The sequence below is a fragment of the Pseudooceanicola lipolyticus genome (genome assembly GCF_002786325.1).
Classification (GTDB): domain Bacteria; phylum Pseudomonadota; class Alphaproteobacteria; order Rhodobacterales; family Rhodobacteraceae; genus Pseudooceanicola_C; species Pseudooceanicola_C lipolyticus.
On sequence record NZ_PGTB01000017.1, the window covers coordinates 1 to 53255 of the forward strand.

At 64.7% G+C, this 53255-nt stretch carries 49 protein-coding genes and 2 pseudogenes; 19 read left to right on the forward strand and 32 right to left on the reverse strand.

Annotation, left to right across the window (positions count from 1 at the left end; genetic code table 11):
* The coding region (locus CVM52_RS26850; protein ID WP_172720947.1) for a polysaccharide biosynthesis protein at nucleotides 1–1328 on the forward strand (1328 nt) is incomplete at its 5' end.
* The gene (locus CVM52_RS27660; protein ID WP_240620892.1) at nucleotides 1325–2293 is read left to right on the forward strand and encodes a sulfotransferase family protein; all 969 of its coding nucleotides are present in this window, start codon (nucleotides 1325–1327) and stop codon (nucleotides 2291–2293) included. The genes CVM52_RS26850 and CVM52_RS27660, both read left to right, overlap by 4 nt.
* 52 nt (nucleotides 2294–2345) lie before the next feature.
* On the opposite strand, the pseudogene CVM52_RS07450 reads toward CVM52_RS27660, so the two are convergent.
* The 7 genes and pseudogenes from CVM52_RS07450 to CVM52_RS07480 all read right to left on the reverse strand — a co-directional run.
* Nucleotides 2346–3461: pseudogene (locus CVM52_RS07450) on the reverse strand (glycosyltransferase); the annotation flags it as partial.
* Nucleotides 3361–4680, reverse strand: coding sequence for an O-antigen ligase family protein (locus CVM52_RS07455; protein WP_100161883.1), 1320 nt, complete (start codon nucleotides 4678–4680; stop codon nucleotides 3361–3363). The gene CVM52_RS07455 and the pseudogene CVM52_RS07450, both read right to left, overlap by 101 nt.
* Nucleotides 4681–4689: 9 nt before the next feature.
* Nucleotides 4690–5448 (reverse strand): glycosyltransferase family 2 protein, encoded by a 759-nt coding sequence (locus CVM52_RS07460; RefSeq protein WP_172720948.1) that lies wholly within the window; start codon nucleotides 5446–5448, stop codon nucleotides 4690–4692.
* 78 nt (nucleotides 5449–5526) lie between these two features.
* Nucleotides 5527–6936, reverse strand: a complete 1410-nt coding sequence (locus CVM52_RS07465; protein WP_100161885.1) for a hypothetical protein — start codon at nucleotides 6934–6936, stop codon at nucleotides 5527–5529.
* 4 nt (nucleotides 6937–6940) lie between these two features.
* Nucleotides 6941–7696 carry a class I SAM-dependent methyltransferase gene (locus CVM52_RS07470; protein WP_100161886.1) on the reverse strand — a complete coding sequence of 252 codons (756 nt, stop codon included), beginning with the start codon at nucleotides 7694–7696 and terminating at the stop codon, nucleotides 6941–6943.
* Complete coding sequence (locus CVM52_RS07475; RefSeq protein WP_100161887.1) at nucleotides 7693–8097, reverse strand: GtrA family protein; 405 nt, start codon at nucleotides 8095–8097, stop codon at nucleotides 7693–7695. The genes CVM52_RS07470 and CVM52_RS07475 overlap by 4 nt, the downstream gene beginning before the upstream one ends.
* Nucleotides 8094–9068 (reverse strand): glycosyltransferase family 2 protein, encoded by a 975-nt coding sequence (locus CVM52_RS07480; protein WP_100161888.1) that lies wholly within the window; start codon nucleotides 9066–9068, stop codon nucleotides 8094–8096. Before CVM52_RS07480 ends, CVM52_RS07475 begins: the two co-directional genes overlap by 4 nt.
* 242 nt (nucleotides 9069–9310) lie before the next feature.
* Between CVM52_RS07480 and CVM52_RS07485 the strand changes: the two genes are divergently transcribed.
* Nucleotides 9311–10171 carry a flagellar motor protein MotB gene (locus CVM52_RS07485; protein WP_100161889.1) on the forward strand — a complete coding sequence of 287 codons (861 nt, stop codon included), beginning with the start codon at nucleotides 9311–9313 and terminating at the stop codon, nucleotides 10169–10171.
* An 86-nt stretch (nucleotides 10172–10257) separates the two neighbouring features.
* Nucleotides 10258–11523 (forward strand): annotated as a pseudogene (locus CVM52_RS07490) (flagellar hook protein FlgE); the annotation flags it as partial.
* On the opposite strand, the gene CVM52_RS28090 reads toward CVM52_RS07490, so the two are convergent.
* From CVM52_RS28090 to CVM52_RS07500, 3 genes are all read right to left on the reverse strand, one after another.
* Nucleotides 11487–11651, reverse strand: a complete 165-nt coding sequence (locus CVM52_RS28090) for a flagellin N-terminal helical domain-containing protein (RefSeq protein ID WP_370304232.1) — start codon at nucleotides 11649–11651, stop codon at nucleotides 11487–11489. The pseudogene CVM52_RS07490 and the gene CVM52_RS28090 overlap by 37 nt on opposite strands.
* A 202-nt stretch (nucleotides 11652–11853) precedes the next feature.
* Nucleotides 11854–12213, reverse strand: a complete 360-nt coding sequence (locus tag CVM52_RS07495; protein ID WP_133119807.1) for a flagellar biosynthesis protein FlgN — start codon at nucleotides 12211–12213, stop codon at nucleotides 11854–11856.
* Entirely contained in the window at nucleotides 12203–12475 is a 273-nt protein-coding gene (locus CVM52_RS07500; protein ID WP_100161892.1) for a rod-binding protein, read from the reverse strand. The genes CVM52_RS07495 and CVM52_RS07500 overlap by 11 nt, the downstream gene beginning before the upstream one ends.
* Nucleotides 12476–12583: 108 nt before the next feature.
* On the opposite strand from CVM52_RS07500, the gene CVM52_RS07505 reads away from it, so the two are divergent.
* Both CVM52_RS07505 and CVM52_RS07510 read left to right on the forward strand, forming a co-directional pair.
* Nucleotides 12584–14488 (forward strand): flagellar hook-length control protein FliK, encoded by a 1905-nt coding sequence (locus tag CVM52_RS07505; RefSeq protein ID WP_100161893.1) that lies wholly within the window; start codon nucleotides 12584–12586, stop codon nucleotides 14486–14488.
* A 3-nt stretch (nucleotides 14489–14491) separates the two neighbouring features.
* Nucleotides 14492–15160, forward strand: a complete 669-nt coding sequence (locus CVM52_RS07510) for a flagellar hook capping FlgD N-terminal domain-containing protein (protein WP_100161926.1) — start codon at nucleotides 14492–14494, stop codon at nucleotides 15158–15160.
* 42 nt (nucleotides 15161–15202) lie between these two features.
* Here CVM52_RS07510 and CVM52_RS07515 read toward each other — a convergent pair whose 3' ends face one another.
* From CVM52_RS07515 to CVM52_RS07540, 6 genes are all read right to left on the reverse strand, one after another.
* Nucleotides 15203–16570 (reverse strand): UDP-glucose dehydrogenase family protein, encoded by a 1368-nt coding sequence (locus CVM52_RS07515; protein WP_100161894.1) that lies wholly within the window; start codon nucleotides 16568–16570, stop codon nucleotides 15203–15205.
* A gap of 72 nt (nucleotides 16571–16642) precedes the next feature.
* Nucleotides 16643–17953: an NAD(P)/FAD-dependent oxidoreductase gene (locus tag CVM52_RS07520; protein WP_100161895.1), complete on the reverse strand. Its 1311-nt coding sequence runs from the start codon at nucleotides 17951–17953 to the stop codon at nucleotides 16643–16645.
* Entirely contained in the window at nucleotides 17950–18768 is an 819-nt protein-coding gene (locus tag CVM52_RS07525) for an ABC transporter permease (protein ID WP_100161896.1), read from the reverse strand. Before CVM52_RS07525 ends, CVM52_RS07520 begins: the two co-directional genes overlap by 4 nt.
* On the reverse strand, nucleotides 18765–19646 hold the full coding sequence (locus tag CVM52_RS07530; protein ID WP_100161897.1) for an ABC transporter permease subunit: 882 nt from the start codon (nucleotides 19644–19646) through the stop codon (nucleotides 18765–18767). Before CVM52_RS07530 ends, CVM52_RS07525 begins: the two co-directional genes overlap by 4 nt.
* A 72-nt stretch (nucleotides 19647–19718) precedes the next feature.
* On the reverse strand, nucleotides 19719–20846 hold the full coding sequence (locus CVM52_RS07535; protein WP_100161898.1) for an ABC transporter ATP-binding protein: 1128 nt from the start codon (nucleotides 20844–20846) through the stop codon (nucleotides 19719–19721).
* A 64-nt stretch (nucleotides 20847–20910) separates the two neighbouring features.
* On the reverse strand, nucleotides 20911–21996 hold the full coding sequence (locus CVM52_RS07540; RefSeq protein WP_100161899.1) for a polyamine ABC transporter substrate-binding protein: 1086 nt from the start codon (nucleotides 21994–21996) through the stop codon (nucleotides 20911–20913).
* A gap of 144 nt (nucleotides 21997–22140) precedes the next feature.
* On the opposite strand from CVM52_RS07540, the gene CVM52_RS07545 reads away from it, so the two are divergent.
* The 3 genes from CVM52_RS07545 to CVM52_RS07555 all read left to right on the forward strand — a co-directional run bounded on the left by CVM52_RS07545 (nucleotide 22141) and on the right by CVM52_RS07555 (nucleotide 25514).
* Complete coding sequence (locus CVM52_RS07545) at nucleotides 22141–22821, forward strand: GntR family transcriptional regulator (protein ID WP_370741412.1); 681 nt, start codon at nucleotides 22141–22143, stop codon at nucleotides 22819–22821.
* Nucleotides 22822–22883: 62 nt separating this feature from the next.
* The gene (locus tag CVM52_RS07550) at nucleotides 22884–24281 is read left to right on the forward strand and encodes an aspartate aminotransferase family protein (protein ID WP_100161901.1); all 1398 of its coding nucleotides are present in this window, start codon (nucleotides 22884–22886) and stop codon (nucleotides 24279–24281) included.
* A 48-nt stretch (nucleotides 24282–24329) separates the two neighbouring features.
* Nucleotides 24330–25514, forward strand: coding sequence for an adenylate/guanylate cyclase domain-containing protein (locus tag CVM52_RS07555; protein ID WP_100161902.1), 1185 nt, complete (start codon nucleotides 24330–24332; stop codon nucleotides 25512–25514).
* A 9-nt stretch (nucleotides 25515–25523) separates the two neighbouring features.
* Here CVM52_RS07555 and dnaJ read toward each other — a convergent pair whose 3' ends face one another.
* Both dnaJ and dnaK read right to left on the reverse strand, forming a co-directional pair.
* Nucleotides 25524–26681 carry a molecular chaperone DnaJ gene (dnaJ, locus tag CVM52_RS07560; RefSeq protein WP_100161903.1) on the reverse strand — a complete coding sequence of 386 codons (1158 nt, stop codon included), beginning with the start codon at nucleotides 26679–26681 and terminating at the stop codon, nucleotides 25524–25526.
* Nucleotides 26682–26759: 78 nt separating this feature from the next.
* Nucleotides 26760–28670: a molecular chaperone DnaK gene (dnaK, locus tag CVM52_RS07565; protein WP_100161904.1), complete on the reverse strand. Its 1911-nt coding sequence runs from the start codon at nucleotides 28668–28670 to the stop codon at nucleotides 26760–26762.
* 230 nt (nucleotides 28671–28900) lie between these two features.
* On the opposite strand from dnaK, the gene CVM52_RS07570 reads away from it, so the two are divergent.
* The gene (locus CVM52_RS07570; RefSeq protein ID WP_100161905.1) at nucleotides 28901–29503 is read left to right on the forward strand and encodes an alpha-ketoglutarate-dependent dioxygenase AlkB family protein; all 603 of its coding nucleotides are present in this window, start codon (nucleotides 28901–28903) and stop codon (nucleotides 29501–29503) included.
* Nucleotides 29504–29554: 51 nt separating this feature from the next.
* On the opposite strand, the gene CVM52_RS07575 is transcribed toward CVM52_RS07570, so the two are convergent.
* Nucleotides 29555–32068 carry a VWA domain-containing protein gene (locus CVM52_RS07575; RefSeq protein WP_100161906.1) on the reverse strand — a complete coding sequence of 838 codons (2514 nt, stop codon included), beginning with the start codon at nucleotides 32066–32068 and terminating at the stop codon, nucleotides 29555–29557.
* A 236-nt stretch (nucleotides 32069–32304) separates the two neighbouring features.
* Nucleotides 32305–33126: an ABC transporter permease gene (locus CVM52_RS07580; protein WP_100161907.1), complete on the reverse strand. Its 822-nt coding sequence runs from the start codon at nucleotides 33124–33126 to the stop codon at nucleotides 32305–32307.
* Nucleotides 33127–33237: 111 nt separating this feature from the next.
* On the opposite strand from CVM52_RS07580, the gene cysQ reads away from it, so the two are divergent.
* The 8 genes from cysQ (at nucleotide 33238) to CVM52_RS07620 (ending at nucleotide 42305) form a co-directional block, all read left to right on the forward strand.
* Nucleotides 33238–34035, forward strand: coding sequence for a 3'(2'),5'-bisphosphate nucleotidase CysQ (cysQ, locus tag CVM52_RS07585; RefSeq protein WP_100161908.1), 798 nt, complete (start codon nucleotides 33238–33240; stop codon nucleotides 34033–34035).
* Nucleotides 34035–34835 (forward strand): 3-deoxy-manno-octulosonate cytidylyltransferase, encoded by an 801-nt coding sequence (locus CVM52_RS07590; RefSeq protein ID WP_100161909.1) that lies wholly within the window; start codon nucleotides 34035–34037, stop codon nucleotides 34833–34835. The genes cysQ and CVM52_RS07590 overlap by 1 nt, the downstream gene beginning before the upstream one ends.
* A gap of 214 nt (nucleotides 34836–35049) precedes the next feature.
* On the forward strand, nucleotides 35050–35943 hold the full coding sequence (galU, locus tag CVM52_RS07595; RefSeq protein ID WP_100161910.1) for a UTP--glucose-1-phosphate uridylyltransferase GalU: 894 nt from the start codon (nucleotides 35050–35052) through the stop codon (nucleotides 35941–35943).
* Between the two features lie 22 nt (nucleotides 35944–35965).
* A complete protein-coding gene (galE, locus tag CVM52_RS07600) occupies nucleotides 35966–36949 on the forward strand; it encodes a UDP-glucose 4-epimerase GalE (protein ID WP_100161911.1) in 984 nt (327 codons plus the stop codon).
* The gene (locus tag CVM52_RS07605; RefSeq protein WP_100161912.1) at nucleotides 36939–37970 is read left to right on the forward strand and encodes a glycosyltransferase family 2 protein; all 1032 of its coding nucleotides are present in this window, start codon (nucleotides 36939–36941) and stop codon (nucleotides 37968–37970) included. The genes galE and CVM52_RS07605 overlap by 11 nt, the downstream gene beginning before the upstream one ends.
* A gap of 193 nt (nucleotides 37971–38163) precedes the next feature.
* Complete coding sequence (locus CVM52_RS07610; protein WP_100161913.1) at nucleotides 38164–39150, forward strand: glycosyltransferase family 2 protein; 987 nt, start codon at nucleotides 38164–38166, stop codon at nucleotides 39148–39150.
* The gene (locus tag CVM52_RS07615) at nucleotides 39147–40844 is read left to right on the forward strand and encodes a DUF5927 domain-containing protein (RefSeq protein WP_100161914.1); all 1698 of its coding nucleotides are present in this window, start codon (nucleotides 39147–39149) and stop codon (nucleotides 40842–40844) included. The genes CVM52_RS07610 and CVM52_RS07615 overlap by 4 nt, the downstream gene beginning before the upstream one ends.
* Before the next feature lie 6 nt (nucleotides 40845–40850).
* Nucleotides 40851–42305, forward strand: a complete 1455-nt coding sequence (locus tag CVM52_RS07620) for a sulfotransferase family 2 domain-containing protein (protein ID WP_100161915.1) — start codon at nucleotides 40851–40853, stop codon at nucleotides 42303–42305.
* 17 nt (nucleotides 42306–42322) lie between these two features.
* Here the strand turns inward: CVM52_RS07620 and CVM52_RS07625 are convergent, their stop codons facing one another.
* From CVM52_RS07625 to paaI, 12 genes are all read right to left on the reverse strand, one after another.
* On the reverse strand, nucleotides 42323–42787 hold the full coding sequence (locus CVM52_RS07625; RefSeq protein ID WP_100161916.1) for a PTS sugar transporter subunit IIA: 465 nt from the start codon (nucleotides 42785–42787) through the stop codon (nucleotides 42323–42325).
* Nucleotides 42788–42832: 45 nt separating this feature from the next.
* Nucleotides 42833–43408 (reverse strand): ribosome hibernation-promoting factor, HPF/YfiA family, encoded by a 576-nt coding sequence (gene hpf / locus CVM52_RS07630; protein ID WP_100161917.1) that lies wholly within the window; start codon nucleotides 43406–43408, stop codon nucleotides 42833–42835.
* 252 nt (nucleotides 43409–43660) lie between these two features.
* The gene (gene lptB / locus CVM52_RS07635) at nucleotides 43661–44419 is read right to left on the reverse strand and encodes an LPS export ABC transporter ATP-binding protein (RefSeq protein WP_100161918.1); all 759 of its coding nucleotides are present in this window, start codon (nucleotides 44417–44419) and stop codon (nucleotides 43661–43663) included.
* Nucleotides 44419–44913 carry a lipopolysaccharide transport periplasmic protein LptA gene (gene lptA, locus CVM52_RS07640; protein WP_100161919.1) on the reverse strand — a complete coding sequence of 165 codons (495 nt, stop codon included), beginning with the start codon at nucleotides 44911–44913 and terminating at the stop codon, nucleotides 44419–44421. The genes lptB and lptA overlap by 1 nt, the downstream gene beginning before the upstream one ends.
* 5 nt (nucleotides 44914–44918) lie before the next feature.
* Nucleotides 44919–45518, reverse strand: coding sequence for a hypothetical protein (locus CVM52_RS07645; protein WP_100161927.1), 600 nt, complete (start codon nucleotides 45516–45518; stop codon nucleotides 44919–44921).
* A gap of 17 nt (nucleotides 45519–45535) precedes the next feature.
* Nucleotides 45536–46492, reverse strand: coding sequence for a KpsF/GutQ family sugar-phosphate isomerase (locus CVM52_RS07650; protein ID WP_100161920.1), 957 nt, complete (start codon nucleotides 46490–46492; stop codon nucleotides 45536–45538).
* On the reverse strand, nucleotides 46489–47103 hold the full coding sequence (locus CVM52_RS07655) for a ribonuclease D (RefSeq protein ID WP_100161928.1): 615 nt from the start codon (nucleotides 47101–47103) through the stop codon (nucleotides 46489–46491). The genes CVM52_RS07650 and CVM52_RS07655 overlap by 4 nt, the downstream gene beginning before the upstream one ends.
* 105 nt (nucleotides 47104–47208) lie before the next feature.
* Nucleotides 47209–47487 carry a YrhK family protein gene (locus CVM52_RS07660; protein WP_100161921.1) on the reverse strand — a complete coding sequence of 93 codons (279 nt, stop codon included), beginning with the start codon at nucleotides 47485–47487 and terminating at the stop codon, nucleotides 47209–47211.
* An 81-nt stretch (nucleotides 47488–47568) separates the two neighbouring features.
* Nucleotides 47569–48642: a phenylalanine--tRNA ligase subunit alpha gene (gene pheS / locus CVM52_RS07665; RefSeq protein WP_100161922.1), complete on the reverse strand. Its 1074-nt coding sequence runs from the start codon at nucleotides 48640–48642 to the stop codon at nucleotides 47569–47571.
* A gap of 77 nt (nucleotides 48643–48719) precedes the next feature.
* On the reverse strand, nucleotides 48720–49295 hold the full coding sequence (locus tag CVM52_RS07670; protein ID WP_100161923.1) for a TetR/AcrR family transcriptional regulator: 576 nt from the start codon (nucleotides 49293–49295) through the stop codon (nucleotides 48720–48722).
* On the reverse strand, nucleotides 49295–50605 hold the full coding sequence (paaK, locus tag CVM52_RS07675) for a phenylacetate--CoA ligase PaaK (protein ID WP_100161924.1): 1311 nt from the start codon (nucleotides 50603–50605) through the stop codon (nucleotides 49295–49297). Before paaK ends, CVM52_RS07670 begins: the two co-directional genes overlap by 1 nt.
* A complete protein-coding gene (gene paaI, locus CVM52_RS07680) occupies nucleotides 50602–51036 on the reverse strand; it encodes a hydroxyphenylacetyl-CoA thioesterase PaaI (RefSeq protein WP_100161929.1) in 435 nt (144 codons plus the stop codon). Before paaI ends, paaK begins: the two co-directional genes overlap by 4 nt.
* Nucleotides 51037–51151: 115 nt before the next feature.
* Here paaI and paaZ point away from each other — a divergent pair, with 115 nt between their 5' ends.
* Nucleotides 51152–53170 carry a phenylacetic acid degradation bifunctional protein PaaZ gene (gene paaZ, locus CVM52_RS07685; RefSeq protein ID WP_100161925.1) on the forward strand — a complete coding sequence of 673 codons (2019 nt, stop codon included), beginning with the start codon at nucleotides 51152–51154 and terminating at the stop codon, nucleotides 53168–53170.
* Nucleotides 53171–53255: the final 85 nt, after the last annotated feature.

Consider the following 53255-nt stretch of genomic DNA (forward strand, 5'->3'; position numbering starts at 1 on the left):
TGCGGCGCCGGTTGACGGGGGGCGTGCTGGCCAAGGCGGCGAGCCAGGGCAGCCAGGTCTTCGCCCGGCTGGCCGAGGTGCCGCTGTTCCTGGCGGCCTGGGGCAGCGGGCTGTTCGGTGAATGGCTGCTGGTCACCGCGATTCCGGCCTGCCTGAGCTTGAGCGATCTGGGCTTTGCCGGTGCGGCCAACCGGGAGATGGCGATGCGGCGGGCGCGGGGCGATCGCGACGGCGCGCTGGCGGTGTTCCGGGGGGCATCGGTTCTGATCCTGGCGCTGTCTATGGGCCTGGCCGGGCTGTTCCTGGGCGGCGTCGCGGCGCTGGATCTGTCGGCGCTGTTGGGATTGCAGCGGATCGGGCCGCAGATGTTGGCACTGGTAATGCTGTGCCTGGCGTTGAAACTGGTGATCGAAAGCCAGACACGGCTGCTGTTCGGCGGGTTCTATTGCGTACAACAATATGCGCGCGGCTTTCTGGTGCTGGCGGCGATCCGGCTGGGCCAGCTGGGCGCCAGCACCCTGGCGCTGATCTGCGGCGGTGGGCCGGTGGCGGTGGCGCTGGCCATGGTGCTGGCGGAGCTGGCAGGCGGTGTCGGAATGCGCCTGGCGCTGCGGCGTAGGGTGCCCTGGCTGCGCTATGGGCTGCACGGGGTGCGGCGCGCCGACATCGCGGCGTTGCTGCGTCCGGCGCTTGCCGGCATGGCGATCCCGCTGGGTCTGGCGGTGAGCCATCAGGGCGTGCGGCTGGTGATCGGTGTGATGCTGGGACCGGCGGCGGTGGTGGTGTTCACCACCCATCGGCAACTGACCCGCATGGTCAGCGTCGTGGTCAGCCTCGCGCATCCGGTCCAGGCCGAGTTGAGCGCGCTCTATGACCGCTCGGATCCCGCACCGTTTCGCGCCCTGTCGCGCGCGGCGGCCCGCCTGCTGGTCCGGGCGGTGCTGGCGGTTGCGCTGGGCGTGGCGTTGATCGGCGGGATGGTGTTTGTGACCTGGACCGGCGGCGCAGTCGGGTTCGACACCGTGCTGTTCGGGCTGCTGCTGGCGGCGGCAGTGGCAGAGAGCCTGTGGTTGGCGGTGTTCCCGCCGGTGATCGCGATCAACCGTCACATCGGGGTGGCGCGGATTTACCTGGTGCTGAGCGCTGTCCTGCTGCCCTGTGTCTGGGCCGCTGCGGCGGGTGGTCTGCTGGCCATTGCCGCGGTTCTGGTTGTCCTGGAACTGGTGTTCTTCGCCACGGTGCTGCGCACGGCCTGGCAGGTGACCGGGGACAGCGGGGCCGCATGGCTGCGGGCGGTGCTGGGCCCGGGCGGCGGGGGGGGGCGATGAGCGAACCACTGTTCCTGTTCAGCCTGCCGCGCGCCGGTTCGACCTTGACCCAGCGGTTGTTGGCGGCGCATCCGGCGATCTGTTCGACGGCAGAGCCCTGGATTCTGCTGTCGTTGTTCCATGCGCTGGATAAGGCCAGCTTTGCCGAGTACAACGCCACCGCCGCGCGGCGCGCGGTGTCGGAGTTTTGCGCTGAATTGCCCGGCGGGGCCGCGCAATACCGGGCCGAGGCCGCGCGGATGGCGGCAAGGCTTTATAACGCGGCCGCGGAGGATGGTGCGCGCTATTTCCTGGACAAGACGCCGCGCTATGCCCTGATTGCAGAAGAGATCCTGGCCGCCTTTCCCGAGGCGCGGATATTGCTGTTGTGGCGCAATCCGCTGGCGGTGGCCGCCTCGATGATCCGCAGTTTCTCGGCCGGGTGCTGGAACCTGCATCACTTTCACGTCGACCTGTTCGAAGGGCTGGACAGCCTGTGCAGGGTCTATTCCCGCCATCCCGAACGCTTTCACGTCCTGCGCTATGAAGATCTGGTGCGCAACTGTGCCGCCACGCTGCGCCCGGTGTTTGCCTATCTGGACCTGCCCGATGATCCCGGCGTGGCCGACCGTTTTGGCGCGGTGCGGTTTGCCGGGTCGATGGGCGACAAGACCGGGACGCGCGCCTATGCCGATGTGACCTGCGCCAGGCGGGAAACCTGGCCCGAGGTCTTCGCCACCCCGCTGCGGCGGCGCTGGGCGCGGCGCTATCTGAACTGGCTGGGAGAGGAGCGGTTGGCGCTTATGGGCTATTCCCAATCGGCGCTGCGGGCGGCGCTGGAGGCCGAGCCGATGAGGCTGCGCCATATTGCGCCGGATGTGGCGCGGATGGCTTATGGCGCGTTGGACCGGCGCCTGAACCTGACTGTGCTGCGCGCAAGGCGGGCGGAACGGGCAGGGGGCGCGCCGCTTTTCCCGCTGTCCTAGCGCCAGATCGGATCGCAGCGGTGAGAACCTCGTCCAGATCGGCGGCGGCGGCCTGGGGGGTGAACCGTTCCTGGAACAGGCGGCGGGCGCTGCGGGCCATTGCCGCCCGCTGCCCGGCCGGCAGTGCCGACCAGCGGGTCAGCAGCTGCACCACGCCATCGGGCGTATCCGGGGCAACCAGCCCGGCGCCGGCCTGCGCGATCTCGGAGCAGATATTGACCTGGTCGGAGATCAGCACTGGGCAACCATGCGACAGCGCCTCGACCACGGCGATCCCGAAATTTTCCTGATGCGAGGGCAGCACAAAGGCCTCGGCGCCGCCAAAGGCGGCGGTCTTGACCGCGCCGCGGATCATGCCGGGCCAGTGCAGGCGATGCGCGATGCCAAGCGCGCGCGCCTGCTGGCGCAGGCGCTGCCCGAACCCGTCCGGTTCCGGCCCGGCGATGACCAGGTCCAGCGCGGGGTCGGATGCGGCCAGCCGCGCGAAGGCGTCGAGCAGCAGGTCGGCGCCTTTCTTTTCATGGATCCGGCCGAGATAGAGCAGGTATCGCCGCCCGCGAAGCCGTGGCAGCGCCGCCACAAGCGCGCCGGTCTCCTCTGAGGCAACCGTCGCGGCCTTGGCGCCATAGGCGATCACCCGGGCGTGGTAGCGGGGCCGGGGAAAGGTGCGGGTGGCCAGCCGCTGTTCCTGCTGCGAGGTAAACAGCACCCGCTGCGCATGGTGCAGCACCGCGCCCTGGGTCAGCGTCCAGGCCAGCCGCTTGGCGCGGAATTTCCACGGAGCGATGCGGGCGAAATAGGGATCCATCATGCCATGGGCATAGACCACATAAGGCAGGCCCGCCGCCTTCAGGCCGTGGCCGCCGCCGATCACCGCATAATTCCACAACCCGTGCAGCACCGCGATGTCAAAGCCCGCCGCCTGCGCCGCCAGCCATTGGCGCAACCTGCCGGTATAGCGGCAGCGGAACCGCCCGGGCCCCAATGGCACGATGCGGGCGCCGATGCCGCGGGACTGCCCGGCCAGGAAGGCGGCGTCGGGGGCGTCGAGGCTGGCAATCGTGGTGCTATGTCCCCGTGCGGCCAGGCAGGGGGTAATGGCGGAAATCCCGGCGATCGGGCCGCCATAGGCCGGATCCACCGTCAGAATCAGACGCAATATCCGCATGTTTCCCCCTGCCGTTTTCTGGTGCCGAAACGTTATGCACAAGCTTAGGCAGAGGTCGGCTAACAAAGCGTTGTGCCTTGTTAGAGCCTGATATCTGACCCAGCGCCATGCGGTGCAGGATCACCGACACCGCCAGCAGGCTGACCTTGTCGAAGGACCAGAACGCGCCGTTTTGCATCAGCAGCACAAACAGGATCGCCCAGGGGATGCCGCCGCGTGCCGACAGGAACAGCACCGCCAGCATCGCCATTCCGATCACGCCGTAATTGATCAGCGTGTTGAAGATGGCGTTATGGGAAAAGGACTCGTTGGCCAGGTCCATGCCCGGCAGGTAGCCCATATCGAGGAAGACCCGGATCGGGATGCCGAACGGTGCCTCGCCCAGAACCCGGGGCAGCGCCAGCAGCGGCGTGGCGATGCGGCTGGCAAAAGAAAAATCCTCGCCCCTCAGGATGGCCCCGATACGCTCCGAGATCTCGCCGCCTGCCAGGGCCGCCCCGGCGGCGCCGGCGGCCAGCACCGTGACAAACAACAGCCCCTGACGTCGGTCGCCATGGCGCAGCAAGATCAGCGCCAGCGCCGCCGACATCGAGACCAGGCCCAGCATCGACAATGACAGGAAGGTGGCCAGCGCCAGAACCAGGATGATGCCCCGCGCCAGGGCCGAGACCGGCCAGAGCGGTGACAGCGCCAGCACCAGCACGGTTGCGACCGCGGCAAGATAGGACGGTTCGCCGAACGGCCCCGACGGGCGCACCCGTGAATGGCGCAGGTCCAGATCGGTGGGCAGGGTGTTGGTGTTGATGACGTAGAGGTCATGCGGCAGGCTGACAAACACGCCACGTTGCAGGCCGATGGTCTGGGCAATCACCAGCAGGGCCAGGCCCAGCGCGACCAGGCCGAGACAGCGCAGCGCCAGCCTTGCCTGGTTTGGGTTCAACACGATCTTCCGCCGCAGCAACGCGATGATCATCAGGAAACACAGGGCCTCGCGGCCGGCGCGCAGGAGGTCGTGGCTGTCGGCCAGCGGGTGCAGCGCCGCCGTGGCCAGCATCGCCCAGACCACGAACAGGCAGGCAAAGATGCGCAGGGTGAGGAAGCCGCGCAGCCCGGTGGCGGCGGCAAGGCACAACGCCGCGGCAAGGGTGCTGACCGAGGCGTAAAAGCTGAGCCCGAGCTGCAGGAACGGCAGCAGCAGAACCGCCAGCGGCACCGCCATCCGGACGGCCTAGCCCGGCGCCAGGCGCCGGGCCCGCACCGCGTTCAGCGCCGGTTTGAACGGGCGCAACGCCAGCCGCTTGGCCTGGTAGGACAGCAGCACTGCCAGTGACAGCGGCGCCATGCCGAAATGCTGCACCCGCGCGTGGTGATAGGCGGTGAGGGTTTTGCCGGCATTGGCGATGCTGGTGCCCCCCGGTTCCATGATCGTCAACAACTCGTTCACGAAGACGATCTGCCGCCACACCGGGCAAAGCCGCAGCGACCATTCGTAATCCATCCCGAAGTGGCGGGTGCGGTCATAGGTGCCGAAGGTCGCGAACAGGTCTCGACGGATCAGCATGGCCTGATGTGGCAGCTGGTTGTGCAGGTATTGCCGCCAGAACGGCGCCGAACGGCCATGCCGGCGCCCGGCCAGTTCGATGCGACCCACAATCACCGGCGCGCCACGATGGGTGTCGAGCAGGCGGGCCAGGGAAAAGGCCGCCCCCGGCGCAAGGCAGTCGCCGGCATTCAGGAACAGGACATAATCGCCGCTGGCCCGTGCGACGCCCTTGTTGAAGGCATCGGCGATGCCGCGGTCCGGCTCGCTCACATGCGTGGCGATGCGCGGGGCAACCGCGGCAATTGCGGCGCCGGTGCCATCGGTCGAGGCGCCGTCGATCACCACCCATTCGGCGTTGTCCGGCGCATGGTCCAGGACGCTGCGGGCGGTGCGCCGGAACCCGGCGGCATGATTGCGAACGATGGTGATCAGCGACAGCGTCATAAGCCCCTCCATGCGGGGCGGCTGCCCCAAAGGTGCAAAACGCTAGTCAGCGCAGACTTAAGAAACCGTAAATCGTGCTCAGCCGCCGTTCTGCGCCACCCGCACCGGCAGGGCCAGCACGGTGCCGTCGCCGGTGTGCTGCACCAGCTGCGTTTGGCCCGCGCCGGTTTGTGGCAGGTGCTGGCAGGCCTCGGGGTGGTCCTGGCAAATGATCACCTCGCGCCCGGTCAGATAGACCAGCCGCAGGCGCAAGCCGCGGGATTTCTGGATCGCGGCGCCCTTGGCCGAGGGCAGCTGTTCATAATCGCCGGTCACGTAGATCGGCCCGGTGCCCGGCCCGGCGGCCCGGGCAAAGGCGCGGGTATCGGCCTGCCAGGCGCGCGGCAGGGAATAGTTGACCGCGATCAGCACCGCGTGCAGCGCAATGGCGACGAACATGGCGTTCTGCGCCCGGCGGGCAGTGACGAGGCCCTGGTCGATGCCATTGGCCATCGCCATGCTGAGGATCATCGCGCAGCCGACCGAGACGAAGATCGCCGCGCGCGGGTCGACATCGACACCGGTTTTCAGCACGTGCAGCGACAACAGGCCCAGCCCGGCGGCACAGCCCGCCGCCACATAAAGGCCAAAACGAGGCGCGCTGCGCCAGACGATCACCACCGCGCAGCTCAGCAGCGACGCCATGATGATCAGCAGCGGGATATGTTTGAAGGACAGCACGTTGGCCAGCCGGCCGAACATGGTCAGCACCATGCCGAGATTGTGCCACAGCCCGGCCAGATCCTCGATCGGCCTGGGGTTGCGCCATTGCGCCATCGGAACGCCGAAGACGCCGTGATAGACATAGTTCAGCCCATAGATCAGCAACATTCCTGCGGCAAAGCTGGCGATGAAAATGCCCAGTGTCACCGCAAGGTCTTTCAGCGAGCGGTCGCGGTTGCGTGCGCCCAGCACCACCATCAACAGCAGCACCGGATAGGTGGTGTAGCACAGCAGCGTCACCGGTACGAAAACCGGCAACAGCCAGCGCATGACATGTGGTGGATAACGCGTGGCCAGATAGGCGAACAGCGCCACGATGCCCAGGCCCGGGATCAGCGTGTTGTACCACAGCGAGATCACAAACGCGGTGGGGGCCAGCACGATCAGCAGGGCCAGCGCCAGCACCCGCCCGACGGGGGCGTCGCGGCCGAAGACGGCAATCGCGGTGCAGGCGGCGAACACGGCCCAGAACAGCTGATAGACCAGGAAATTCAGCCAGGACGGCGTCACGACGCCGCGCAGGTGCCAGAGGTAATTGATCCAGCGGCCTTCCAGCAGGGTTTTTTCGTAATACAGCGTCTCGTCGCCCAGCAGCGCCGGAAAATCGTCATGCCGGATCATCGGGTCGATCAAGTTGGGCCCGGAACAGATCAGCAGCGCGACATAGGTCGCGGCAATCGCCGTGGGGACGGGCGCCCGTTCCCAGAGTCGCGTCAGGGGGAGCACGTTCTCAGGCCTCTTGCCGCCTGGCCTGCCGGGCGATGGCCGCCGCGCGCACCTGGGCAATCCGCGTCACCGCCGGGCGCGGCAGGAAGGACACCACGCTGCGGCGCATCCGCCAACCCAGGCTGCCGGCGTTTTCCAGCGCCGTGCCGGCCGGGATCTCGCGCTCCAGCACCTGTTGCGGCAGGCCGGCGCGGCCGGCGGCGTTGACATACAGCACGGTGTTATAGCGATACCAGGGTTCGACATCGCCGGCATGGCGCAGGTTGGGGCGGATGCAGTCGAAGGCGGTATAGCCCTGCGCGGCAAACAGGTCCTGCCAGAAGGACAGCGGCTGTTCGTTGACGTGGAACTCGCCGCCCTGGCCATTGACCGCGGCCGAGAACAGCACCCGGTCGCTGGCGCGCGTCAGGCTGTCGACCAATGTGGCCGAGGCGGTTTCGGGCAGGTGTTCGCCCACCTCCAGGCTTTGCGCCAGGTCAAAGCGTCGCCCGGTTTCGACCGGGCGGGTCAGGTCGGCGGCCAGAAAGGCATGGCCCGGCACCAGCAGCGCGGTGCGGTCGACATAGGCGCCATCGACGCCGGTCACGTCGGTGACCCCCGCTTTGATCCATTCGGCCAGCCAGGCGCCCCGCCCACAGCCGAGGTCCAGCACGCTCTGCATTCCCAGCCAGGGCCGGATCAGCCCGATCATCCGCCGCGCCGAGGCGCGCGCGCCGCCGTCGATATAGTCGAAGAACTGGTTGTTGTAGATATGTGTCATAGCCCCTCCGGACAGGCGGTTTTGCCTGAATAGACCCATAATTTCAGGATGAGATAATTCTGCACCGGCAGGATGAGCGTCACCGCCAGGGCCGAGAGCCAACCCGCCCAGCCCAGGGCCGGGCCGATCCAGGCGGTGATGCCCGCCGAGACCAGCAGGCCCAGGCCGATCATCGCGGCAAACCGGGCGATCTGGTCGGGCACCGCCAGCTTGCGGCGAAAGGTGAACACGGTCTGGCCCAGGTATTGCAGCGCCACGGCGGCCAGAAACGCCGCCGCATTGGCGGTGATCCGGTGCAGCCCGGCAGCCTCCAGCGCCAGAAAGCACAGGATGTAGAACCCCGCGACACCGGCACCGACCGCGGCAAATCGGAGGAGGCGAAGATCCAGTCGCCGGATCATCCCCGTGCCTCGATCCGCAACGGTTCGATCTGGCTGTGGCCATGTGCCTCTTCGGAAATGAAGTAAAGCGGGCGCTTTTTCGCTTCCATGTAGATGCGGCCGATATATTCGCCCATGATCCCCAGCGTCAGCAGCTGGATGCCCGAGAAAAAGCTCATCGCCAGCAGCATCGAGGCCCAGCCCGGTGCAGTGCTGAACCAGATGAAGGAGAAGATCACGTAAAGCCCGGTCAGGAACGACACCAGCAGGCTGAAAAAGGCCAGCCGGATGGCAAAGCGCAGCGGCCGCGCCGAAAACCCGGTCAGCGCGTCGGTGGCAAAGCGCAGCATCGCCCTGAGCGGGTATTTGGTTTCGCCGGCGCGGCGCGGTTCGCGCACATATTCCAGCCCGATCTGCCGATAGCCGGCCCAGGCGAACATGCCGCGCACGAACCGGGCGCGCTCTGGCATCGCCAGCACCGCGTCCAGCGCGCGGCGCGACACGATGCGGAAATCGCCGGTATCCTTCGGGATCGGCACGTCGGACAACGCGTTCAGCACCCGGTAGAACAGGTAGGCCGAGGCCTTTTTGAACAGGCCCTCGCCCTTGCGCTGGGCGCGGCGGCCAAACACCACGTCATAGCCCTGATCCATCAGCGCCATCATCTCGCGCAGCAGTTCCGGCGGGTCCTGCAGGTCGGCATCCAGCATGAAGATGCGCTGGCCCTTGGCGGCCTCCAGCCCGGCGGTCAGCGCCACCTGGTGGCCGCGATTGGCCGACAGGCGCAGCCCGGCGATCTGCGGGAACTCGCGCCCGGCGGCGGCAATCGCGGCCCAGGTGCCATCGGTCGAACCGTCATCGACCAGCAGGATCTCGGCCCGGTCGGCCCAGGGCGCAATGGCGGCGGACAGGCGGCGGGCCAGTTCCGGGATCGTTTCCTCTTCGTTCATGCAAGGCACGACAACCGAAAGATAAGGTGCGATCTGTCTCATGGCTTGGGCCCCTGGCTGTGCACGGTTCCGCGTTTCTTGGATCGGGCGGCAATTCCGGTCTTGTTTCGCTGAAAACTAGCCGGGGAACGTGGCCCGGTTGGGACTGATTTGTGGAATTGGTTGGGCAGGGCCGGTGCCCTTCCAACCGGTCCGAGGCGACCTGAGAACAATGCAATTTGTTAACCCGGCGCTAATCCCGCTGCGCCTATTCCTGGGACCGGACGAGTGGAAAGGTGGTGAAGATGGCTGCGCCGACAAACGCCGCGCCGGTCATCATCAAGCGGAAAAAGGTCACCGGTGGCGCTGGCCACCATGGCGGCGCATGGAAGGTGGCCTATGCCGATTTCGTGACCGCGATGATGGCCTTTTTCATGCTGATGTGGCTGTTGAACGCGACGACCGAGAAACAGCGCAAGGGGCTGGCGGATTACTTTTCGCCCTCAGTTCCGCTGCATCGTGTTTCGGGGGGCAGCGATGATCCCTTCGGGGGCGAAAGCGTGTTTGCCGACGACACTTTGTTGAAAGACGGCATCGGCAGCACCGAGGAACACGCAACCGAGAGCCGGGTTGCCGAGGGGCGCACCGGAGTTGACCCCGACGACGAGGATGCGGCAGCAGAGGCGGCGTTCAGCGCGCTGGAGGAGGTGCTGAAAGGGCGCGGCGGCGAAAGCCTGGTCAGCGACAAGATCCTCCAGCATATCGTCACGCGGGTCACCGACGAGGGGCTGGTGATCGAACTGTTCGCGCTGCCCGGCGCGCCGCTCTTCGCCGCCGGGGGCGACCACCCCACCGACTTGCTGCTTGATCTGACCGCGATGATCGCGCGCGTCACCGGCAGGGTCGACAATGACATCGCCATCGGCGGCCATGTGCGCGCCAATCCGGTGGTGCAAATCGCCAACCCGGTCTGGGATCTGTCCACGGCCCGCGCCGCGCGTGTTCGGCGCCTGCTGGAGTCGGCCGGCACCCGGCCAAATCGGCTGAGGCGGGTCACCGGCCATGCCGACCGCAGCCCGGCGCTGCGCGACCCGATGGCGGTGCGGAATGACCGCGTCGAGATCACGCTGCTGCGCCGCGGGGCCGGCGGCGGCCTTCGGAAGTGAGCGGTATTTTACCTGTTAGCCCGGCGTTAAGCGCCGGCGGCCTAAGCTTGGGCCCGACCTGAACCGACGCAGCAGAAAGGCGCCGCATGACCATCTCTTCCTCGCTGAATGCCGGGGTCGCCGGGCTGACATCGAATGCCAGCCGGCTGGCCTCGATCTCGGACAATATCGCGAATTCCTCGACTCACGGGTACAAGCGCGTGCGCACCGATTTTCAGTCCATTGTCATTTCCGAAACCGGCGGCAAATATTCCGCGGGGGGCGTGCGTGCCACCTCGCAGCGGCTGATCGACGAACGCGGCCCGCTGGTGTCGACCTCGAACGCCACCGACCTGGCGGTGCGCGGCCGCGGCATGCTGCCGGTGGCTTCGGCGGCCGAGGTGGCTGCCGGCAACGGCAATATCCAGATGCTGCTGGCCACCACCGGATCCTTCCGCACCGAGTCCGACGGCTACCTGACCACCGAATCCGGGCTGGTGCTGCTGGGCTGGCCCGCGCTGGCCGACGGCACCATCCCGAATTATCCCAGCGACACGGCCGATGCGCTGGACCCGGTGCGGATCAACGTCAACGAATTCACCGGCGAACCGACCACCTCGATGCGCCTGGGCGTCAATCTGCCGGCCACCGGTACCGAATCGACCGCCGACGGCACCATCCAGGAACTGTCGATCGAATATCTCGACAATCTCGGAAAATCGGAAAACATCCGCTTCACGTTCGAACCAACCATTCCGGCGGCCGGAGCGTCCAATACCTGGACGATGCGGATGGAAGATTCGGCGCAGCCGGGCGTCACCATCGGCGAATATGATCTCACCTTCGATAACAGCCGCGCCGATGGCGGCACGCTGGACACGGTCACCACGGTCAGCGGCGGTGCCTTCGACGCCACCACCGGCACGCTGATCGTCAATGTCGCCGGCGGGCCGATCGAAGTGGATATCGGCATTCCCGGCGAAACCGGCGGCATTAGCCAGCTGTCCGACCGCTTCGCGCCGATCGAGATCTCGAAAGATGGCACCCCGGTTGGCAACCTGACCTCGGTCGAGATCGACGAAAGCGGCTTTGTGCATGCCACGTTCGATTCCGGCATCACCCGCACCATCTACAAGATCCCGCTGGTCGACCTGCCCAACCCCAACGGCATGCTCTCGCTGGACCAGCAGACCTATAAGCCTTCGAATGAAAGCGGCACGTTCTATCTGTGGGATGCTGGCGAAGGGCCAACCGGTGATATCGTCTCTTACGCGCGCGAGGAATCCGCGGTCGATGTGGCGGGCGAATTGACCGCGATGATCCAGACCCAGCGCGCCTATTCCTCCAACGCCAAGGTGATCCAGACGGTGGAATTGTCCTTCGCCCCGGCGATGGTTTTCCCGGTCGAGATTTCGTCCTGGGTCTTCGCCAGGTTCATATTGATCGATTTGAGGGTCTGCAGCGCCACCATCGCGCTGTTATTGGTCAGTATACTCGACATAGTGTTTCCTTCACGCGTTGGGCAGGTTCCGCCCGGTTTTTTGCCGTGACCGGCAAAGCAATCGACCTTCTGACCAATGCGAAGCCCCGGCTTGCGGGGTCGCGCCACCCGATGTGCAGGTGCGCTGCCAAGATGAGCGCGAATTGCTAAGGGAGTGCTAATGTCTCCCCGTCCTGTCGCTTGGATTTAAATCAATCCGGCCCTAAACGCGCTTTTCAACCCTGGGGCTGCGCTGCGCCGGGACGTGGCTGCGGCGCCCGTCCCGATCATAGGTTTCAAGCCCCGCGCGCAGGCGTCGAAGCGCGGCCAGGCGGGATTCAACAGCGCGGATGCCCTGCATCGCATTTGCCAAAAGCGCCTGATTGCGCAGCAATTTTTCCCTGCGGGCGCCAAGATCGTGCGGTATCTGATCGCGTTGCTGCCCCAGCCGCTGCACCAGCGCCTGCTTCTGCGCTGTCATTGCGCCGATCTCGTCCAGATCGCCATGCAATAGCGCCGTGCGCTCGCGCAGAAGCAGCCGGTCAAGCTGTTCGAGCAACTCCGCTGCCTGTTCATCCGCCACGGTCACGCTCCGCCAGCGCGTTGAACAGCGTTTCGGCCAGGCCGATGCCGCCGGCCTCGGCCATTGCCTCCGCCTGTGCCTGCACTAGGAAGGACGCGAATTGCGCCTCGCCCGCGCCACCACCGAAGCCTCCGCGCGCCGGGCCCAGCCCGGCCGATTCGAGCATTTCGGCCAAAAACGTTGCCTCAAGCTGCTGCGCGGCCTGTTGCAGGGCCTGCTGACGTTGGAGCGGGACAGAAACCGGAACTACCGTTTGCACCATCAGTTGCCTCGAATTGTGCGGATGAGAGTGAGTTTGCGGATCAGGAGTTAAAATAATGGTAACCCGCAGCTGTCATGGTTTGCCCCGATCAGCACAGCGCGGAGCGACATGGATACCACCCCAATCCTTCGGCCCTCGGCAACGGCGGTGAGCCTGCCCCTCGGCTTGGCCGCACCGGCGTCCGGCCTGGCGGAATCGAATGGCGATTTTGCCGGGATCTTCCGGCAGCTGTGGTCGTTTGCACAGAGGCCCGAGACTGGCTCCAGCGAGAGGCGCGCAGTGACTGCGCCGGAGGATTTGGAAACCCATGGAGATGCGGCGGCTGCAGAACATGCCGACCCTGCCGAGGTCATCCCAGCGGATGCCGGCTTGGACACAGAGCGGCAGGCGTCGGTGGTGGAGCCGCCGGAGAGGTCTGGGCGGGCACCGGGCAGGGCGCCGCCGCCCGGCAGGTTCGAAACGGTCGGCCGCGAAGATGGCTGGACGCAGCAGGAAAAGGCCCCGATCGGCGTGCCAACGGCAGAGATATCCTCGCGCATGCTTGGACCCGAGCGGCAGGACATTGCCGCACCGATTCAGGCTGCGGAGGAGGCGGAGGCGCAGGCGAAGGCGCCTCTTGCACCGATAATCGCAGCAGGACAACAACGGTCGCTCGGCCAGAACCGCGCAGTGCTTCAGATGTTGTCAATGTCTTCCCAAAGGCCTGCGCCGCCAGATCCACAACCGTCGATCAAATCGGCACCGGCACGGACGGCGCCGTCCGAGGCGGCGAGGACTATTGATGTTCACGCAAACGGCGATCGTCTGTCAGCGCCCCCGGCCCGACCGGGGGCGGCATTGGCCGATCAGCGCGAACCGCCACCCGCATGGGCCAGCAGTTCGGTCCCGCCGGACCGGGACGCCGCACCGGCGCAACCCGGTGTTCCCCCTATTGCCCCGTTCTCTTTGCAACAGGGGGAGGGTGGCTTGCACCTTGCGCAGGGCAGCCCGCGACGAGGTTTTGAATCCGCATGGGCGGCGGGCGATCCGGACAGAGCGCTTGCCCGGACCTCAGCGCGCGCGTCCTGCACGCATTTTTCGCCACTGGTTCCGGAGGTTTCTCGACATGGGTCAGGCATGACGCGACCGCGATTGGCGGAACGGGGGCAACCGGTCCAACCCGTTGAGGACGCGCCCCCATCGCAATCCGCAGAGCTGCTGGCAAAGCGCAAACCGGCCGATGCCATTCCGATACTGCGCGCGGCCCAAGAAGCAGGGCCTGCGGCTCCGCCCATCACGCAGGTCGCCGCAGGAAGGCCGGACAAGGCGGCAACCCTGGCTGCGCGCACCGCCGCCCTGCAGGGCCGGCATGAAAGGCAAATTGCGCAACCCGGTGAACTCCCAAATCCCGAGCACAGTATCGTCGGGCTCGCCCCGACCCAGACCGGTCAGACCCCGCCTCCAGATGGCAACCACCAGTTGCCCCCGGTGACGCAGATTGACTCAACTGGGCAGACCAGGGCGGGCGCGAACGGTCTCGCGCGGCTTGACCAGCCCGGGGGCGAGCGCGGTGATGCGGCACCCTTGCGCCTGGACATCTCTGGATTGACCAATCCGACAGGCGGCGACCCACAGCTGCAGAAAAGCGAAGCGGCGCGGGTTCCCACCGCACAGCTGGTGGACCATCTGCTGCGCCAGCCGGAGCGGGCGGTGGAAATCTCGCTGCATCCGCGCGAGCTGGGGCGGGTTCACATGGCGCTGGCGGTTTCAGAGCACGGGATGACGCTGACCATCACCGCCGACCGTCCCGAAACCCTGGACCTGATGCGCCGGCATATCGACCAGCTTGCGCAGGAGTTCCGGCAACTGGGTCAAAACGAAGTCGGTTTTGCCTTTCGCCAGGGTGATGCCGATCGCCAGCCGGGGCAGGACCAGAACGCCGTGGCGGGACCGGTTGCCGGCGATGCAAAGGAGGCGGCCGAACCGCTCTATCTGGGGCCGGTGGTGCACACCGGGCTCGATCTGAGGTTGTGATTGATGACGCTTGAAGTGACCCAAAATTCCGCCGGCGTGACCGCAAACAGCCCCGGCGCAGCGCGTGGCAATGCGGCGACGCTGGCCTCGGATTTTGAGACCTTTCTGAAAATGTTGACCGCCCAGGCCAGGTATCAGGACCCGCTCGACCCGATCGATTCCACCGAATATGCCGCACAGCTGGCGCAATTCTCGATGGTGGAACAGCAGGTTCTGACCAATGACAGGTTGGCGGCGCTGTCTGCGGGCTTTGATACCTTTACCGCCGCCTCGCTTGCGAGCTGGATCGGGATGGAGACCCAGGCCGCCGCCCCGGCGCAATTCGGCGGCGCCCCGGTCACCATTGTGCCTTCCGTGGCGGGTGGGGCCGATGCGGCGGTGCTGGTGGTCAAGGATGCCAGCGGCGCGCCGGTGCAACGTTTGCCAATCGGCACAAGCGATGCCCCCTTCGACTGGATGGGGCAGGATGACAGCGGTGCGCCGTTTCCGCAGGGTGTCTATAGCTTCGAGGTGGAAAGCCGGAAAAATGGCGAATTGCTGTCCACGGCGCCGGCGGCGGTTTATGCCCGCGTGGCCGAGGCGCGTATCGAGGAGGGCAAGGTCATCCTGGTGCTGCAAGGCGGCGGTGAGGTTGCCGCCGCTGCGGTGACCGCCTTGCGCCGGCCATCCTGAATGAGCCGCGGGCTGCCGTTCCCCGGCAGCCCGGACTTGTGCTTACTCGGCCGGGTCGGCGACCACGGGTTCGCGCACCTCCGGCGGCGTCGCCTCGACAAAATCGGTGCGGCCCACCGAGACATAGCGTTTGAATCCTGCCCGCTTGGCATCGCGCGACGAGTAGATGTTGCGCAGATCCGCCAGCGCGGCAAAGTGCATGCCTTCGGCCAGGCGTTTGAGGTCCAGCGCGCGAAATTCGTTCCACTCGGTCAGGATGACCAGCGCATCGGCGTCCTTGGCGGCCTCATAGGCATCGTCCAGCCAGTTGACCCCCGGCAGCAGATCGACCGCCTCGCGGTGGCCCTGCGGGTCGACCGCGCGCACCTTGGCACCGCCACCGATCAGCGCCGGGATCACCGTCAGCGACGGCGCTTCGCGCATGTCGTCGGTGTTGGGCTTGAAGGTCACACCCAGCACCGCGATGGTCTTTCCGGCAATCTTGCCGTCCAGCATGTCGGCGACCTTGTCCACCATGCGGCGGCGGGTTTCCTCGTTCACCTTGATCACCGTCTCGGTGATCTGCATCGGCAGGCCGTATTCCTGACCGATCCGCGCCAGCGCCTTGGTGTCCTTGGGGAAGCACGAGCCACCATAGCCGGGGCCGGCATGCAGGAACTTGTTGCCGATCCGCCCGTCCAGGCCCATGCCCTGGCTGACCAGCTTCACATCGGCGCCGGTGCGTTCGCACAGGGCGGCGATTTCGTTGATGAAGGTGATCTTGGTCGCCAGGAACGCGTTGGCGGCGTATTTGATCATCTCGGCGCTTTCCAGATCGGTGGTCAGGATCGGGAAGTCGCGCAGGTAGAGCGGTCGGTAGATCTCGGACATCACCTCGGCCGCGCGGTCATTCTGCACGCCGACAACGATACGGTCGGGGCGCATGAAATCGTCGATCGCCGCGCCTTCGCGCAGGAATTCGGGGTTCGAGGCGACGTCGAAATCGGCCTTGGGGTTGGCCCGGGCGATGGTCTCTTTCACCTGCCGGTTGGTTCCGACCGGCACGGTCGACTTGGTCACCACCACGGCATAGCCGGTCAGCGCCTGGGCGATCTCTTCGGCGGCCTTCATCACGAAGGTCAGGTCGGCATGGCCGTCGCCGCGCCGGGTGGGGGTGCCCACAGCGATAAACACCGCGTCGGCGCCATCAACCGCCTCTTGCAGGTTGGTGGTAAAGGACAGGCGGCCGCTTTCGACATTCTTGGCCATCAGCAGATCAAGGCCCGGTTCGTAGATCGGCACGCCGCCCGCGCGCAGCGTTTCGATCTTCCTCGGATCCTTGTCGACGCAAATCACGTCATGGCCGAAATCGGAAAAACAGACACCCGAGACCAGGCCAACATACCCGGTGCCGATCATAGCAATCTTCATACTGGTACCCTCAAATGCGCTTTGAGAAAGGGATCCGCGATGCGGGAATCGAAGTCAACAATACAGGCGCCCTCAGCGGTCGCCAATTGCGCTGGCGAGGTAAAATGGCGGCATCAGGATGCGTCTTGCAGCACCCAGCGGAAACCGGTCCAGCGGGCCCCGCATCGCCCGGGGCGGCAGCGTGGTGCCCTGGACCAGCCCGGCCAGCAGCTTGCCGGTATAGGTGCCCATGGCGACGCCGTTGCCGTGATAGGCGAGCCCGGCGAACAGGCCCGGCTGGTTCGGCACCGGGCCGGCAAAGGGCACGCGCCGGCGGCTGAGACAGACCATTCCGGACCATAAATAAGGGCTTTCCACATGTGCCCAGGCGGGAAACATCGCTTCGAAATGGGCGCGGGTGCGGGCCCGTGCCCGTGCCTCGGCGGCGGGCGAGGACAGCAGCCCGCCACGCATGCCGAACAGGAATCGGCGGTCGGGCATCAGGCGGAAATAATGCAGCAGACCGCGGGTGTCATAGGCCATCTGCGCGCTGGTCCAGCCCTGCGCCTGCAGTTCTTTCCCGGTCATCGGGCGGGTCACCAGCACGTTGGATTGCGCCGGCATATAGCGCCCGGCCAGCCAGTTGGGTACATCTTCGCTGGAATAGCCGTTGGTGGCGACAATCACCTGGCGGGCGCGCAACTGTCCACGGTTTGTGCGCAGACGATAACGACCAGAGAGAGAATCGATTCCCGTCACCTCGCTTCTCTGGAACAGTTGCGCCCCGACCGAGCGGGCCGCCGCCGCCAGCCCGAACAGGTATTTCAGCGGGTTCAGCGCAAAGCCCCAGGGCAGGGTGAGCGCGCCGTGAAACGGCCCGGCCATGCCCTGTGCGGCCAGATCTTCGGGTTCGATCAGCTGCGCCTTGTCGGGGCCCAGCGCTTCTGCCTGGGCGCGCAGCGCATCCATGTCGCGCGGGCGGTGCGCCAGTTGGGTTTCGCCCTGCGAATGGGTGTCGGCCTTGATGCCGAAACGGTCGATCAGGGCGGCGACCAGCGCCACCGCGTCCTGTTGCGCCTGCCAGAATTCCTCGGCCGCGCCGGCGCCAAAGCTGCGCTCGATCTGTGCATGACTCCGCATTGCGCCGCCGATGCAGCAAAAGCCGCCATTGCGCCCCGAGGCGCCCCAGCCCGGGCTGCGCGCCTCCAGAACGGCGACGCGGGCGCCGGCTTCGGCCAGATGCAGCGCTGCGGACAGGCCGGTGAAGCCGCCGCCGATGATCGCGACATCGGCCTTGCGTTCGCCTTGCAACTGCGGCCAGTCTGGCGGCGTGACGGTTTCGGGCCACCAGCAGCCGTCGCGCGGGGCGTCGCCATAGGCAAAGCCCGAAAAGATCCGCTTCATTGCGCCCGCACCGCCGCCTGCTCGTCCAGGCGCTGGCGCACCACCTTGCGTTTGGACAGCAGCGAGGCAGAGATCACGCCGATGGTCACGATCCCGATCAGAATGGTCGACAGGGCGTTGATTTCCGGGCTGACGCCCAGCCGCACGGCCGAGAAGATCTTGATCGGCAGCGTGGTGGCCGAAGGCCCGGTGGTGAACGAGGCGATGACCAGATCGTCCAACGACAGGGTGAAGGCCAGCAGCCAGCCGGAAATCACCGCCGGCGCGATGATCGGCAGGGTGACCAAGCGGAACGCCTGGGCCGGGGAACAGCCGAGATCCAGCGCCGCCTCTTCCAGCGACTGATCGAAGGTGACCAGCCGCGAGGACACCACGACCGAGACATAGCACATCGAAAAAGTGGTATGCGCCAGCACGATGGTCAGCACCCCGCGATCCAGCCCGATGCCGATAAACAGCAGCAGCAGCGACAGGCCGGTGATCACCTCGGGCATCACCAGCGGCGCGTAGATCATGCCGGAAAACAGCGTCCGGCCCAGGAAGCGACCGCCGCGCACCAGGACATAGGCGGCCATGGTGCCCAGAACGGTTGCCATCGTCGACGAAAACACCGCCACCTTGAAGGTGACCCAGGCGGCGTCCAGGAAGGACTTGTCGCGCAGCAGCTCGCCATACCATTGGGTCGAGAAGCCCGCCCAGACGGTGACCAGCTTGCTGGCGTTGAAGCTGTAGATCACCAGGATGACCATGGGGATGTAGAGAAAGGCAAAGCCCAGCGTCAGCGATACGGTGTTGAACCAGCTCAGCCGCATCACAAACCGGCCTCGGCATCGCGTTCCTGGTTGCGCTGGAACAGCACGATGGGGATCACCAGGATCAGCAGCAGCACCACCGCCACCGCCGAGGCAACCGGCCAGTCGCGGTTCGAGAAGAACTCTTCCCACAGCACCTTGCCGATCATCAGCGTGCCCGATCCGCCCAGCAGCGACGGGATCACGAATTCGCCCAGTGCCGGGATGAAGACCAGGAAACAGCCGGCGATGATGCCGTTTTTCGACAACGGCACGGTGACAAGCCAGAAGGCCGACAGCCGCGAACAGCCCAGATCTTCGGCCGCCTCGATCAGCGAGCCATCCATCCGGTCGAGCGAGGAATAGATCGGCAGCACCATGAAGGGCAGGTAGGCATAGACGATGCCGATATAGACCGCGACATTGGTGTTGAGGATGATCAGCGGCTCTTGAATCAGCCCGATCCACAGCAGGAACTGGTTCAGGAAGCCCTCCTGGCTGAGAATGCCGATCCAGGCATAGATGCGGATCAGGAACGAGGTCCAGAACGGCAGGATGATCAGCATCATCAGCGTTGGGCGCCACTCCTCGGGGGCGCGGGCCATGCCATAGGCGATGGGATAGCCGATGGCCAGCGTCAGCAGGGTCGAGACCACCGCGATGGTCAGACTGGAGAGATAGGCCTTCCAGTACAGCGAGTCGGTGGTCAGGAAGATGAAATTCTCGAAATCGAGCTCGGACAGGAAGGCCCAGATGCCCTCGGCCCAGTCGAACTGGGGCAGATAGGGTGGCCGCGCCAGTGCCACGTCGGAGAGCGAGATTTTGACGACGATGAAGAACGGCACCAGGAACAGCGCCAGCAGCCACAGATAGGGCGTCGCGATCAGGAAAAATCTACGCATCTGCCTGCTCCCGTTGCTGCGGGCGGTGCTGGCCCCGGCGCGGGAACCGGGGGAGGGAGGCGGCCCGCCCGCTCATCGCGCCAACAACACACCGGCGGTGGCGGTCCAGGACAGCCAGACGTCGTCTTCCCAGGTAAAGGAGCGGCGCGCGATGCGCCGGGTATTGGCCGACTGCGCCTTGATGATGGTGCCGTTGGCCAGTTCGACATGATAGGTCGACAGGTTGCCCAGATAGGCAATGTCATGAACCTTGCCACGCAGCACGTTGTCGGCAGTTTCCGGGTGTTCCGCCGAGATCACCACCTTTTCCGGCCGGATCGCCAGATAGCCGGTCTGCCCGGCGTCGAACCGTTGCGACGAGGTGGCAAAGAGCGGCGGCTGCCCTTCGGCCCAATCGATGCGGATCTGGCCTTCGTCGGTGGGCGTGGTGCGGCCCTCGATAATGTTCACGTCGCCGATGAAATCGGCGACATAGACCGAACTGGGGGTTTCATAGATGCGGTCGGGCGTGGCGACCTGCATCAGCTGGCCTTCATCCATCACCGCGATCCGGGTGGCGACGGTCATTGCCTCTTCCTGGTCGTGGGTGACGATCACAAAGGTGGTGCCGGTCTTTTCCTGGATGTCCATCAGCTCGAACTGGGTGTCCTGGCGCAGCTTGGCGTCCAGCGCGCCCAGCGGTTCATCCAGCAGCAGCAAGGTCGGCGCCTTGGCCAGCGACCGGGCCAGCGCCACGCGCTGGCGCTGGCCGCCGGAAATCTGGTGCGGCTTGCGCTTGGCAAAGCGTTCCAGCCGGGTCAGGCGCAGCATCTCCTCGACCCGCGCCTTCAGCGCATTGGTTTCCATGCCCTCGCGCCGCAGGCCAAAGGCGATATTGTCCCAGACGGTCAGATGCGGGAACAGCGCGTAAGATTGGAACATCATGTTCACCGCGCGCTTGTTGGGCGGCACCTTGCCGATGTCCTTCCCGGCCAGTTCGATCCGCCCCGAGGTGGGCGCCTCGAATCCGGCCAGCATCCGCATCATCGTAGTCTTGCCGCAGCCCGACGGCCCCAGCAGAGCAAAAAACTCCCGCTCGTAGATATCGAGCGAGAGATTGTCGATCGCGGTGAATTCACCGAATTTCTTGGTGACGTTCTGAAACCGGATCAGCGGTTTTGCCTCCGGCTCGTCCCAGGGTGCAAATACGGTTGAACTCAAATTCCGTCCCTCGTTGGTCTTAGGACCGGGGCGGGTCGTTGCTGCCCGCCCCGTCCGTTTCGGGTCAGGTGCCCGATTTGATCTTGGTCCAAAGCCGCGTCACGGTCCGCTGCACGCGCGGATCATAGGGGGTGGTCGTGTACAGGTTTTCCAGCGTCGCTTCGTCCGGATAGATGGCCGGATCGCCGATCACGTCTTCTTCCAGGAATTCCTGCGCCGCCTTGTTGCCGTTGGCGTAGTAGACATAGTTCGAGGCCGCGGCCATGTTCTGGGCGTCCATGATGAAGTTCAGGAACACATGGGCGCCTTCCGGATTGGGCGCGTCAACCGGGATGGCCATCTGGTCGAACCACATCAGCGCGCCCTCGGTCGGGGCGTGGTACTCGATTTCGACGCCATTATCGGCTTCGGCGGCACGATCGCGCGCCTGCAGGATGTCGCCCGACCAGCCGAAGGCGACGCAGATGTCGCCGTTGGCCAGCGCGTTGATGTATTCCGAGTTGTGGTATTTCAGCACATAGGGCTGCACCGCCGAATGGACCGCCTCGGTCTTGGCGATGACGTCGGGATCATGGCTGTCCGGATCCTCGCCCAGGAATTTCAGCGCGGCGGGGATCATCTCGGTCGGGGCATCCAGGAAATGCACGCCGCACGAGGCCAGTTTTTCCATGTTGGCCGGATCGAAGATCAGCGACAGGCTGTCGATCGGGGCATCTTCACCCAGAACCTCGGTCACCTTGCCGACATTCACGCCGATGCCGGTGGTGCCCCACATGTAGTTGATGGCATATTCGTTGCCCGGATCATACTGTGCGGTCCGATCCAGGATCACATCCCACATGTTATCGTAATTCGGCAGCTTGGACTTGTCGAGTTTCTGGAACGCCCCCGCCGCGATCTGGCGCTGCAGGAAGGTGCCGGTGGGCACCACAACGTCATAGCCCGAGCCGCCGGCCAGCATCTTGGTTTCCAGAACCTCGTTGCTGTCGAAGACGTCATAGACCAGGTCCAGGCCGGTTTCTTCCTCGAACTTCGTCAGCAGATCTTCGTCGATGTAATCCGACCAGTTGTAAACGCGGACTTCCTGCGCCCACGCTGCCGCACCGCTCAGAACCAGCACGGACGCCAGTGTCAGAGTTTGGGTTTTCATGAGTATCTCCCTTGCGCCCCGGGGTTCGCCCCGGTGACTTGGATTTGATCAAGTTTTGCCATTCCCAGCAATAGCCTTTATGTTTCCATGCACTGGACGCTGACGCAAGCCGGGTGGCTGCGCAGGAGAGGGGCGGCGCGTAACGTGGTGAAAAATGCGGCAGAGAAATCGGCACCCTCGGCCCCCGCGCTGCCGGTTCACGAAACGGTGTATCAAGCGCTGCGCGCGCGCGTGTTGTTTGGCGAAATGACGCCCGGCCAGGCGGTGACGATCCAGGGGATCGCCGCGGCGCTGGAGGCGGGCATGACCCCGGTGCGCGAGGCGATCCGGCGGCTGATCTCGGAAGGCGCGTTGGTGTTCCAGGATAATCGCCGGGTGATCGTGCCGGTGCTGACATTGGACGATTTGGAACAGCTTGTTTTCGTAAGAAAATCAATAGAGGTCGAGCTGGCCCGCCGGGCGGCGCGGCAGATATCGCCCGATCTGGTGCAGGAGCTGGAGCAGATCGATGCGGCGCTGGACGGGGCGATTTCAAACGGTGACGTGGCGGGCTATCTGGCGCAGAATCACCGGTTTCACACGGCGCTTTATGCCCAGGCCAATGCCCCGGTTCTGACCGATCAGGCCGAACGCCTGTGGCTGCGCTTCGGCCCCTCGCTGCGGGTGGTCTGCGGCCGCTTTGGCACCCAGAACCTGCCAGACCGGCACAAGGAGCTTCTGGTCGCCCTGTCCCGGCGCGACCCCAAAGCCGCCGCCGAGGCGATGGCGCAGGATATCGACCAGGGGATGGAGCAGATCGCGGCGGTGCTGCAACCGAACGGCTGATTCGATTGACAGTCTAAAATTTGATCATATTCTGCGGCTATCCCCGAAAACGGAGTGCCGTCATGCCCGCGATCACCAATCATATGCCCACTGCCGAGCTTCAGAAACTGGACGCGGCGCATCATATGCACCCGTTCACGACCGGCGATGAATTGGCCCAAAAAGGCGCGCGGGTCATCACCCGCGCCAAGGGGGTGTTCCTGACCGACAGCGAAGGCGTCGAGATCATCGACGGCATGGCCGGGCTGTGGTGCGTCAATATCGGCTATGGCCGCGACGAACTGGCCCAGGTGGCGGCGCGCCAGATGCGCGAGCTTCCCTTTTACAACACGTTTTTCCAGACCACCCATGTGCCGGCCATCGCCCTGGCTGCCAAATTGGCCGAACTGGCCCCGGGCGACCTGAACCACGTGTTCTTCGCCGGCAGCGGGTCCGAGGCGAATGACACCAATATCCGCATGGTGCGCACCTATTGGGCGATGAAGGGCCAGCCGGACAAGAAGGTGATCATCGCCCGCAAGAACGGCTATCACGGGTCGGCCATGGGCAGTGCCAGCCTGGGCGGCATGGCGGCAATGCACGAACAGGGCGGCCTGCCGATCCCGGACATTCACCACATCAACCAGCCGCATTGGTATGCCGAGGGCGGCGACATGACCCCCGAAGAATTCGGCTTGGCCCGCGCCCGCGAGCTTGAAGCGGCAATCGCCGAGATCGGCGAGGATCGCGTCGCCGCCTTTATCGCCGAACCGGTGCAGGGCGCCGGCGGCGTGATCATCCCGCCCGAAACCTACTGGCCCGAGATCCAGCGAATCTGCGATGCGCATGACATCCTGCTGATCGCGGATGAGGTGATCACCGGCTTTGGCCGCACCGGCAACTGGTTTGGCGCGCAGACCTTCAACATCCGCCCGGATATCATGACCATCGCCAAGGGGCTCAGCTCGGGCTATGCGCCGATTGGCGGCTCGATCGTCAGCGATGCGGTGGCGGCGGTGATCGGCAGCGGCGAGTTCAACCATGGCTATACCTATTCCGGCCACCCGGTGGCGGCGGCGGTGGCGCTGGAAAACCTGCGGCTGATCGAGGAAGAGAACATTCTAGGCCACGTTCGCGACGTCGCCGCTCCCTATCTGCAACAGAAGTGGGAGGCGCTGACAGATCATCCGCTGGTGGGCGAGGCGAAGATCTGCGGCATGATGGCGTCGCTGGCGCTGACGCCGGACAAGGCGACACGGGCGCAATTCGCCGCCGAGGCGGGCACCGCCGGGCTGATCTGCCGCGAACACTGCTTTGCCAACGGGGTGATCATGCGCCATGTCGGCGACCGGATGATCATCGCGCCGCCGCTGGTGATCACCCCGGACGAGATCGACATCCTGATCGAACGGGCGGTGAAATCGCTGGATGGCTGCCTGGCCGACCTGAAAGCCCAGGGGCTGCTGAAGGCCGCCGCCTGAGCCACGCGCGCCCATGGCGGCTTTGGCCGGCACAGGCTATACTAGGCCATGGCCGCCGCGTCCGAGATCGTCGCCTCGCTGCCGCCCGAGCAACTTGTCCGGGCGCTGGAGGTGAATGATTACATGCTGGGCGAGGCGCGGCAGGCCACCGATGCCGATATCGTCATCTCGGGCATGTCCGAGCGCATTTTCGCCGCGGGGGTGCCATTGGACCGGTCGTCGTCCATCGTGCGGCTGCTGCATGCGGAATCAGTGGCCAGCGCGCGGTATTGGGAACGCGGAATCGGCGCACGGCACCAGACCTTTCCCTTCCGTCTGGGCGACAGCGGCGAGCAATATAACCGCTCACCGGCGGCGGTGGTGCATCAGACTCGCGAATGGCTGACGCTGTGGCTGCCCGATACGCCCGACGACGCCTATAACATCGTGCCCGAGCTGAAGGCCGACGGCTATACCCATTACGTGATGATGCCGGTCTTTACCGCCGAGGGCATGTCGAACACCTTCAGCTTTGCCACCAAGGCGCCGCAGGGATTTTCCGACAGCGATTTTGCCTTTTTCCGAGCGATCTTTCCCGCAATTGCGGCCTGCCAGGAGATATTGGCCACCCGGCGCATCCTGCATGAACTGGTGCGGATGTATGTCGGCAACGAACCGCACAAGCGCATCCTGTCGGGCGATGTGCACCGGGGACAGGTGACGCGGATACGCTCGGCGATCCTGTTTGCCGATATGCGCGAGTTTACCCGTCTGACCGCTGACCTCAGCGCCGAGGCGGCCACGCGCCTGCTGAACGACTATTACGACTGCATCGTGCCCCCGGTCGAGGAGCGCGGCGGCGAGGTGTTGAAATTCATCGCCGATGGCATTCTGGCGATTTTCCGCGCCGAGGGCGAAGGTGGCAGAGCCTGCCGGCACGCGACCGAGGCGGCGCGCGCCGGGCTGGCCAATGTCGCAAGCTATGCGGGCCAGCCGAAATTCGAGGTCGGGATCGGCCTGCATTTCGGCGAGGTCGCCTTTGGCAATGTCGGATCAGGGGCGCGGCTGGATTACACGGTGATCGGACGCGACGTGAACCTGGCCAGCCGGGTCGCCACGTTATGCGGGACGCTGAAAATGCCGCTGCTGGCCTCGTCGCAATTCCGGGCGGCGATTGGCGATCAGCCCTGCCGCCCGGTGGGCGCCTTCGAACTCAAGGGCCTGAAACGGCCCGAGGAGATCATCGCGCTATAGGCTGGCGGCTCAGCCCTTCATGCCGTCCCAGAAGGATTTGACCGAGGAAAAGAACGACTTGGTCTCGGGGTTGTTATCCTCGCTCAGATCCTCGAATTCGCGCAGGATCTCTTTCTGGCGGCTGGTCAGGTTCACCGGGGTTTCCACCGCCAGTTCGATGAACATGTCGCCGGTGCCGCCGCCGCGCAGGGGCGGCATGCCCTTGCCGCGCAGGCGCATCTGACGGCCCGATTGGCTGCCGCCGGGGATCTGCACCCGCGTGCGCCCGCCGTCGATGGTCGGCACTTCGATGGCGCCGCCCAGGGCGGCCTTGGACATCGACACCGGGACGCGGCAATAGAGATTGGCCCCGTCGCGTTCGAACAGCTTGTGCGGCGCCACCTCGACAAAGATATACAGGTCGCCCGGAGGCCCGCCGCGCATCCCTGCCTCACCCTCTCCGGCCAGCCGGATGCGGGTGCCGGTTTCGACCCCGGCGGGAATGTTGACGTTCAGCGCGCGGTGCTTTTCAACCCGGCCCTGGCCGCCGCAGGCCTTGCAGGGGTTCTTGATGATCTGGCCGATGCCGGCACAGGTGGGACAGGTCCGCTCGACCGTGAAAAAGCCCTGCTGTGCCCGCACCTTGCCCATGCCCGAACAGGTGGGGCAGGTGGTGGGTTCGGTGCCGCCTTCGGAGCCCGAGCCATCGCAGGCCGAACAGGTGACCGAGGTGGGCACGTTGATGGTTTTCTGCATGCCCGAAAAGGCATCTTCCAGCGTCACCCGCAGGTTATACCGCAGGTCCGAGCCGCGCGCGGCACGGCGGGTGCCGCCCCGGCCGCCGCCGCCCATGAAGTCGCCGAACAGATCGTCGAACACATCCGAGAAGGCAGAGGAAAAATCGCCGCCGGGATAGCCGCCGCCGGGGCGTGCGCCCTGGCCGCCACCGCCGCCCATGCTGCCGTCAAAGGCGGCATGGCCGAACCGGTCATATGCGGCTTTCTTGTCGGCATCCTTCAGGATTTCATAGGCCGCATTGGCCTCTTTGAACTTTGCCTCGGCGTCGGGATTGTCCTTGTTCCGGTCCGGGTGCAGTTCCTTGGCCTTCTTGCGATAGGCTTTCTTGATCTCGTCAGCGGATGCGCCTTTGGCCACGCCAAGCACGTCATAGAAATCACGCTTAGACATCGTATCGTCCTCTCTGCCGAAACGCAGCGGGCCGGCCCGGATCCCGGACCGGCCCCCACATCGCGTTCCGGCTATGCATTACGCACGTTTGTCGTCATCCAGGTCTTCGAACTCGGCATCGACGATGTCATCATCGCCACCGGCGACGTCATCGGCGGCTTTCGGTTCGTCATCCGCCTCTTCCTGGCTGGCCTTGTAGATCGCTTCGCCCAGCTTCATCGCGGCTTCGGTTACGTTCTGAATGCCGCCGCGGATCTTGTCCACGTTGTCGGTTTCCAGCTCGTCCTTGAGCGCAGCAATTGCCAGTTCGATCGCCTCGATGGTCGAGGGGTCGACCTTGTCGCCATGTTCTTCCATCGACTTCTCGGTGGAATGGACCAGGCTTTCGGCCTGGTTCTTGGCATCGACCAGTTCGCGCCGCTTCTTGTCGGACTCGGCGTTTTCCTCGGCGTCCTTCACCATGCGTTCGATATCGTCGTCGGTCAGACCGCCCGAGGCCTGGATGGTGATCTTCTGTTCCTTACCGGTGCCCTTGTCCTTGGCCGACACCGACACGATGCCGTTGGCGTCGATGTCAAATGTCACCTCGATCTGCGGCATGCCACGCGGTGCCGGCGGGATGTCTTCCAGGTTGAACTGGCCGAGGATCTTGTTGTCGGCGGCCATTTCGCGTTCGCCCTGGAACACCCGGATGGTCACGGCGTTCTGATGGTCTTCCGCGGTCGAGAAGATCTGCGACTTCTTGGTCGGGATCGTGGTGTTGCGGTCGATCAGGCGGGTAAAGACACCGCCCAGCGTCTCGATGCCGAGGCTCAGCGGGGTCACGTCCAGCAGAACCACGTCTTTCACGTCGCCCTGCAGCACGCCGGCCTGGATGGCGGCGCCCATGGCGACCACCTCGTCCGGGTTCACACCTTTGTGCGGCTCTTTACCGAAGAACTTGGTCACTTCCTCGACCACTTTCGGCATCCGGGTCATACCGCCGACCAGGACAACCTCGTCCACGTCATTGGCGGAAATGCCGGCGTCTTTCAGCGCCGCCTTACAGGGCGCCATCGATTTCTTGATCAGGTCACCCACCAGGCTTTCCAGCTTGGCGCGGGTCAGCTTCATCACCATGTGCAGCGGCTGACCGTCCGAACCCATCGAGATAAACGGCTGGTTGATCTCGGTCTGGGTCGAGCTGGACAGTTCGATCTTGGCCTTTTCCGCGGCTTCCTTCAGGCGCTGCAGCGCCATCTTGTCCTTGGTCAGGTCGACGCCATGCTCTTTCTTGAACTCCTCGGCGAGGTAGTTGACGATCCGCATGTCGAAATCTTCGCCACCCAGGAAGGTGTCGCCATTGGTCGATTTCACTTCGAACAGGCCATCGTCGATTTCCAGGATGGTCACGTCGAATGTGCCACCGCCCAGGTCATAGACCGCGATGGTGTGGCTGTTTTCCTTGTCGAGCCCATAGGCCAGCGCGGCAGCCGTCGGTTCGTTGATGATCCGCAGCACTTCCAGGCCGGCGATCTTGCCGGCATCCTTGGTGGCCTGACGCTGGGCGTCGTTGAAATAGGCGGGCACGGTGATCACGGCCTGCGTGACCTCTTCGCCCAGATAGCTTTCGGCGGTCTCTTTCATCTTGCCGAGGATGAAGGCCGAGATCTGGCTGGGCGAATATTTCTCGCCGCGCGATTCGACCCAGGCATCGCCATTGCCGCCGTCGATGATGGCATAGGGGACAAGTTTCTTGTCCTTTTCCACCTCGGCATCGCCGACGCGACGACCGATCAGACGCTTGACCGCGAAAATCGTGTTGCTGGAGTTGGTGACTGCCTGGCGCTTGGCCGGCTGGCCGACCAGCCGCTCTTCTTCGGTGAAGGCGACAATCGACGGAGTCGTGCGCGCACCTTCAGCATTCTCGATCACCCGGGGCTGGCTGCCGTCCATGATGGCGACACAGCTGTTGGTCGTCCCAAGGTCGATACCTATGACTTTTCCCATCTTCTTTGATCCCTTCTCTCTTTAAGGCGATATCCCGAGGCCGGAACCCGTATTGGCATCCCCGCCCCGATCCGGTTGCCGTGGAAGCCGCATTCGCTTCCCCGGCGTCCCGGCGTATATAGGGAGCAGACTCTGACCCTGCAACCGTTCTTAAAGGCGCAAATGTGCAAATCTGAGGCGAATTGGACCATGTGCCGGAAAGGGATCCATCCTGTGGCCGGGCGGCGACCATGACCCGGTTGGCACTGGGTGCGGCCGAACTGTGGAAAGATCACCTGGACCCGGCGCGGCAGGCCCGGCTGGTCGAGGTCGTGGCGCAGCTGTGCAGGGCCGCGCCGCCCTATGCGCCGATGACGCCCTATGGCAAGAAGATGTCGGTGCAGATGACCTCGGCGGGGCAGTTCGGCTGGTATTCCGACCGCAAGGGATATCGCTATGTCACCACGCATCCCGACGGCATGGATTGGCCGCCGATCCCGCGCGAGATCCTGCAGATCTGGCAAGAGGTCACCGGGCTCGAACATGCGCCCGAATGCTGCCTGGTGAACCACTATGGTGAAGGCGCCCGCATGGGGCTGCACCAGGACAAGGACGAGGCCGATTTCTCCTGGCCGGTGGTCTCGGTGTCGCTGGGCGATGACGGCCTGTTCCGAATCGGCGGCACCACGCGCGGGGGCAAGACCGCCTCGGCCTGGCTGCAGTCGGGGGATGTGGTGGTGCTGGGCGGTGCGGCGCGCCTGGCCTATCACGGCGTGGACCGCATCCGTTACGGGTCGTCGCGATTGCTGCCGCAGGGGGGGCGGATCAACCTGACGCTGCGGGTCGTCACCTGATCCGCGGGGGAGACCGGGCCGGCACGTGGCCCGCCCGGTCCTTCAAGCGGATTAGAGGATGAAGTCGTTGGCCAAAAACTGGCCCGCCGTCACATCCTCGATGGTCAGGCGGTCGCCCTCGCCGAAGTTGATGATGGTATCGCCCTTCTTGGTCGACATCAGGTCCTTGAGGTCGGCGAACGAGTCGACATCGAATTCGCGGATGTCGATCTTCTCGGCCTTCCCCTTGAGGCGGAAATCGGTGATCACGTCGCGCCCGTCGCCCAGGCCGAACACGAACTTGTCGGTTCCGCCGCCGCCGGTCAGGGTGTCATTGCCCTTTTCGCCGCGCAGCGTGTCCTTGCCACCGCCGCCCAGCAGGGTGTCGGCGCCGCGGTTGCCGATCAGCAGATCCTTGCCGCCAAGCCCGGCCAGCGTGTCGTTGCCACCAAGGCCGCGCAGGGTGTTGGCCTTGCCGTTGCCGGTCAGTTCGTCGCCATAGCTGCTGCCGATCAGGCCCTCGATCAGGCTGTAGGAATCGCCAACCGCGTCGCCGTGGGCGGCGTTCTTGCCGGACAGGTCGGCGGCGACCCCGGTATCGGCGTCGGCATAGCTGGCCAGATCGGTGCCGACCCCGCCGCTCAGCCGGTCGGCGCCGGCGCCGCCCATCAGAATGTCGTTCCCGGCGCCGCCAAACAGCGTGTCGTCGCCGGCGCCGCCGTGCAGCTTGTCGCCGGTGTCCTTGCCGTTGAGGTTCTCGATGATCTGCGAGGTCGAAATCACCGTGCTGCTGCCGTCACTGGCCACCGCGCGCACCTCGACCTTGTCATCGGCCTTGGATTTCATCCCGGTCAGCTCGAACTCGTAATACCGCAGGCCGAACGGGGTGATGACCAAATCCTGCGGATCGATCGAGGCGACCGCGACATCGTTCAGGTAGATCGTCAGCGAGGCGAGGTCGGTTGCCGAAATGCCGGGATCGAGCAGTTCGTCGGACAGGCTGGACGGGTCCAGCACGATGGTGGTCGAGTTGTTGTTGATGTTGTCATCGACGATGTCCAGGTCGGCCTCGGAGGCATTGGCGCCGACGCCGAAGCTCTGGATTTGCACGCCCAGATTCAGCAGCGCGGTGACTTCGTCGCTCAGGGGGCCACCGGCGTTGTTGCCGCCGTCCGAGAGGAAATACAGCACTTTCTGCCCGGCCGAGGAGCTCTGGAAATAGGACAGCGAGGATTGCAGCGCGCTTTCGAAATCGGTGCCGCCCAGCTCGTTCAGGCCACGCACATATTCCAGCACGTCCGCCACGCCATCGCCGTTGCTGTCCTGGGTTGCGGTGAAGGTCTGCGAAATGGTGGAATCCGATTCGAACGGCACGATGGTAATCGCCGCATCCGGCAGGTTGGCATCGTTGATGATCGAGGCGTGCAGCGCCTCGAACGAGGCGATCTCGGCATCCAGCACGGTGTTGCTGCTGCCATCGCCGTTGCGGTCGCCGACATTGACCGAACCGGAAAAGCCCGATCCGGTGCTGCCCGACACGTCGATGGCAAAGACCAGGTCCACGTTGTCCGAAACGACTTCCTGCCGCGACACGAAGCCCGAAATCTTGGTCTTCTTGCCCCCGGCGGCGTCATCCGCGGTCAGGCTGACCGCGATCTGTTCGCCGGTGGCCAGGGTTTCGATCGACGAGGTGGTGACCGGCAGCACGGTGCCGTCGCCATAGATCAGATCGTTGCCAGCGCCGCCAAAGGCGACATCGGCGCCAAAGCCGCCGCGAATGGTGTCATTGCCGGCGCCGCTGACCAGCAGGTCGTCGCCGTCCAGGCCGCGCAGGATGTCGTTGGCACTTGCCCCGTAGAGGTCGTCGTCTTCCGGTGTGCCTTCGAGGTCCAGCTCCATATTCGGCAGCTTCCAGTTCACCACCGAGGCGAGCTGGTCCGCGGTCAGACCGTCCAGCGTGCCCAGCGGCAGTTTCTTGAGGCTGTTGAACGTGCTGGCCAGGGTATTGGCGCTGTCGGCCTGCGACGCGAAGGACAGGAAGGACACCGATTCACCCGGCGCCAGCGTCACGTCATATTCATAGGTCAGGTCGTCATAGCTGAGCGTAAGCTCGGCGCCGGCCAGATCCTTCTTGTTGGACACCAGCACACCGGCCGGTGTCGTGGCGTCGGTGCTGTCATAGACCGCGACCCAGGTGTCGCTGCTGGTGACGGCCGAGTCGCCGCTGGAGGTTTGGGTGGCGATATTGCCATCGGCGCCGAAATCGGTGCGCAGCTGGTAGGTATAGGTCACCGTGCTATCGGACGCATTGGTGATGGTATCGAAGAACCGGGCATAGCCATCGGTCTGCGACACTTTCACCTGCCGCTCCATATAGATGCCAGAATAGTTGACATAGGGCAGGGTTCTGAAGGTGTTGGCCCCCTCTGCGATCAGGTAATACGAGGCGCTGAGCCCGTAAAAATCCAATCCGGTGTCAAAAGCATCTTCCGACCCGTCAACAATTGAACCGTCGGCATTGAGATCCCATTCAAATCCATTTCCGTCGAGAACGCTATGCGTGGTTCTTACAAAATCTTTTGCCAATGTAATGCTCCATCTGACCAATAGGCGCGCGATGACTCAGGAGGTTGTGGAGCCATGCGGCGGGCCGCGCGGCGAATCCTTCACTCCGTCGATTTGCGTGCCTAATCCCCTAACACCGACGGGATAGCGGTGGCCGAGGAGGCGTGTCAAACCTCGGATGGCCATCGGCGATTATTTTTTAGGCAGAACGGGTTATTCGACGAGTCCAAGGGGCGTTGCGGCGGGGCCGCCGGGCGCTATCTTCGGGCGCCCCAACTCAACGAGGCATGGCGCCGCGTATAGAATTCGCCCATCAGGCCAAGCATCGACAGCGCAACGCCGACCCAAAAGGCATACTGCCAATTCGAAAAATGCGGATTGTAGTTAATAAACACGAAGCCGCGGGATTGATCGATGGTGTGAAACAATGGGTTCCAGTTGAATGTGTGCAACAGAAATGTGGGCAGCGTATTGGCCAGGAACATCTTACCCGAGGCAATCATATTGGCACGCTGATACACCGTCGACGCGATGTTCACGAAGGTCGGAAACCAGGGTTTGATCGCGGTCAGCACCAGCCCGACGGCACATCCGGTGAACCAGCTGAGCAGCAACATGCCAAAGGCCGGGATCGGCTGGTAGATGGTGATCGGTTTGTACGCCGCATGGTAGACAAACAGGATCACCAGCATCGACAGCACCTGGACATACAGGACCCCCAGCGCCGCGCCGGTGATGGTGATCGCGGTGTTCAGCGGCGCGTGCTGCATCATCGGGCTGCTGGGGCCTTCGGCGCCCACCACCGCGCCCACCGCCTTGACATGCGACATGTACAGAAAAATGCCCGACATGATATAGAGCAGGAAGTCGCCGCGCAGCGCGCTGGTGCGCAGATTCAGCAGGCTGACCATGACATAGAAGGCGGCCACCATGATCGCCGCCTGCAGCATGTTGACCACAAGCGCCATGAAGGCGTTGTTATGGGTTTTGCGCACGCTGCGCACGGTTGCATGAAAGATCAACTCAAGCGTGGTCAGCGCGCCTGAGAAAGCGGTTTTGCGCACCCGGTGTTTGAACATGGCCTCTGGGTCCTGTGACCGGTCACGGACTTCTTGCTGTTCCGCTGGGGGCAAAGCATAAGGGGCGGCGTGTGAATATTCAACAAACCGGCACAAAACGGAGCGGATTGCGTGAACTATGAGACTTTGATGCCATTGATGCGGAAACTTGCCATCGAGGCCGGCGAAAAGATCATGGAGATCTACGAGGCCGACGATTTCGAGGTGAAATCCAAGTCGGATGACAGCCCGGTGACCGAGGCCGACGAAGCCGCCGATGCGCTGATCTCTGCCGGACTGCGCGCCGCCTTCCCGGATGTGATGCTGGTGACCGAAGAGCAGGCCGCCTCGCATGCCGCCCGTGGCGACACTTTTCTGATCGTCGACCCGCTGGACGGCACCAAGGAATTCGTACATCGCCGCGGCGATTTCACCGTCAATATCGCTTTGGTCGAAGCCGGCGTGCCGACACGCGGCGTGGTTTACGCGCCGGCCAAGGGCCGCCTGTTTATGACACAGCCGGAAGGTGAGTCGGTGGAAGAGACCGGAGATCTGGCGGCCGAAACAATTGGCGCGCAAAAGCCGGTTTGTGTCGGCAGCCCGGACAATTCGGCCCTTATGGTTGTCGCCAGCAAGTCGCATCGCGACCAGGCGACCGATGATTACATCGGCAAATACAACGTTAAGGATATGACCAGCGCCGGGTCGTCGTTGAAGTTCTGCCTGGTCGCCACCGGCGAGGCCGACCTCTATCCGCGGCTGGGCCGGACCATGGAATGGGACACTGCCGCAGGTCACGCGGTGCTGGCCGGGGCAGGTGGCAAGGTGGTGCGTTTCGACGATCATTCGCCCCTGACCTATGGCAAGGAGGGCTTCGCCAACCCCTTCTTCATCGCCTATGCGCCCGGGGTGGAATTGAAGGCCGGGTGATGTCGGTTCTCATCGTCATTCCGGCGCGCTACGCCTCGACCCGCTATCCCGGAAAACCGCTGGTCAAACTGCGCGGTGCAGGCGGACAGGCGCGCACGCTGATCGAACGATCATGGCGTGCCGCCTGCGCGGTGGCCGGGGCTGACCGGGTGGTGGTGGCCACCGATGACGACCGCATCAAAACCGCCGCCGAAGGCTTCGGTGCCGAGGTGGTGATGACCTCCGACACCTGCGTCAACGGCACCGAACGCTGTGCCGAGGCACACGAGGCGCTGGGCGGGGGTTACGAGATTGTCGTTAATCTGCAGGGGGATGCGCCTCTGACCCCGCATTGGTTTGTCGAAGACCTGGTCGCCGGGCTGCGCCGCGACCCCGAGGCCGGGATCGCCACGCCAGTGCTGCGTTGCAATGGCGAGATGTTGTCCGGGTTCAAGGAAGACCGTCTGAACGGTCGCGTCGGCGGCACCACCGCGGTGTTTTCCGCCGAGGGAGCGGCGCTGTATTTCTCGAAAGAGGTGGTGCCGTTCACGGGGCGCGATTTTGCCCCGGACGAGGCCACCCCGGTATTCCACCATGTCGGTGTCTATGCCTACCGTCCCGGCGCCTTGGCGGCCTATCCCGCATGGCCGGTCGGACCGCTGGAGCGCAACGAGGGGCTGGAGCAATTACGCTTCATGGAGAACGGCCGCCGGGTGCTGTGTGTCGAGGTCGAGTCGCGCGGTCGCCAGTTCTGGGAACTGAACAACCCCGAGGACGTTTCAAGACTGGAGTCGATGATGGCCCAGATGGGCCTGGATTGATCCGCAGTCACACAAGAGTCGGAACTTCGCCTTATCGGCGCCCGGTGAATGGGCAATATTCCCGACTTGACGCAAAGCGGCGGGCTGGCACAGACAGGCGCTGTGGCGTTTGTCTCGGAAGTGCCATAAACTTCCGGTACGCTTCGTATTTGGAGTGATAAGTTGGCCTCGCCTGGGTCAGACGAGTAAACGGTTTGAGAGAATGAGGACAGGAATGCGTAGAAAAGTTACCAAAGCAATTTTCCCCGTCGCAGGCATGGGGACCCGTTTCCTCCCGGCGACGAAATCCGTACCTAAAGAAATTATGACGCTGGTTGACCGCCCGCTGGTGCAATACGCCATCGACGAGGCGCGCGCGGCCGGGATCAAGGAATTCATTTTCGTCACCTCGCGCGGCAAGAGCGCACTGGAAGACTATTTCGATCATTCGCCCGTGCTCGAGCAGGAGCTGCGTCGCAAGGGCAAGAATGACCTGCTGGAACTGCTGAAAACCACCAACATGGACAGCGGCGCCATCGCCTATATCCGCCAGCACAAGGCGCTGGGCCTGGGCCACGCCGTGTGGTGTGCGCGCCGGCTGATCGGCAACGAGCCCTTCGCGGTGATGCTGCCCGATGACGTGATCGCCGCCGAAACTCCCTGCCTGCAGCAGATGGTCGAGGCCTATGAGGAAACCGGCGGCAACATGGTGGCCGCGATGGAGGTGCCGCCCGAGCGCGCGTCGGCCTATGGCGTGCTGGACGTGCAGGAAGACATGGGATCTATCGTGTCGGTCAAGGGCATGGTCGAAAAGCCCAAGCAGGAAGAGGCGCCGTCGAACCTGGCGGTGATCGGCCGCTATATCCTGGGCCCCTCGGTTCTGACCAATCTCAACAAGATGAAAACCGGCGCGGGTGGCGAGATCCAGCTGACCGACGCCATCGCCGCCGATATCGGCACCGAGAACACGGTGTATGGCTATCGCTTCCGCGGCCAGCGGTTCGACTGCGGTTCGAAAGCCGGGTTCCTGCAGGCCACGGTGGCCTTCGCCCTGGCCCGCGACGACCTGCGCGCCGATCTCAGCCGTTATCTGCAGGAAGTGACGCAGCACGAAAAGGCTGCTGAATGACTCAAGTGAAGGAACGCCATTCGTGACCACAATTCTGGTAACGGGCGGCGCGGGCTATATCGGCTCTCATGCATGCAAGGCTTTGAAGGTGGCGGGATACACTCCCGTCACCTTTGACAACTTGGTGACCGGCTGGCGCGACGCGGTCAAGTTCGGCCCGTTCGAACAGGGCGACCTGTCCGACCGCGCACGCCTGGACGAGGTGTTCGCCAAGTACAAACCGGCTGCGGTGATGCATTTCGCCGCGCTCAGCCAGGTGGGTGAGGCGATGAGCGAGCCGGGCCGCTATTGGCGCAACAATGTCGCCGGCTCGCTGACCCTGGCCGAAGCCGCGGTGGCGGCGGGCTGCCTGAATTTCGTGTTCTCGTCGACCTGCGCCACCTATGGCGAACATGACAACGTGGTGCTGGACGAAAGCACGCCGCAGATCCCGCTGAACGCCTATGGCGCGTCGAAGCGGGCAGTGGAAAACATCCTGCGCGATTTCGAGGCGGCGCATGGGCTGCGGCACGTGATCTTCCGCTATTTCAACGTGGCGGGCGCCGATCCCGAGGCCGAGGTGGGCGAACACCACCGCCCCGAAACCCACCTGATCCCGGTGATGTTGGAAGCCATTGACGGCAAGCGCCCGGCGTTGACGATCCATGGCACCGACTACGCCACGCCCGACGGCACCTGCATCCGCGACTATGTGCATGTCTGCGACCTGGTCGATGCCCATGTGTTGGGCTTGAACTGGTTGGAGCGGGGCAAGGGCAGCCAGGTGTTCAATCTGGGCACCGGCAAGGGGTTTTCGGTACGCGAGGTGATCGACGCCTCGCGCAGCGTGACCAACCGCGAGGTGCCGTTCTCGGAAGGGCCACGCCGGGCCGGCGACGCGACCAAGCTGGTCTCGGGGTCAACCCTGGCAGAGGCCGACCTGGGATGGGAGCCGAAGCGCTCGACCATGCCGCAGATGATCGCCGATGCCTGGCGGTGGCACCAGACCGGGCATTATGACGGCTGACCGGGCAACCGGTCCGGGCATCTGGCAGGCCTATCGGCTGAGACTGAAGCGCCGCCGCCTGCTGTGGCGGGCGTTTCGCAGCCGCCATCAATTGAAATCGATGCAGAACCGTACTGGGGCGATTGCCCCTGGCGACATCCTGCTGGTTATGGTGGTCCGGAACGAGGCGCTGCGGCTGCCCTATTTCCTGGATTATTACCGACGGCTGGGCGTGGCGCAGTTCCTCGTCGTCGACAATGACAGCACCGACGATACCGCGCCGCTGCTGGCGGCGCAGCCGGACGTGTCGCTGTGGTCGACCAAAGCAAGCTATCGCGCCGCGCGTTTCGGGCTGGACTGGGCGTCCTGGCTGTTGATGCGCTACGGGCACGGGCATTGGTGCCTGCTGCTGGATGCCGATGAGCTGCTGATCTATCCCCATTGCGACAGCCGCGACCTCAAGGCGCTGACCGGTTGGCTGGATCGGCGGCGACAGCCGGCATTGGGCGCGCTGATGCTGGACCTTTACCCGCAGGGCCCGGTGGGCGAGGGGGCCGCCGCGCCCGGTGCCGACCCGTTGGAGACGCTGAACTGGTTCGATCCCGGCCCTTACCGCGCCCTGCGCCAAAGGCCGATGCAGAACCTCTGGGTGCAGGGCGGCGTGCGCGAGCGGGTGTTTTTTCCGCGCCGGCCGCGCCGGTCGCCGACGTTGAACAAGCTGCCGTTGATCCGCTGGAACCGGCGCTGGGCCTTCGTGAATTCCTGCCACTCGATCCTGCCGCCGCAGCTGAACCTGGCCTATTCCGGCCCCGGTGGCATCGAGCCGTCGGGCGTGCTGTTGCACACCAAGTTTCTGCCCGATGTCACCGCCCGCGCCGCGGAGGACCAGGCGCGGCAACAGCATTTCAACGATCCCCAGAGTTTTTCCGGCTATTACGACGCGATTGCCGAGCAGCCGGTTCTGTGGTCTGACAAGTCGCTGCGCTATGAGGGCTGGCGGCAGTTGGCCGGCCTGGGGCTGATGTCTTCCGGCGGCTGGTAGCGCGGTTTCGGCGCAAACATCATTGCCACATTTTCGCCAGTTTGCCGCAATGCAGCAGCCTTGGGCCTTGTAACATCAGGAAAATTCACCGATTCTCAAGATTGAGACGGTATCTGGCCAGGGAACCACCGAAAGAAGTGCGCCCGCGGCCCAGTGAGTGGACAAGAACGTGAGCCTTTGGGAGTCCTACCGAATGCGGTTGCGGCGCAAGCGCCGAAGGCTGAGGGCTGTCCGCAAGTCACTGGAGCTGAAGGTGCTTCAGGACCGCACCGGTGCGATCCGCCCGCAGGACGTGTTGCTGGTGTCGACGCTGCGCAACGAACGCATCCGACTGCCCTATTTCCTGTCCTATTACCGTGACCTGGGGGTGGGGCATTTCCTGTTCGTCGACAATGACAGCGACGACGGGTCGGCGGAATACCTGTCGGGCGAGCGTGACGTGTCGATCTGGACCACCAAAGGCAGCTATCGCCGGGCGAGTTTCGGGGTCGACTGGGTGAATTGGCTGAACCGCCGCTATGCCCATGATCACTGGACGCTGGTGGTCGATCCGGACGAGTTTTTCGTCTATCCGTTCTGCGATACGCGCCCGATCACCGCGCTGACCGACTGGCTGGACAATTCCTCGATCCGGTCGTTTGGCGCCATGTTGATCGACCTTTATCCGAAGGGCCGGATCGATTCCGAACCCTACAGGGCAGGCCAGGATCCGCTGGAAATCGCCGCATGGTTCGATTCCGGGAACTACTCGATCAAGCGCAACCCGACCTATGGCAACCTCTGGATCCAGGGCGGGCCGCGGGCGCGGGTGTTTTTTGCCGACACCCCCGAGGCGGCGCCGGCGCTCAACAAGATCCCGCTGGTGAAATGGGACCGGCGCTATACCTATGTCAGCTCGACCCACATGCTGTTGCCGCGCGGGCTGAACCATGTCTACGAGGAATGGGGCGGCGAAAAGGCCTCGGGCGCGTTGCTGCACGCCAAGTTCCTCAACACCTTTGCCGAAAAGGCCGACGAGGAACTGGACCGGGGCCAGCATTATGCCGGCTCGGTCGAATACCGTGCCTATGCGGAGCGGCTGAAGGATAATCCCGACCTGTGGTGCAAGTGGTCTGAGAAATATATCAACTGGCGCCAGCTTGAGATCCTCGGGCTGATGTCCAAAGGGAACTGGGCATGACCGTCGGCACCGTCATGCTGGTGCATACCTCGCTGAACCGTGCCGCGCAGGTGGCGCGGCACTGGACGGCATCGGGCTGTCCGGTGGTGATCCATGTCGACCGCAACGTGCCGCGGCGCACCTGCCGCTCGTTCGTCAAGGCGCTGTCGGACGATCCGCTGATCCGGTTCAGCAAACGCCACCGCTGCGAATGGGGCACCTGGGGCATTGTCGCCGCCTCGCAGGCGGCGTCCGAGCTGATGCTGCAGGAATTCCCGCAGGTAAACCATGTCTATCTCGCCTCGGGCTCCTGCCTGCCGCTGCGGCCGATCCAGGAGTTGATCGACTATCTGGCCGCCCGCCCGCAGACCGATTTCATCGAAAGCGCCACAACCTCGGACGTGCCGTGGACGGTGGGCGGGCTGGATGCCGAACGCTTCACGCTGCGCTTTCCCTTCTCGTGGAAACGTCAGCGCGCGCTGTTCGACCGCTGGGTGCGGATCCAGCGGCGGCTGAAGCTGAAACGCCGGATCCCCGACGGCATCGTGCCGCATATGGGCAGCCAGTGGTGGTGCCTGACCCGGCAGACCCTGTCAGCGATCCTGCAGAACCCGGAACGCAAGCAGCATGACCGTTACTTCCGGCGGGTCTGGATCCCCGATGAGAGCTATTATCAGACGCTGGCGCGGCACTATTCCCGCCGCATCGAAAGCCGGTCGCTGACCCTGTCGAAATTCGATTTCCAGGGCAAGCCGCACATCTTCTACGACGATCACCTGCAGCTGCTACGGCGGTCGGACTGTTTTGTCGCCCGCAAGATCTGGCCGCGCGCCGAACGGCTGTACCAAGCCTTCCTGACCGACAGCGCCGGCGCGATGAAAAAGACCGAACCGAACCCCGGCAAGATCGACCGCATCTTTGCCAAGGCGGTCGAGCGGCGCACGCGCGGCCGCCCGGGCCTGTATATGCAAAGCCGTTTTCCTCGCGAGGGCTGGGAAAACGGCATCACCTCGAACCCCTATTCGATGTTCCAGGGCTTTGCCGAGCTGTTCGAGAATTTCGAAACCTGGCTGACCCGCGCCACCGGGGCGCAGGTGCATGGGCATCTCTTTGCCCCCGAACGGGCCGAGTTTGCCGGGGGCATGACGCTGATCAATGGCGGGCTCAGCGACAATGCGGTGGTGCGTGACTATGCGCCGCAATCGTTCCTCACCAACCTGATCTGGAACACGCGCGGCGAACGGCAATGTTTCCAGTTCGGACCGCGCGACAACCAGGACATCAACTGGCTGGTGGCGCGCGACCCCAAGGCGCAGGTTTCGGTGATCTCGGGCGCCTGGGCGGTGCCGCTGTTCCGCTCGAACCGCAATTTTGCCGACCTGCGCCGCGAGGCCGCCCACCTGCAGCGGATCGAAAGCGAGCATCTGGGCATCCTCAGGTCGCCCCATGCCAAGGCACGCATCCGCATCTGGACCATGGCGGAATTTATCGAATCGCCGATGGAACCGCTGCAATCCATCCTCGACGAAATCGGCCCGGCGCGCCTGCGCCGGCTGAGCGAGGTGCCCAAGATGGTCGATCTCGAAGGCTTCGGCCAGTTCCTGCAGAATCTCAAGAACCAGGGCATGCACCCCTATCTGATGGGGGATTTTCCGGTGGGGCAGGCCCCGACGCGGCAGTCTAAACCGCCGCGCAAACCCTATCTGGTGAAATAGCGCGCGATGACCAGGCGTTTCGATTACTTCATCCTGCTGGCCGAGATGCGGACGGGTTCGAATTTCCTCGAGTCCAACCTGAACGCGTTCGACGGCATCGCGTGCCATGGCGAGGCGTTCAATCCGCATTTCATCGGCTATCCCAACAAGACCGAAATTCTGGGTATCACCCAGGCGATGCGCGATGCCGATCCCGCGCGGCTGATCCGCGCGGTCAAACAGGCGCCGGGTATCGGCGGGTTCCGGTTTTTTCACGACCACGATCCGCGCGCATTGGAAATCGCGCTGGCCGATCCGCGCTGCGCCAAGATCGTGCTGACGCGCAACCCGCTGGAAAGCTATGTGTCCTGGAAGATCGCCAAGGCCACCAACCAGTGGAAGCTGACCGATGTAAAGCGGCGCAAGCAGGCCCAGGCCGAATTCGACGCCGAGGAGTTCGCGCGCCACGTCGCGACGCTGCAAGGCTTCCAGGTCGCGCTGATGAACCGGCTGCAGAGCAGCGGCCAGACCGCCTTCTATGTCGCCTACGAGGACCTGCAGGACCTGGGGGTGATGAACGGACTGGCTGCCTGGCTGGGCTGTGACGCGCGGCTTGAGGCGCTGGATGACAGCCTCAAGGTACAGAACCCCGCGCCGCTGACCGACAAGGTGTCAAACCCCGACCAGATGCAGGCGGCGCTGGCGGGCATGGACTGGTTCAACCTGTCGCGCACGCCGAATTTCGAACCGCGCCGCGGCGCCGCCGTGCCCAGCTATGTCGGCGGGGTGGCCACGCCGCTGCTCTACCTGCCGATACCCGGCGGTCCGGTGGACAGTGTGGCCGCCTGGCTGGCCGCGCTCGACGGCGTGTCGGAAGCGGATCTGCACCGCAAGATGACGCAGAAGACCCTGCGCAAATGGAAGCGCTCGATGCCCGGACATCGCAGCTTTACCGTGCTGCGCCACCCGGCGGCGCGGATCCATTCGGTGTTCTGCCACAAGATCCTGTCGACCGGGCCGGGCAGCTATCTGAAGATCCGCCAGACCCTGAACCGCCAGTTCGGCCTCAATCTGCCCGAGGGCGATCTGGACCAGAGCTATTCACTGGCGAGCCACCGGGCGGCGTTCGAAGGCTTCCTGACCTTCGTCAAGGCCAACCTTGCCGGACAAACCGCGCTGCGAGTGGACGGGACCTGGTGCAGCCAATCCCAGGCGCTGAGCAGTTTTGGCGATTTCGCCCTACCCGATCACGTCCTGCGCGAGGATGAACTAACCGAATTGCTGCCCGATCTGGCCCGCCGCGTCGGGCATGCCGCGCCGCCGGCCTGGCAGGCGGATAACAGCCCCGAACCCTACCCGCTCGCCGACATCTATGACGATGCGCTGGAGGCGCTGATCGCCGATGTCTACAACCGCGATTACGTGATGTTCGGCTTTCAGGCTTGGGGGCGGCCGCCCGAGGCCGCGCAGCCCCGGCGCTAGGCCGGGGCGCGCCAGCGTCAGGCGGCCTTGACCGAATTCGGTTCGGTCAGCAGCGCATACAGCGCTGCGGATTCGCGGTTGGCCCGCAGCTTGGCGCACAGTGCCGCGTCCCGCAGGGTGCGCGAGACCAGCGCCAGCGCCTTCAGATGCTCGACGCCCGATTCCTCGGGCGCGAACAGCGCAAAGGCAATATCGACCGGCTGGCGGTCGACCGCGCCGAAGTCGAGCGGCTTTTCCAGCATCACGAAGATGCCGACCACATCGTCCAGCTTGGTGATCCGCGCATGCGGCAATGCCACGCCATGGCCGACGCCGGTGGGCCCCAGGGTTTCACGCTCCAGCAGCGCCTCGACCGTTTCCGAACTGTTCAGGCCATAGCTGGCCGCGGCGACATCACCAATTTCCTGAAACAGACGTTTCTTGCTCGAGGCGGCGGCAAAGACCTTCACCGCCTCGGGTTTGAGGATGCTTGAAAGCTGCATGTACACTGTGCTCCGTCAGAGGGCGCGCCTGCAACGCGCGCTGCCTCAATCCAGGTTTCGCGGGTCAATCCAGCCGATGTTGCCATCGTCCCGGCGATAGACCACGTTTAATTCCTTCTTTCCCTCGTTTCGAAAGACCAGCACGGGCGCACCTGCCAATTCCATTTGCATAACCGCCTCTCCGACCGACAATGCAGGGATATGCATCTCGGTCTCGGCGACAATGATCGGCTGGAGCGAGTCGGGTTCCGTTTCATCCGTCTGCTCTTGGGAGGCGAGGATATAGGAGGATGCGCCGAAGAGTTCAACCGGTTCCGACCGTTCGCGATGATGGTCCTTCAGGCGGCGCTTGTAGCGGCGCAATTGCTTGTCCATCTTCTCGGCGCAGGCCTCGAAAGCGGCGTAGATTTCGGTCGCATGCGCCTTGGCCGCGGCGTTCAGCCCGCTGGACAGGTGAATCGTCGTTTCGCAGACATATTCATGGGCCGAACGCGAGAAAACGATATTCGCATCGGTGGGGCGCTGCGAGTATTTCTGCAGCACTTCATTCAGTTCGCTCTTCACATGGTTCTGAAGCGCTTCGCCAATGTCGATCTGTTTTCCGCTGATTTGGTAACGCATTTTGTTCCTTCACTTTTCTCACCCATCGCGCATCGTACCTGAAATGCGCGGGACTTAGTTTCGGGTGAACGGAGCTGGTGTTGATACCGTCTGTATACCGTCTCGCCCGTCCTTGCGGGCGTTGCGGGATACAGCGTCGGACTGCACGTTTGCCATAGCCCAATTGACACATTGTGACAGGCGTGTGTCAACGAAAAGCGGTTCGAGCGCGTACACAAGCACAGGTTTGCTGGGCATGAACCGGTGTCGCCATCACGAGATCCGGAAGTTTTCCCCAAGATAGACCCGTCGGACGTTTTCGTTTTCGACCACCTCGCCGGGCGTGCCCGACATCAGCACCTGGCCTTCGTGCAGGATATAGGCTCGGTCAACAATCTCGAGGGTTTCGCGCACATTGTGATCGGTGATCAGCACCCCGATTCCCCGGTTGTTCAAGTCCGCGACCAGGTGGCGGATATCGGCAACCGAGATCGGGTCGACCCCGGCGAAGGGTTCGTCCAGCAGCAGGTATTTCGGCTCGGCCGCCAGGCAGCGGGCAATCTCGACCCGCCGCCGCTCGCCCCCCGACAGCGCCAGCGCGGGCGCCCGCCGCAGATGCTCGATCGAGAAATCCGACAGCAGCTCTTCCAGACGCTCGCGCCGGCGGTGATGGTCGCGATAGGTGATGTCCAGCACCGCCGAGATATTGTCCTCGACGCTGAGCCCGCGAAAGATCGACATCTCCTGCGGCAGATAGCCGATCCCCAGCCGCGCGCGCCGGTACATCGGCAGGGTGGTGACCGCCTGCCCGTCGATATGCACGCTGCCGGCTTCGGGAAAGATCAGCCCGGCAACGCAGTAAAACGATGTGGTCTTGCCCGACCCGTTCGGCCCCAACAGCGCCACCACTTCGCCCCGGTGCAGGGTCATCGACACGTCGCGGATGACCATTTTCTTGCGAAAGGATTTGCGCAGATGACTGATGACCAGACCGGAACTGCCGGCGGTGACGGTAAATTTCGGCTTTTCCATCAGTTGTCGCCGTCGGGATTCAGGATGGTTTTCACCCGTCCTGCCATTTGCGCGGTCCCGGTGGTCAGGTTGACCGTCATCCGGTCCGAGGTCAGCGCATTGTCGCCCTGGGTCAGCAACACGTCGCCCGTCATTACGATCACGCCGGTGTCGATGCTGTAATCGGCCCGGTCGGCCTGGGCGGCGTCCGGCCCGTTTACCAGCACGACGTTGCCCACCGCTTCCATCCGCTGGATGCCCTTGCCCCCGGCGCCGTAGATCACCAGCACCCGTTCGGCCGACAGCCGCATCTCGCCCTGGCCGATCTTCACGTTGCCGCGGAACTCGGCCGAGCCGTCGGCCTGGTTCACGTCCAGGGTGTCGGCAGTGACCTCGACCGGCAGGGTCGGGTCTGCCTTCACGGTGCCGAAGGCGACATTGGTGGTTTGTGCCGAGGCGGTGGCAGCGCCAAAAGCGACGCAAAGGATCAAAAAGAAGAGGCGGACGGGAAACAATTCAGTTATTCCGGATTTTCTGCGGGCCGATATACCAGCTTTACGCCGCTTTTGAAAAGCACGTGCAGCGGGCCGCCCTCGTTTTTTGCGCTGAATTCCATGCTCCCCGAGGTGAGATCGCCAAACGGGCTGGTGCCGCTGAGGGTTCCGGGCGCCTTCCCGGACAAGCCGGTCAGCGCGGTGTCCAGCTGATCGGTGCGCACGTCGATCCCGGTCGAGGTGACAATCCGCACATCGCCCGAGAACCGCGCCAGATCCTCGCGTGCCAGCACCTGGACCAGGTCGGATTCAAGCGTCATGCCGCCCCCGGCCGCGGTTTTCAGCTGAGCGCTGACATCGGTCGCCTCGGCCGGCCGGTCGGTGCCGCCGGGCCGGGCGAGCGTGGCGTTTACCATGATCTCGTCGCCGTTCGAGGTGGTGCCGGAAAAGAACGGTCCGGTGACCTGCTGGTCGCGCAGGCGGCCGGCGATCTCGCTTTCGGCAAAGGGGATCGCCGCGTTGAACTCGACGCCGCGGGACAGCAGGAACAGCGTGGCCAGAATCGCCAGCGCGGCCAGCGGCAGCAGGACCTTGAAGAAGGCGACCATGCGGGAATAGGAATCCATCGCCCGCGCCCCTGCCATCAGCCGATGCCTGCCCGCAGGCAGTCATGGATATGCAGCACCCCCAGTGCCGGACCGGGCCCGTCGCTGACGAAGAGCGAGGTGATCTGCGCCCGGTTCATGATCGCCGCGCCTTCCTCGGCCAGCGCATCGGCGCGGATGGTCTTGGGGTTGCGCGTCATCACCTCGCCGGCAGTGTGGCTCAAGAGCCCGTCAATCTTGCGGCGCACGTCGCCATCGGTGATGATGCCGGTCAGGCCGCCCTGCGCGTCGGCCACGCCGGTCATGCCGAAGCGGCCGCGGCTGATCACCTGCAGCACCTCGGCCATCGGTGTGTCTTCCTGCACCATCGGAATGTCGTCGGGGCCGTGCATCAGGTCACGCACCTTGGTCAGCTGCGCGCCCAGCTTGCCCCCCGGATGGAAGGCGCGGAAATGCTCGGGGGTGAAGCGGCGATGTTCCATCAGCGCAATTGCCAGCGCGTCGCCCAGCGCCAGGGTCATGGTGGTCGAGCTGGTCGGCACGATGCCGTTGCCGCAGGCCTCCTCGGCGCGGGGCAGCACCAGCGCCACGTCGGACTGGCGCAGCAGTGTCGAATCCACGCCGCTGGCCACCCCGATCAGGGGGATCATGAAGCGCCGGGTATAGGCGATGACATCGGCCAGCTCCGGCGTTTCGCCGGAATTGGACAGCACCAGCGCCACGTCGCCCTGCGCCATCATGCCCAGGTCGCCATGGCTGGCCTCGGCCGGGTGGACGAAATGGGCCGGCGTGCCGGTGCTGGCCAGCGTCGCGGCGATCTTGCGGGCGATGTGGCCGGATTTGCCCATCCCCGAGACGATCACCCGGCCCTTGGCCTGCAGGATGGTGTCGACCGCGCGGTCGAAGGCGCCGTTCAGCCCCTGTTCCAGCAGGGTCAGCGCCTGCGCCTCGGTGCGGATCACCCGCCGGGCGATATCCTGGAACGTCGCGGTCATGAGTGGGCGAAGATGTCGGTTTCGGGCCAGCCGGCCAGGTCCAGCCGCGCGCGGGTCGGCAGGAATTGGAAACAGGCCTGGGCCAGATCGGTGCGATCCTCGCGGGCCAGCATCGCGTCCAGCTTCTGGCGCAGCGCGTGCAGGTGCAGCACGTCCGAGGCGGCATAATCCAGCTGCGCCTCGGTCAGGGTTTCGGCGCCCCAGTCGCTCATCTGCTGGTGCTTGGAGATGTCGAGGCTCAGCAGCTCCTGCGTCAGCGCCTTCAGCCCGTGCCGGTCGGTGAAGGTGCGCACCAGGCGGCTGGCGATCTTGGTGCAATAGACCGGCGCGGCCAGCGCCCCGAAGGTATGGTACAGCGCGGCAATGTCGAACCGGCCGAAATGGAACAGCTTCAGCACCTCCGGGTTCTCCAGCATCGCGCAAAGGTTCGGAGCCTCGGTCTGGCCCTTGCTGACCTGGACGATATGGGCATTGCCATCCCCGCCCGACATCTGCACCACGCACAGCCGGTCGCGATGCGGGTTCAGCCCCATGGTCTCGCAATCGATCGCCACCACGGGCCCCATGTCCAGCCCGTCGGGCAGGTCGTTCCGGTATAGATGGTTTGCCAAGCGGTCAGTCCCCGTCAGTGCCGCATGCGCGGCGTCAGCGCCGAGATAGGCGGTTTGGCGGGTGAACTCAACTGCCACCGGGGGAAAGCCGCCGCCGGGGCCGCTTCAGCGCTCCAGCCGGTCGGCGAGGTCATCGGTGTCACCCATCGCCGCCAGCTTGACCTCGCGGATCAGGCGCAACGTGGGTTTGGCGGCAAAGCAGAGCGAACCGATGATGAACAACCAGGTGCCAGGGGTTGTCCAGCGTTCGGACAGGAACATCACCGAGCCGATTACAAAGCAGATTGCCGCGGCGAAATCGACCAAGGTATAGGCGATTTCGAACAGGGCGTAGAGACGCTTGCTTTCGGTGCTCTGGTTACGATGGTCCTTGTGGAACAGCATGGGGGCGCGGCCTTTCGTTGGGTGCCCCCGGACTCGCAAGGATTGGCCGCCGGTTCAAGGGGCCGGCAACGGCATGCGACGTTACCGGCTGAGCCCGCCATGCAGCGTTGGCACATCAAGCCCGGCAAAGCCGTAGTGGCGCAGCCAGCGCAGGTCGGAATCGAAGAAGGCGCGCAGGTCGGGGATGCCGTATTTCAGCATAGCGATGCGGTCGATCCCCATGCCAAAGGCAAAGCCCTGCCATTGCTCGGGGTCGATGCCGCCGGCGGCCAGAACCTTGGGGTGCACCATGCCCGAGCCCAGCACTTCCAGCCAGCCGTCGCCTTCGCCGATCTTCAGCTGCCCGCCCTCCCAGGAACACTGGATATCGACCTCGGCCGAGGGTTCGGTGAACGGGAAATGCGAGGCACGGAAGCGGGTTTTGATGCCATCGATCTCGAAGAAGGCGGCAAAGAACTCTTCCAGCACCCATTTCAGGTTGGCCATGGAAATGTCTTTGTCCACCGCCAGCCCCTCGACCTGGTGGAACATCGGCGTGTGGGTCTGGTCGTAATCGGCGCGATAGACGCCGCCGGGGCAGATGATGCGCAAGGGCGCGCCCATCTTTTCCATCGAGCGGATCTGCACCGGCGAGGTATGCGTGCGCAGCACATGTGGTGGGCGGTTGTCGCCCGCGGCGCGGTGCATGTAGAACGTGTCCATCTCGGCGCGGGCCGGGTGGTGGCCGGGAATGTTCAGCGCGTCGAAATTATACCAGTCGGTGTCGATGCGCGGGCCCTCGGCTACGGAAAAGCCCATTTCGGCAAAGATCGCGGTCAGTTCCTCGGTGACCTGGCTGACCGGGTGCACGGTGCCCTGGCGCCGGGGCCGGCCGGGCAGGGTGACGTCCAGCCATTCGGTGCGCAGCCGTTCGTCCAGCGCCGCGTCGCCCAATGCCACCTTCTTGGCGGCCAGCGCCGAATTGATCTCGTCCTTCAGCGCGTTCAGCGCCGGGCCGGCGACCTGGCGTTCCTCGGGGGTCATCTTCCCGAGTTCGCGCATTTTCAGGCTCACCTCGCCCTTCTTGCCAACCGCGGCCACGCGGATGGTTTCCAGTGCGGCCTCGTCGGCGGCGTCGGCAATCTGGCCGAGATATTTGCTTTTCAGATCGTCCATGCCCGGTCCCCGGTTTGTCGTGCGCCGTGCTAGCCGCAGTGTGGTGCGATTGCAAGCGGGGGTGTCCGGCGGCGGGGTTACTCGGGCAGGCCCTTCAATCCGGCCAGCACGAAGTCGGCGGCCAGATCGGCATAGGCCTCGCGGCTCAGCCCCTTGCCGGGGCGGTGCCACATATAGACCCAGTTCAGAATGCCGAAGATCGACATGGTCAATGCGCGCACCCGGTCGGCATCGAGGTCGGGGCGCTCGGCGCGGATGGCGTCGGACATGGTGGTGACCAGCCGCCGCTGCAACGCGATCAGCGGCGCCTGCATCTCGGGCGGCAAGGTGGCCAGCGCGTCGATCTGCAGTTTATGTTCGGCATCGGCGTCGTGATAGGCGGCCAGCTTGGCGGCGATGATCCCGCGAATCCCCGCGTCGCGCGCCTGTTCCATCACCTCGACCAGCTCGGAAAGATGCGCGTCGAGGATGTCATACAGCAGCGCCTCCTTGCTGTCGTAATAGTGGTAGATCAGCGCCTTGGAGACGCCGCATTCGCGCGCCGCCCCGCTCATCGAGGCGCGGTCAAAGCCGTGCCGCGCGAAATAGGTTGCCGCGCCGGCGCGCAGCCCGGCGCGCTTTTCGTCGTGATCGCGTGCTACCCCCCTTGGCATCAGCTTTTGGGCCGCTTGTCGATGATGCGCACGGCCTTGCCCTGGCTGCGTTCGACACCGCCGGGATCGGCAACCTCGACCCGGATCGACACGCCGACCGAGGTTTTGACCTTGTGGATCAGGTCCTTGGCCGCCGCGGCGCGCTGTTCCGCGCCCTGATGCCCCTCGACCGCCTCGACCAGCACTTTCAGCTCGTCCATCCGGCCCGGCCGGCTGAGCTCGATCTGGAAATGCGGCGCCAGCCCCGCAACGGTCATCAGCTGTTCCTCGATCTGGGTGGGGAAGACATTGACGCCGCGCAGGATGATCATGTCGTCGCTGCGGCCGGTCACCTTTTCCATCCGCCGCATCGACCGCGCGGTGCCCGGCAGCAGGCGGGTCAGGTCGCGGGTGCGATAGCGGATGATCGGGAAGGCCTCTTTCGACAGCGAGGTGAAGACCAGTTCGCCAATCTCGCCGTCAGGCAGCACCGCCCCGGTTTCGGGGTCGATCACCTCGGGATAAAAATGGTCCTCCCAGATATGCAGCCCGTCCTTGGTTTCAACGCATTCATTGGCAACGCCGGGGCCCATCACCTCGGACAGGCCGTAAATGTCGACCGCATGCATGTCGAAGGCCTGCTCGATCTCCAGCCGCATCGCGTTGGTCCAGGGTTCGGCGCCGAAGATTCCGACCTCCAGCGGCGATTGCCGCGGGTCGCGCCCCTGCGCGGCATATTCGTCAAGGATCGACAGCGCATAGGACGGGGTCACGGTGATGCCCTTGGGGCGGAAGTCCTCGATCAGGCGCACCTGGCGCTGGGTCATGCCGCCGGAGACCGGCACCGTGGACAACCCCAGCGCATCGGCACCCAGATGGATGCCCAGGCCGCCGGTGAACAGGCCATAGCCATAGGCGTTGTGCAGCATGTCACCGGGGCGCATCCCGGCGGCCCGCAGCGACCGCGCCACCACCTCGCCCCAGACCTTCAGGTCATTGTCGGAATAGCCCACCACCGTTGGCTGCCCGGTGGTGCCCGACGAGGCATGGATGCGCCGCACCTGTTCGCGCGGGATGGCGAACATGCCGAAGGGATAGTTCGCCCGCAGGTCCAGCTTGGTGGTAAACGGAAACTTGCCCAGATCTTCCAGCGTGGTCAGATCCGAGGGGTGCAGGCCGGCAGCATCAAAGCTTTGCTTGTAGAACGGCACATTGTCATAGGCATGGGCCAGCGACCATTTCAGGCGCTGTGTCTGCAGCGCGGCAATCTCGTCGCGGCTGGCAATTTCGATCGCGTCCAGATCCGCGCGGTTCGGGGTCAGGTCCTTCATGTTTCGTCCTCCTCGAAATTCTGTCCCTTGATGGTGCGCGACAGGCCGCGGAACATTGCCACGGTGCGTCCATCCGCCCCGGTTACCTTGACATCATAGACCCCCGACCGCCCGGCGCGGCCGACCTCGGCCGCCTGCGCCGTCAGCCGTTCACCGGGTTGGCCGGGGCTGAGGAAGGTGATCGAATTTTCCTGCGCCACGGTCACCCGGTTATAGCTGTTGCAGGCAAAGGCGAAGGCGCTGTCGGCCAGGGTGAAGATATAGCCGCCATGGCAGATGCGATGCCCGTTCAGGTGATGGTCCTGCACCTGGAACGACAGGGTGGCGGTGCCCGGCCCGATGGCGTCCAGCGTCATGCCCAGCCATTTCGAGGCGGCATCCTTGTCCCACATCGCCTGGGCACTGCGTTCGGCACGTTCCTGTGGGGTCATCGGCTCCTCCCTCTCCTCGCGGTCAATCTGCACAAAACCGACCATGCGGTCAATAGTGTTGATTTCCCCGCCGCGCCGCGCCATGCTGCGGGCCAGACAGGAGAGAGGACAGATCATGCTGAGACCGGAAAGCTATGCGGCGGGGAGCTGGATTGCCCCGGGAGAGGACGCACGGGCGATCAACGGGCCGGTGACCGGCAAGGTGATCGCCATGGCCGGCGGCAAGGCGCCGGATGCGCAGGCGATGCTGGACTGGGCGCGAAACCAGGGCGGCCCGGCGCTGCGGGCGATGGGGTTTCATGATCGGGCGCGGATGATCAAGGCGCTGGGCAGCTATATTGGCGAGCGGAAAGAAGAGCTCTATGCGCTGAACCCGCTGACCGGGGCGACCCGCCGCGACGGTGCGGTGGATATCGAGGGCGGCATCGGTACGCTGTTTGTCATCGCCTCGAAAGGCCGGCGCGAGATGCCGGACGGGCAGGTCTATGTCGATGGCGGGGTCGAGCAGCTGTCGCGCGACGGCAGTTTCCTGGGGCAGCATATCTGCGTGCCGTTGCAAGGCGTTGCCGTGCATATCAACGCCTTCAACTTTCCGGTCTGGGGGATGCTGGAAAAGCTGGCGCCGACGCTGCTGGCCGGGATGCCGGCGATTGTGAAGCCGGCAACCCAGACCTGTTACCTGACCGAGGCCTGTTTTCGCATGATCATCGACAGCGGCATCCTGCCCGAAGGTGCGGTGCAGCTGGTGGTCGGCGGTCTTGGCGACATGCTGGACCGGCTGGATGCGCAGGACGTGGTCAGCTTTACCGGCTCGGCCGATACCGCGCTGCACCTGCGCAGCACCCCGGCGCTGATGCGCAACTCGGTGCGCTTCCATGCCGAGCAGGACAGCCTGAACGCCACCATCCTCGGCCCCGACGCCAAGGCCGGCACGGCGGAATTCGACGCCTTCATAAAGGAGGCGGCGAACGAGATCACCACCAAGGCGGGGCAGAAATGCACCGCGATCCGGCGCATCATCGTCCCGGCCGATTCGATCGCCGAGGTATCCGAGGCACTGATGGCCCGTCTGTCGGGCATCGCCATCGGCGACCCGGCGGATGAAACCACCCGCATGGGCGCGCTGGCCTCGGCGGCGCAGAAGGCCGATGTGCTGGAAAAGATCGCGGCAATCGGGGCCGAGGCGCGGGTGCTGACCGGCGACCCGGAAGCCACCGGCGCCAACCCCGAAGGCGCGTTCCTGGCACCGACGCTGTTGCAATGCGATGATCCGGACGCGGCGACATCGGTGCACGAGCTGGAGGCTTTCGGCCCGGTCTCGACGCTGATGCCCTATCGCGACCTGGCCCATGCGGCGCGGATCGCCAATCGCGGCGGCGGGTCGTTGGTGGCTTCGCTGGTCACCGCAGATCCGCAGGTTGCCCGCAGCGTGGCGCTGGAAAGCGCGGCCTGGCACGGGCGGCTGTACATCGTCGGCGGCGCCAATGCCAAGGCCGGCACCGGCCACGGCGCGCCGATGCCGCATATGGTACATGGCGGACCCGGTCGCGCCGGCGGCGGCGAGGAACTCGGCGGCGTGCGTGGCGCGCTGCACTACATGCAGCGCACCGCGATCCAGGGCAGCCCCGACGTGCTGAGCGCGATCACTGGCCAATGGGTGGCGGGCGCGGCCGAAACCAAGGGCCCGCAACACCCGTTCCAGCGCACCTTCGACGAGATCGAGATCGGCGAGACCCTGCACACGGACAGTCGCGAGGTGACGCTGGAGGATATCGAGCATTTCGCCACCTTCACCGGCGACACCTTCTATGCCCATATGGACGAGGCGGCGGCGCAGGCGAACCCGTTCTTCCCCGGCCGGGTGGCGCATGGCTATCTGCTGCTGAGCTTTGCCGCCGGACTGTTCGTGCAGCCCGATCCGGGGCCGGTGCTGGCCAATACCGGGCTGAACGGGCTGAGCTTTCAGAAACCGGTCAGCCCCGGCGACAGCGTCAGGGTGCGCCTGACCTGCGCCCGCAAGACCCGGCGCACCGACAGCTATGGCGAAGTGGCCTGGAACGTGACGCTGTATAACCAGGACGCTGAACAGGTGGCGCAATACGAACTGCTGACCATGGTGGCCTACACCAAGTGATGCGGCATCCTCCCGGGCCCGGCCCGGGAGCGCCTCAGGGTGGCGGCGCGGCTGCGCGCAGCCGGGCGGTCAGCGCCTCGGCCTC

What these genes read in the sequence shown, in the direction of transcription:
- CVM52_RS28090 (WP_370304232.1), bottom strand. Translation starts at nt 11,651, where the DNA reads ATGTCGAGTATACTGACCAATAACAGCGCGATGGTGGCGCTGCAGACC.
- CVM52_RS07520 (WP_100161895.1), bottom strand. Translation starts at nt 17,953, where the DNA reads ATGAAGCGGATCTTTTCGGGCTTTGCCTATGGCGACGCCCCGCGCGAC.
- CVM52_RS07610 (WP_100161913.1), top strand. Translation starts at nt 38,164, where the DNA reads ATGCGGTTGCGGCGCAAGCGCCGAAGGCTGAGGGCTGTCCGCAAGTCA.
- CVM52_RS07590 (WP_100161909.1), top strand. Translation starts at nt 34,035, where the DNA reads ATGTCGGTTCTCATCGTCATTCCGGCGCGCTACGCCTCGACCCGCTAT.
- CVM52_RS07530 (WP_100161897.1), bottom strand. Translation starts at nt 19,646, where the DNA reads ATGCGTAGATTTTTCCTGATCGCGACGCCCTATCTGTGGCTGCTGGCG.
- CVM52_RS07570 (WP_100161905.1), top strand. Translation starts at nt 28,901, where the DNA reads ATGACCCGGTTGGCACTGGGTGCGGCCGAACTGTGGAAAGATCACCTG.
- paaI (WP_100161929.1), bottom strand. Translation starts at nt 51,036, where the DNA reads ATGACCCCACAGGAACGTGCCGAACGCAGTGCCCAGGCGATGTGGGAC.
- CVM52_RS07615 (WP_100161914.1), top strand. Translation starts at nt 39,147, where the DNA reads ATGACCGTCGGCACCGTCATGCTGGTGCATACCTCGCTGAACCGTGCC.
- dnaK (WP_100161904.1), bottom strand. Translation starts at nt 28,670, where the DNA reads ATGGGAAAAGTCATAGGTATCGACCTTGGGACGACCAACAGCTGTGTC.
- pheS (WP_100161922.1), bottom strand. Translation starts at nt 48,642, where the DNA reads ATGGACGATCTGAAAAGCAAATATCTCGGCCAGATTGCCGACGCCGCC.
- CVM52_RS07555 (WP_100161902.1), top strand. Translation starts at nt 24,330, where the DNA reads ATGGCCGCCGCGTCCGAGATCGTCGCCTCGCTGCCGCCCGAGCAACTT.
- CVM52_RS07625 (WP_100161916.1), bottom strand. Translation starts at nt 42,787, where the DNA reads ATGCAGCTTTCAAGCATCCTCAAACCCGAGGCGGTGAAGGTCTTTGCC.
- CVM52_RS07605 (WP_100161912.1), top strand. Translation starts at nt 36,939, where the DNA reads ATGACGGCTGACCGGGCAACCGGTCCGGGCATCTGGCAGGCCTATCGG.
- CVM52_RS07660 (WP_100161921.1), bottom strand. Translation starts at nt 47,487, where the DNA reads ATGCTGTTCCACAAGGACCATCGTAACCAGAGCACCGAAAGCAAGCGT.
- paaK (WP_100161924.1), bottom strand. Translation starts at nt 50,605, where the DNA reads ATGAAGGACCTGACCCCGAACCGCGCGGATCTGGACGCGATCGAAATT.
- CVM52_RS07670 (WP_100161923.1), bottom strand. Translation starts at nt 49,295, where the DNA reads ATGCCAAGGGGGGTAGCACGCGATCACGACGAAAAGCGCGCCGGGCTG.
- dnaJ (WP_100161903.1), bottom strand. Translation starts at nt 26,681, where the DNA reads ATGTCTAAGCGTGATTTCTATGACGTGCTTGGCGTGGCCAAAGGCGCA.
- CVM52_RS27660 (WP_240620892.1), top strand. Translation starts at nt 1,325, where the DNA reads ATGAGCGAACCACTGTTCCTGTTCAGCCTGCCGCGCGCCGGTTCGACC.
- CVM52_RS07485 (WP_100161889.1), top strand. Translation starts at nt 9,311, where the DNA reads ATGGCTGCGCCGACAAACGCCGCGCCGGTCATCATCAAGCGGAAAAAG.
- CVM52_RS07475 (WP_100161887.1), bottom strand. Translation starts at nt 8,097, where the DNA reads ATGATCCGGCGACTGGATCTTCGCCTCCTCCGATTTGCCGCGGTCGGT.
- CVM52_RS07650 (WP_100161920.1), bottom strand. Translation starts at nt 46,492, where the DNA reads ATGACCGCGACGTTCCAGGATATCGCCCGGCGGGTGATCCGCACCGAG.
- CVM52_RS07645 (WP_100161927.1), bottom strand. Translation starts at nt 45,518, where the DNA reads ATGGATTCCTATTCCCGCATGGTCGCCTTCTTCAAGGTCCTGCTGCCG.
- CVM52_RS07515 (WP_100161894.1), bottom strand. Translation starts at nt 16,570, where the DNA reads ATGAAGATTGCTATGATCGGCACCGGGTATGTTGGCCTGGTCTCGGGT.
- CVM52_RS07460 (WP_172720948.1), bottom strand. Translation starts at nt 5,448, where the DNA reads ATGACGCTGTCGCTGATCACCATCGTTCGCAATCATGCCGCCGGGTTC.
- CVM52_RS07540 (WP_100161899.1), bottom strand. Translation starts at nt 21,996, where the DNA reads ATGAAAACCCAAACTCTGACACTGGCGTCCGTGCTGGTTCTGAGCGGT.
- CVM52_RS07510 (WP_100161926.1), top strand. Translation starts at nt 14,492, where the DNA reads ATGACGCTTGAAGTGACCCAAAATTCCGCCGGCGTGACCGCAAACAGC.
- hpf (WP_100161917.1), bottom strand. Translation starts at nt 43,408, where the DNA reads ATGCGTTACCAAATCAGCGGAAAACAGATCGACATTGGCGAAGCGCTT.
- lptB (WP_100161918.1), bottom strand. Translation starts at nt 44,419, where the DNA reads ATGGAAAAGCCGAAATTTACCGTCACCGCCGGCAGTTCCGGTCTGGTC.
- CVM52_RS07550 (WP_100161901.1), top strand. Translation starts at nt 22,884, where the DNA reads ATGCCCGCGATCACCAATCATATGCCCACTGCCGAGCTTCAGAAACTG.
- CVM52_RS07505 (WP_100161893.1), top strand. Translation starts at nt 12,584, where the DNA reads ATGGATACCACCCCAATCCTTCGGCCCTCGGCAACGGCGGTGAGCCTG.
- CVM52_RS07500 (WP_100161892.1), bottom strand. Translation starts at nt 12,475, where the DNA reads ATGGTGCAAACGGTAGTTCCGGTTTCTGTCCCGCTCCAACGTCAGCAG.
- CVM52_RS07580 (WP_100161907.1), bottom strand. Translation starts at nt 33,126, where the DNA reads ATGTTCAAACACCGGGTGCGCAAAACCGCTTTCTCAGGCGCGCTGACC.
- CVM52_RS07620 (WP_100161915.1), top strand. Translation starts at nt 40,851, where the DNA reads ATGACCAGGCGTTTCGATTACTTCATCCTGCTGGCCGAGATGCGGACG.
- CVM52_RS07470 (WP_100161886.1), bottom strand. Translation starts at nt 7,696, where the DNA reads ATGACACATATCTACAACAACCAGTTCTTCGACTATATCGACGGCGGC.
- CVM52_RS07480 (WP_100161888.1), bottom strand. Translation starts at nt 9,068, where the DNA reads ATGAGACAGATCGCACCTTATCTTTCGGTTGTCGTGCCTTGCATGAAC.
- galU (WP_100161910.1), top strand. Translation starts at nt 35,050, where the DNA reads ATGCGTAGAAAAGTTACCAAAGCAATTTTCCCCGTCGCAGGCATGGGG.
- CVM52_RS07455 (WP_100161883.1), bottom strand. Translation starts at nt 4,680, where the DNA reads ATGGCGGTGCCGCTGGCGGTTCTGCTGCTGCCGTTCCTGCAGCTCGGG.
- paaZ (WP_100161925.1), top strand. Translation starts at nt 51,152, where the DNA reads ATGCTGAGACCGGAAAGCTATGCGGCGGGGAGCTGGATTGCCCCGGGA.